This is a genomic window from Paraburkholderia sp., from assembly GCF_035948235.1.
In the GTDB taxonomy this organism is placed as follows: domain Bacteria; phylum Pseudomonadota; class Gammaproteobacteria; order Burkholderiales; family Burkholderiaceae; genus Paraburkholderia.
In genome coordinates this window covers 1-52,342 of record NZ_DASZJJ010000248.1, presented here as the reverse complement: position 1 = coordinate 52,342, position 52,342 = coordinate 1, and the positions used below count along the sequence as shown (strand labels likewise).

Annotated in this window: 44 protein-coding genes and 1 pseudogene; 22 read left to right on the top strand and 23 right to left on the bottom strand. The window is 64.8% G+C overall.

Annotated features, from left to right (window positions below; genetic code table 11):
- Positions 1-44 precede the first annotated feature (44 nt).
- Complete coding sequence (mgrA, locus tag VG320_RS21920) at positions 45-1,088, bottom strand: L-glyceraldehyde 3-phosphate reductase (RefSeq protein WP_327202162.1); 1,044 nt, start codon at positions 1,086-1,088, stop codon at positions 45-47.
- 251 nt (positions 1,089-1,339) lie between these two features.
- On the opposite strand from mgrA, the gene VG320_RS21915 reads away from it, so the two are divergent.
- Positions 1,340-1,546 (top strand): DUF3185 family protein, encoded by a 207-nt coding sequence (locus VG320_RS21915; protein WP_167063978.1) that lies wholly within the window; start codon positions 1,340-1,342, stop codon positions 1,544-1,546.
- A gap of 43 nt (positions 1,547-1,589) precedes the next feature.
- Here the strand turns inward: VG320_RS21915 and VG320_RS21910 are convergent, their stop codons facing one another.
- Entirely contained in the window at positions 1,590-2,354 is a 765-nt protein-coding gene (locus VG320_RS21910) for a phytanoyl-CoA dioxygenase family protein (RefSeq protein ID WP_327202161.1), read from the bottom strand.
- Between the two features lie 560 nt (positions 2,355-2,914).
- Between VG320_RS21910 and VG320_RS21905 the strand changes: the two genes are divergently transcribed.
- Positions 2,915-3,274, top strand: a complete 360-nt coding sequence (locus tag VG320_RS21905) for a hypothetical protein (protein ID WP_327202160.1) — start codon at positions 2,915-2,917, stop codon at positions 3,272-3,274.
- Between the two features lie 93 nt (positions 3,275-3,367).
- On the opposite strand, the gene metK is transcribed toward VG320_RS21905, so the two are convergent.
- Positions 3,368-4,555 carry a methionine adenosyltransferase gene (metK, locus tag VG320_RS21900; protein ID WP_327202159.1) on the bottom strand — a complete coding sequence of 396 codons (1,188 nt, stop codon included), beginning with the start codon at positions 4,553-4,555 and terminating at the stop codon, positions 3,368-3,370.
- Positions 4,556-4,833: 278 nt separating this feature from the next.
- Here metK and VG320_RS21895 point away from each other — a divergent pair, with 278 nt between their 5' ends.
- Positions 4,834-5,718 (top strand): lipid A biosynthesis lauroyl acyltransferase, encoded by an 885-nt coding sequence (locus tag VG320_RS21895; protein ID WP_327202158.1) that lies wholly within the window; start codon positions 4,834-4,836, stop codon positions 5,716-5,718.
- 257 nt (positions 5,719-5,975) lie between these two features.
- Here VG320_RS21895 and VG320_RS21890 read toward each other — a convergent pair whose 3' ends face one another.
- Positions 5,976-6,395 carry a DUF4279 domain-containing protein gene (locus VG320_RS21890; protein WP_327202157.1) on the bottom strand — a complete coding sequence of 140 codons (420 nt, stop codon included), beginning with the start codon at positions 6,393-6,395 and terminating at the stop codon, positions 5,976-5,978.
- Between the two features lie 12 nt (positions 6,396-6,407).
- Positions 6,408-7,436, bottom strand: a complete 1,029-nt coding sequence (locus VG320_RS21885) for a hypothetical protein (RefSeq protein WP_327202156.1) — start codon at positions 7,434-7,436, stop codon at positions 6,408-6,410.
- Between the two features lie 164 nt (positions 7,437-7,600).
- Between VG320_RS21885 and VG320_RS21880 the strand changes: the two genes are divergently transcribed.
- The gene (locus VG320_RS21880; protein ID WP_327202155.1) at positions 7,601-7,738 is read left to right on the top strand and encodes a hypothetical protein; all 138 of its coding nucleotides are present in this window, start codon (positions 7,601-7,603) and stop codon (positions 7,736-7,738) included.
- 285 nt (positions 7,739-8,023) lie between these two features.
- Here VG320_RS21880 and VG320_RS21875 read toward each other — a convergent pair whose 3' ends face one another.
- Genes VG320_RS21875 through VG320_RS21865 form a run of 3 tightly spaced genes read right to left on the bottom strand, consistent with a single transcriptional unit; the run spans position 8,024 to position 9,134 of the window.
- Entirely contained in the window at positions 8,024-8,263 is a 240-nt protein-coding gene (locus tag VG320_RS21875; protein WP_327202154.1) for a hypothetical protein, read from the bottom strand.
- Complete coding sequence (locus tag VG320_RS21870; RefSeq protein WP_327202153.1) at positions 8,260-8,631, bottom strand: hypothetical protein; 372 nt, start codon at positions 8,629-8,631, stop codon at positions 8,260-8,262. The genes VG320_RS21875 and VG320_RS21870 overlap by 4 nt, the downstream gene beginning before the upstream one ends.
- Positions 8,632-8,636: 5 nt before the next feature.
- A complete protein-coding gene (locus VG320_RS21865; protein ID WP_327202152.1) occupies positions 8,637-9,134 on the bottom strand; it encodes a hypothetical protein in 498 nt (165 codons plus the stop codon).
- A gap of 175 nt (positions 9,135-9,309) precedes the next feature.
- Here VG320_RS21865 and mnmH point away from each other — a divergent pair, with 175 nt between their 5' ends.
- Entirely contained in the window at positions 9,310-10,383 is a 1,074-nt protein-coding gene (gene mnmH / locus VG320_RS21860; protein WP_327202151.1) for a tRNA 2-selenouridine(34) synthase MnmH, read from the top strand.
- Positions 10,384-10,657: 274 nt separating this feature from the next.
- Here the strand turns inward: mnmH and VG320_RS21855 are convergent, their stop codons facing one another.
- Both VG320_RS21855 and VG320_RS21850 read right to left on the bottom strand, forming a co-directional pair.
- Entirely contained in the window at positions 10,658-10,963 is a 306-nt protein-coding gene (locus VG320_RS21855; protein WP_327202150.1) for a DUF4148 domain-containing protein, read from the bottom strand.
- A 212-nt stretch (positions 10,964-11,175) separates the two neighbouring features.
- Positions 11,176-12,261: a glycosyltransferase family 4 protein gene (locus tag VG320_RS21850; protein ID WP_327202149.1), complete on the bottom strand. Its 1,086-nt coding sequence runs from the start codon at positions 12,259-12,261 to the stop codon at positions 11,176-11,178.
- Positions 12,262-12,539: 278 nt separating this feature from the next.
- Here VG320_RS21850 and VG320_RS21845 point away from each other — a divergent pair, with 278 nt between their 5' ends.
- A complete protein-coding gene (locus VG320_RS21845) occupies positions 12,540-13,805 on the top strand; it encodes an O-antigen ligase family protein (RefSeq protein WP_327202148.1) in 1,266 nt (421 codons plus the stop codon).
- Positions 13,806-13,915: 110 nt separating this feature from the next.
- Here the strand turns inward: VG320_RS21845 and msbA are convergent, their stop codons facing one another.
- Complete coding sequence (msbA, locus tag VG320_RS21840) at positions 13,916-15,709, bottom strand: lipid A export permease/ATP-binding protein MsbA (RefSeq protein WP_327202147.1); 1,794 nt, start codon at positions 15,707-15,709, stop codon at positions 13,916-13,918.
- A 316-nt stretch (positions 15,710-16,025) separates the two neighbouring features.
- Between msbA and VG320_RS21835 the strand changes: the two genes are divergently transcribed.
- Entirely contained in the window at positions 16,026-16,850 is an 825-nt protein-coding gene (locus tag VG320_RS21835) for a glycosyltransferase family 2 protein (RefSeq protein ID WP_327202146.1), read from the top strand.
- A gap of 69 nt (positions 16,851-16,919) precedes the next feature.
- Here the strand turns inward: VG320_RS21835 and dnaE are convergent, their stop codons facing one another.
- Positions 16,920-20,495, bottom strand: coding sequence for a DNA polymerase III subunit alpha (gene dnaE, locus VG320_RS21830; protein WP_327202145.1), 3,576 nt, complete (start codon positions 20,493-20,495; stop codon positions 16,920-16,922).
- Positions 20,496-20,734: 239 nt separating this feature from the next.
- Here dnaE and VG320_RS21825 point away from each other — a divergent pair, with 239 nt between their 5' ends.
- Together VG320_RS21825 and gluQRS are read left to right on the top strand one after the other, a co-directional pair.
- Positions 20,735-21,625, top strand: coding sequence for a sulfurtransferase (locus VG320_RS21825; RefSeq protein ID WP_327202144.1), 891 nt, complete (start codon positions 20,735-20,737; stop codon positions 21,623-21,625).
- Between the two features lie 7 nt (positions 21,626-21,632).
- On the top strand, positions 21,633-22,553 hold the full coding sequence (gluQRS, locus tag VG320_RS21820) for a tRNA glutamyl-Q(34) synthetase GluQRS (RefSeq protein WP_327202166.1): 921 nt from the start codon (positions 21,633-21,635) through the stop codon (positions 22,551-22,553).
- Between the two features lie 94 nt (positions 22,554-22,647).
- On the opposite strand, the gene VG320_RS21815 is transcribed toward gluQRS, so the two are convergent.
- The 6 genes from VG320_RS21815 to purT all read right to left on the bottom strand — a co-directional run bounded on the left by VG320_RS21815 (position 22,648) and on the right by purT (position 30,166).
- Positions 22,648-24,180 carry a DEAD/DEAH box helicase gene (locus tag VG320_RS21815; protein ID WP_327202143.1) on the bottom strand — a complete coding sequence of 511 codons (1,533 nt, stop codon included), beginning with the start codon at positions 24,178-24,180 and terminating at the stop codon, positions 22,648-22,650.
- A 502-nt stretch (positions 24,181-24,682) separates the two neighbouring features.
- Positions 24,683-26,119: an aldehyde dehydrogenase family protein gene (locus tag VG320_RS21810; RefSeq protein ID WP_327202142.1), complete on the bottom strand. Its 1,437-nt coding sequence runs from the start codon at positions 26,117-26,119 to the stop codon at positions 24,683-24,685.
- A gap of 124 nt (positions 26,120-26,243) precedes the next feature.
- A complete protein-coding gene (locus VG320_RS21805; protein WP_327202141.1) occupies positions 26,244-27,890 on the bottom strand; it encodes an acetolactate synthase large subunit in 1,647 nt (548 codons plus the stop codon).
- 139 nt (positions 27,891-28,029) lie between these two features.
- Entirely contained in the window at positions 28,030-28,461 is a 432-nt protein-coding gene (locus VG320_RS21800) for an MliC family protein (protein WP_327202140.1), read from the bottom strand.
- A 74-nt stretch (positions 28,462-28,535) separates the two neighbouring features.
- Entirely contained in the window at positions 28,536-28,727 is a 192-nt protein-coding gene (locus tag VG320_RS21795) for a DUF6726 family protein (protein WP_327202139.1), read from the bottom strand.
- A 215-nt stretch (positions 28,728-28,942) separates the two neighbouring features.
- Positions 28,943-30,166 (bottom strand): formate-dependent phosphoribosylglycinamide formyltransferase, encoded by a 1,224-nt coding sequence (purT, locus tag VG320_RS21790; protein WP_327202138.1) that lies wholly within the window; start codon positions 30,164-30,166, stop codon positions 28,943-28,945.
- A gap of 268 nt (positions 30,167-30,434) precedes the next feature.
- On the opposite strand from purT, the gene VG320_RS21785 reads away from it, so the two are divergent.
- Together VG320_RS21785 and VG320_RS21780 are read left to right on the top strand one after the other, a co-directional pair.
- Positions 30,435-31,052, top strand: a complete 618-nt coding sequence (locus VG320_RS21785; protein WP_414696094.1) for an META domain-containing protein — start codon at positions 30,435-30,437, stop codon at positions 31,050-31,052.
- 241 nt (positions 31,053-31,293) lie between these two features.
- A complete protein-coding gene (locus VG320_RS21780) occupies positions 31,294-36,414 on the top strand; it encodes a DNA translocase FtsK (RefSeq protein ID WP_327202137.1) in 5,121 nt (1,706 codons plus the stop codon).
- 77 nt (positions 36,415-36,491) lie between these two features.
- On the opposite strand, the gene VG320_RS21775 is transcribed toward VG320_RS21780, so the two are convergent.
- Complete coding sequence (locus VG320_RS21775; protein ID WP_327202164.1) at positions 36,492-37,706, bottom strand: lactonase family protein; 1,215 nt, start codon at positions 37,704-37,706, stop codon at positions 36,492-36,494.
- Positions 37,707-37,941: 235 nt separating this feature from the next.
- On the opposite strand from VG320_RS21775, the gene VG320_RS21770 reads away from it, so the two are divergent.
- The 3 genes from VG320_RS21770 (at position 37,942) to VG320_RS21760 (ending at position 41,840) form a co-directional block, all read left to right on the top strand.
- Positions 37,942-38,091, top strand: a complete 150-nt coding sequence (locus VG320_RS21770) for a DUF3096 domain-containing protein (RefSeq protein ID WP_103701522.1) — start codon at positions 37,942-37,944, stop codon at positions 38,089-38,091.
- Between the two features lie 215 nt (positions 38,092-38,306).
- Positions 38,307-40,169, top strand: coding sequence for a glycoside hydrolase family 15 protein (locus tag VG320_RS21765; protein WP_327202163.1), 1,863 nt, complete (start codon positions 38,307-38,309; stop codon positions 40,167-40,169).
- A 390-nt stretch (positions 40,170-40,559) separates the two neighbouring features.
- On the top strand, positions 40,560-41,840 hold the full coding sequence (locus VG320_RS21760) for a polyhydroxyalkanoate depolymerase (protein ID WP_327202136.1): 1,281 nt from the start codon (positions 40,560-40,562) through the stop codon (positions 41,838-41,840).
- A gap of 122 nt (positions 41,841-41,962) precedes the next feature.
- Here the strand turns inward: VG320_RS21760 and VG320_RS21755 are convergent, their stop codons facing one another.
- Positions 41,963-42,595, bottom strand: a complete 633-nt coding sequence (locus VG320_RS21755; protein ID WP_327202135.1) for a TetR family transcriptional regulator — start codon at positions 42,593-42,595, stop codon at positions 41,963-41,965.
- Between the two features lie 476 nt (positions 42,596-43,071).
- Here VG320_RS21755 and rsxB point away from each other — a divergent pair, with 476 nt between their 5' ends.
- From rsxB to VG320_RS21740, 3 genes are all read left to right on the top strand, one after another.
- Positions 43,072-43,932, top strand: coding sequence for an electron transport complex subunit RsxB (gene rsxB / locus VG320_RS21750; RefSeq protein ID WP_327202134.1), 861 nt, complete (start codon positions 43,072-43,074; stop codon positions 43,930-43,932).
- A gap of 31 nt (positions 43,933-43,963) precedes the next feature.
- Entirely contained in the window at positions 43,964-44,608 is a 645-nt protein-coding gene (nth, locus tag VG320_RS21745; protein ID WP_327202133.1) for an endonuclease III, read from the top strand.
- A gap of 103 nt (positions 44,609-44,711) precedes the next feature.
- Positions 44,712-45,146 (top strand): DUF1841 family protein, encoded by a 435-nt coding sequence (locus VG320_RS21740; RefSeq protein WP_065063655.1) that lies wholly within the window; start codon positions 44,712-44,714, stop codon positions 45,144-45,146.
- A 116-nt stretch (positions 45,147-45,262) separates the two neighbouring features.
- Here the strand turns inward: VG320_RS21740 and VG320_RS21735 are convergent, their stop codons facing one another.
- Together VG320_RS21735 and VG320_RS21730 are read right to left on the bottom strand one after the other, a co-directional pair.
- The gene (locus tag VG320_RS21735) at positions 45,263-45,691 is read right to left on the bottom strand and encodes a cytochrome c (RefSeq protein ID WP_327202132.1); all 429 of its coding nucleotides are present in this window, start codon (positions 45,689-45,691) and stop codon (positions 45,263-45,265) included.
- 22 nt (positions 45,692-45,713) lie between these two features.
- Positions 45,714-46,079 carry a c-type cytochrome gene (locus VG320_RS21730; RefSeq protein WP_327202130.1) on the bottom strand — a complete coding sequence of 122 codons (366 nt, stop codon included), beginning with the start codon at positions 46,077-46,079 and terminating at the stop codon, positions 45,714-45,716.
- A gap of 439 nt (positions 46,080-46,518) precedes the next feature.
- Here VG320_RS21730 and VG320_RS21725 point away from each other — a divergent pair, with 439 nt between their 5' ends.
- From VG320_RS21725 to VG320_RS21705, 5 genes are all read left to right on the top strand, one after another.
- Entirely contained in the window at positions 46,519-47,370 is an 852-nt protein-coding gene (locus tag VG320_RS21725; protein WP_327202129.1) for a MoxR family ATPase, read from the top strand.
- A 39-nt stretch (positions 47,371-47,409) separates the two neighbouring features.
- Complete coding sequence (locus VG320_RS21720; protein WP_327202128.1) at positions 47,410-48,582, top strand: VWA domain-containing protein; 1,173 nt, start codon at positions 47,410-47,412, stop codon at positions 48,580-48,582.
- Between the two features lie 79 nt (positions 48,583-48,661).
- The gene (locus VG320_RS21715) at positions 48,662-49,879 is read left to right on the top strand and encodes a benzoate/H(+) symporter BenE family transporter (RefSeq protein WP_327202127.1); all 1,218 of its coding nucleotides are present in this window, start codon (positions 48,662-48,664) and stop codon (positions 49,877-49,879) included.
- A 288-nt stretch (positions 49,880-50,167) separates the two neighbouring features.
- Positions 50,168-51,127: a transaldolase gene (gene tal, locus VG320_RS21710; protein ID WP_327202126.1), complete on the top strand. Its 960-nt coding sequence runs from the start codon at positions 50,168-50,170 to the stop codon at positions 51,125-51,127.
- Between the two features lie 324 nt (positions 51,128-51,451).
- On the top strand, positions 51,452-51,883 hold the full coding sequence (locus VG320_RS21705; protein ID WP_327202125.1) for a VOC family protein: 432 nt from the start codon (positions 51,452-51,454) through the stop codon (positions 51,881-51,883).
- 18 nt (positions 51,884-51,901) lie between these two features.
- Here the strand turns inward: VG320_RS21705 and VG320_RS21700 are convergent.
- Positions 51,902-52,342, bottom strand: a pseudogene (locus tag VG320_RS21700) (FUSC family protein); the annotation flags it as partial.

Below are 52,342 nucleotides of genomic sequence, written 5' to 3'. Positions count from 1 at the left end.
CCTCGCACACGGCGAGGCGGTTTTCACTGGTAACACGCAGGGGATCAGATCGCCTGATCGGTCGACGGCTTTTCCCACAGATTGATGCCGCCTTCGGTCGCGAAGCGGTCGATCTCGGCGAGTTCTTCCGCCGAAAATTCGAGGTTCTTCAGCGCGCCGACGTTCTCGCGCACCTGCTCCGCGCGGCTCGCGCCGATCAGCGCCGAGGTCACGCGGCCGCCGCGCAGCGTCCACGCAATCGCCATCTGCGCGAGGCTCTGGCCGCGGCGCTGGGCGAGTTCGTTGAGCTTGCGCACGTGTTCGATGTTCTCCGCACTCAGGTGTTCGTTCTTGAGCGAACTGCCGCCCGGACGGTTCACACGCGCATCCTGCGGCACGCCGTTCAGATACTTGTTCGTCAGCAGACCTTGCGCGAGCGGCGTGAATGCAATACTGCCCGTGCCGATGTCTTCGAGCGTGTCGAGCAGCTCATGCTCGACCCAGCGGTTGAGCAGGTTGTACGACGGCTGATGGATCAGCAGCGGCACCTTGTATTCGGCCAGCAGCTTCGCCATCTCGCGCGTCTTCTGCGCCGAATACGACGAAATGCCCACGTACAGCGCCTTGCCCTGCTGCACGGCGGTGGCGAGCGCGCCCGCGGTTTCTTCCAGCGGCGTTTCGGCGTCGAAGCGGTGCGAGTAGAAGATATCGACGTAGTCGAGACCCATGCGCTGCAGGCTCTGGTCGAGGCTCGCCAGCACGTACTTGCGCGAGCCGCCGCCCTGGCCGTACGGGCCCGGCCACATGTCCCAGCCCGCCTTCGACGAGATCAGCAGTTCGTCGCGGTACGGACGGAAATCGTCCTTGAAAATGCGGCCGAAGTTGGTTTCGGCGCTGCCGTACGGCGGCCCGTAGTTGTTCGCGAGGTCGAAGTGCGTGATGCCGAGGTCGAAAGCCGTGCGCAGGATTTCGCGCTGCGTCGAAATCGGCGTGGTGTCGCCGAAGTTGTGCCACAGGCCGAGCGACAGCGCCGGCAGCTTGAGTCCCGACTTGCCGCAAAAGCGGTATTGCATTTCCGAATAGCGTTCAGCAGCTGCTTCGTAGGCCATCGTTTGAATCCTCGAACGGGAAACAGGTTTCAGAAAGTCCAGCGGCGGCGCGCGCATTCTGCGCATATCGCGCAAAAAACGCAGCAATAGCGCCATAAATCCGTCAAATTCCGCGATGTGGCGCGCCGCGCGGTTTGCCATGCTAGCCGATCCGCGCGTTCCGTGCAGATGCCCATCATGTGGGACGCGACAATGGACGCTGCCGCCGGGCTCGCCTACACTGCGGCGTCCGTCTTCTGCATGAGGTCTTTATGGTCAAAGCGCTTTCGTTCGCGCTGATTGCCTGCGGCGTCGCGCTGCTTTACTTTGGCGGTCAGTCGTTTCACTCGTTCTCGAACGACGTTTCGCGCATCGTCACCGGCGCGCCCACCGATCGCACGATGATCCTCATCGTGGCAGGCGCCGCCGCAACCGTGGCCGGACTCACCGGCCTGGTGGTATCGGGGCGCCGGCGCTAGGCCGACGCCTTTGGCAGCGCGGTTTCTCCGCGCAATCGACGCATCAGCCGAGTTTGACTTCCGGTATCGATGCCGAGCGCGTGCCCGGCAGCGGCACGTTGCTCGCGCCGTGGTAGGTGTAGACGAGCGAGAACTTCACGTCGTCGCTCTGGTTCTGCCCCGCCGAATGCAGCGTGTTGCAGTGGAAGAACACCACGTCGCCCTTTTGCAGCGTGGGCGACGTCGCGCGCTCGATCCATGCCTGGTTTTCGGGCACATCGGCGCGGAAGAATTTGGCCTGGTCGAAGCTGCCCGAGGTGAACGGCGCCGTGTGCGAACCGGGCACGAACCACAGGCCGCCGTTCTCGATGGTTTCCGGCCCGAGCGCGAGCCACACCGACACCAGATCGTCGCGCTCGAACGACCAGTAACGCACGTCGCGATGCCAGCCCGTGAGGCTGCCGTACGTGGGATGCTTGGTCATCATGCAGTTGTGGTGCACGCGAGAGAGCCTTGGCTCCTCGCCGAAATACAGCTCCATCCAGCCAGTGATCTCGGGCGAAGTCGCCCATTCGCGATACGACGGATGACGCGAATACGCATCCAGCAGACGCCGCACCGTATGGCCGCCGGGCGCGTCTTTCGAGTCGGGCGCGCCGGGATAGCGCAGATCGGCTTCGAATTCGAGCGGCGCCGCGGCCGCCTCCAACTGCGTCTGCGCGACGCGCTTGATCTCGTCGCACCGCTCGGGCGAGACGAGCCCCGGCACGACCACGAAACCGCGCTCGCGCAGCGCCTGCACCTGTTCCTTCTTTGACTGGACTGACATGGGACTTCCGTTATTCGAGGCCTGCGGGGCCGCGGTCATCCGGACCGCGGCAGCGGCGCCGCGCTCATATGCCGCTTTATGTCGCTGATATGTATTCGATGCGCGCCGTCCGCTCGATTGTAAGAGCGCGCGCACGCGGCTGGAAGCGGCTGGCGCGCGCATCGATGCTCACATCGACGCACGTCGATGAAGCAGACCCGCACCGGCGTGGCGACAAAGGGCGCGATCGTATGCATCAAGATGCATCAGGAAAGCTCGGGGCCGGGTATTAACCGACTTTCGGGCGTCATGATTCGCGTGTAGTCTGCCGGCATGCTGTTTTTTGACCCAGAACATCTATCGCGCGGACGGACTGCCCGCCAGGCCTTGCCCAGCAAGGCTTGCGCCCTCCGAGGTCCATCCCGGCGCGCCCTCCCAGCCTTGGCTTGCGCCATCCGGCCTGTCTTGCGCTTCTCCTCATTGTGTCCTCACTGAAAACAGGCACGCTTGCTGCTGGATTCGATGCGCCACGTCGCGAACCTCGCGTCGAGTATCGCGTCGAACCTGTTATCGCCCAAACCATGCATACCCCTTCCGACACCCGTCACATGACTCATGCTGCCCTGAAAGCCGCCCGCCCGGCCCGCCGCCATGTCGTGCGCGCCCTGCGCCACCATGCCGCGCGCACGCGTGCGCTGGCCCAACAGGTGCGCACTGCGCATCCGGTGGACAGCATGCGCTCGTGGTTCCACACGTTCTTCTCGGTGCTGCGACTGCGCGCGGGCTCGCGCCACTTCTCGCTGCGCACGCTGCTGTATCGCCCGAACGCGACGCTGCGCACGCTCGCCGCGCCCTCGACCGTCCATACGCCGCGCAACGCGCGCCGTCCGCGCCGCATCACCGCGAGCAGCGCCGGCTGGTTCGGCTTCGCGATGCAGTAAAGCGCCCCGGCCTCACGCCTGAAGAAACAAAAAACCCCGCCAGGACGTCTGTCTTGGCGGGGTTTTGTTTGCTTGCTTCGCTAAGCCTGACGCTTAAGCGAGCGCGCCAACCGGTTCCGTGCCAGCTGCTTCGGCCAGTACGAGCGCGCGGTCAGTGGCTTCCCACGAGAATTCCGGCTCTTCGCGACCGAAGTGGCCGTAAGCAGCGGTCTTTTCGTAGATCGGGCGCAGCAGATCGAGCATCTGGATGATGCCCTTCGGACGCAGATCGAAATGCTCGCGCACGAGCTTCGTGATGGTGGCGTCCGAGACCTTGCCCGTGCCGAACGTGTTGACCATCACCGAAGTCGGCTCGGCCACGCCGATGGCGTACGAAACCTGGATCAGGCAGCGCGACGCCAGACCGGCGGCGACGATGTTCTTCGCCACGTAACGGCCAGCGTAAGCCGCCGAACGGTCGACCTTCGACGGGTCCTTGCCCGAGAACGCACCGCCGCCGTGCGGGGCTGCGCCGCCGTACGTATCGACGATGATCTTGCGGCCCGTGAGACCGCAATCGCCCTGCGGGCCGCCGATCACGAAACGACCGGTCGGGTTGACAAGGAACTTGATGTCGCCCTTGATGAGGTCGGCCGGCAGCACCGGCTTGATGACTTCTTCGATGACGGCTTCGCGCAGCGTGCCCAGATCGATGTCCGGCGAATGCTGCGTGGACAGCACGACCGTGTCGATGGCGTGCGGCTTGCCGTCGACGTAACGCACGGTGACCTGCGACTTCGCGTCCGGACGCAGCCACGGCAGACGGCCGTCGCGGCGCAGGTTCGACTGGCGCTCGACCAGGCGGTGCGAAAGGTGGATCGGCAGCGGCATCAGTTCGGGCGTTTCGTCGCACGCATAGCCGAACATCAGACCCTGGTCGCCTGCACCTTGGTCGAGATTGTTGTCGTGCGCGCGGTCCACGCCCTGGGCGATGTCCGGCGACTGCTTGTCGTAAGCGACGAGCACCGCGCAGCCGCGGTAGTCGATGCCGTAGTCGGTGTTGTCGTAGCCGATGCGCTTGATCGTGTCGCGCGCGACCTGGATGTAGTCGACGTTGGCCGTGGTGGTGATTTCACCGGCGAGCACGACGAGACCCGTGTTGCACAGCGTTTCCGCTGCAACGCGCGAGTACTTGTCTTGCGTCAGGATGGCATCGAGAATCGCGTCCGAGATCTGATCCGCGACTTTGTCGGGATGGCCTTCGGAAACGGATTCAGAAGTGAAGAAATAGTCGTTTGCCACGTGTAAGGCTCCTTGTAGCTGGTGACGGTTGAATTTCACGTAGCCAGCTTCGGGAGCTTTGAAGCGGCGACGCTTTAGCGGATTACCTGGTCCAGTTAGTCACGACCGCACACTTAGCTCCGTGGCGCGATACATGGCGAACCGGCTTCGCCCCGCAAGTTGTCAGTTAACTCGGCGAAGACCTTATTATAGCGACTTCCCCAATTTGTCGCAGAGTCACACCGCGTGTTGTCAATCGTTTTCTCCACTGCTTTCCGGCACGTCACGGGAGTCGCCGCATGCTAGGCAAACTCGGCTCACGTTTCGCCATTGGTCTGCTGAAACTTTTTGCGATCCTACCCTATGGCTTCGTCGCTCGTCTGGGAGACGGGCTGGGGTGGCTGCTCTACCAGATTCCGAGCCGCCGCAAGCGCGTCGTCCACACCAACCTGCGCCTGTGCTTCCCCGAGTGGAGCGACGAGAGGCGCGAGGAAGTGGCGGGCCAGCACTTTCGCCAGGCGATCCGCAGCTACATGGAGCGCAGCGTGCAGTGGTTCGGCTCGGCGAAGAAACTCGAAAAACTCGTCCAGCTGGACAGCGAAATCGACCTTACCGACCCCAATCTGCCGCCCACGCTGTTCCTTGGTCTGCATTTCGTCGGTATCGAAGCCGGTTCGATGTTTCTTAACTACTCGCTGCGTCGCCCCTGCGGCTCGCTCTACCAGCCGTTTTCGAACCCCGAATTCGAGGCCGCCGCGAAAGCCGGCCGCAGCCGCTTCGGCGCCGAAATGGTGAGCCGCGCGGACAGCGCGCGTGCCGTGCTGCGCTGGCTGCGCGACAAGAAGCCGGTGATGCTCGGCGCGGATATGGACTACGGCATGCGCAATTCCACTTTCGTGCCGTTCTTCGGCGTGCCTGCGTGTACGCTGACCGCGGTCGGACGTCTGGCGAAGGTGGGTCATGCGCAGGTCGTTCCTTTCATCGGCGAGGTGCTGCCCAATTACAAGGGTTATCGGCTGAAAGTCTTCAAACCTTGGGAAAATTATCCGACCGGCGACGATGAGCAGGACGCGCGCCGTATGAACGAGTTTCTCGAGGAGCAGATTCCGCGCATTCCCGAGCAGTATTACTGGGTGCATAAGCGGTTCAAGACGCGGCCGCCGGGTGAGCCTGGGGTGTATTGAGTTTTGAGGTCTGCCGGATCAGTCGTAGAGAAGCCGCCTGCGGGCGGCTTTTTGCTGGGCGCGTGAAATCGGTGCACACAGGCGCCGCGCGCGGTGTCACCCGCGTCGCGACGTCCAGAGCCAGCGCGGCAATAACCCGGCGCAACCGGAATTTTGTCAGTCCACCACGCGCGCACGGCGAAGTTTTGGCAGCACGAACTGGGGGGCCGGAAAGACGGGCAACCCTCGCGAATCGGCTTTTCGTTTGGCGCACGGCTCTAGCGGTATTCGTCAATCTCAACCGTGCCACCCATCGCTTCCATCATGGCGCGGATATCGTCGGGCACGTCGGGCACGCGGTTCCCGCCTTCGTTGCTCCAGTAGCAGAAGAAGCGCATTCGAGCGCCAGTCCGTTCGATGAGTCCACGCAGATCCGAGCGGGGGAGCGCGAGGCGATCCGTGAGATAGTGAAGGTGCGGAGCCAGCTCGTCACTCTCCACGAATGCTTTACTGGAAATACTCCAGACTCCGATACGCCGCGTGCCAGCACTCATACGACCAGATGGTGTCACGAAGCGTTCGCCCTTTACACCAGCCGCATCCGGCGCGACGCCAAAGTAGCTGGTCCAGAATTCCGGGGACTCCACGTCCTGATAGATCGTGAAGGACGCATAGGCAAGTTGGTGTTTTAAGGTCATGTAGTGTCTCGCTCACGGCGCGTAGGTGTGAATGTTGTCCAACCATTCGCCATTGAAATAGACGTCGCCGCTATCGTGGAACGTTACGTTGTCATCGCCTCGAAGGCTGAATTCATCCTTGAGCGCGTGGATCATGCCGCCGAACGTGTCCATGTCATACCCGAGCATCTTGGCCGCATAGCGCTCGTTGATCGTAGACTTCGCCAGTTCTTCGACATCGCCATCCGGCATATCCGGCTGATAGTCGAACGGCTGCGCGTCGCCGAGCGGCGTTGAGGTGTCGTCCGCATCATCGCCGAGCGCTGTGTCGTCAGCTCCGCCAGCATCATCACCATCGTCCGAATCGTCGCCACCGCCGAGCACCGCCCCGGCCGCCGCCTCCACCTCGCCGAGCAAGTCGTCGCCGTTGCTCACCAGTGCGGCCGCTGCGCGCCTTGCAGCGTTCGCGGCCTGTATTGCGTCGATGCGCTCGACCATCGCGTTGTACTTTTCGATGTAGGCTGTCGCGCCGTCGGCATCGAGGCCCATCGATTCCATCACCGACTGGTGGAACGTCTTCGCGCGCGGCGTACTGGCTACCACTCCACCCCCGCCCCCGCTCCGATACGTTTCGCCCCACGTTTGCGGCGCGTAGCGTGCCGATACGCCAGCACTGCCGCGCCAGTCACGATCAATGGCGGGAACGATCAGGCCATCGCGTACCGCTTCGCGCAGAATGCGCGTTATGTCTTCGCCGTCTATCGGCGCGGGCCATCGCCCACGTACATGCTTGCCGATGAAGCCCGCGTAGGCGCTGAAATCGGCAGAGATACGCGATGCTTTGCGGCCGATGCTAACCCGGAATAACTGGTCGAAATCCCGCCTGTCCCGAGCCATCTGTTCTTCGCGCGCCTTGCGCGCTGTCTGGCGCTCCTCGTAAGAGAGCCGCCAGCCACGGTCTACGTCTTCGATATCACGAGCGGGCACTAGCGCGCACTGCCAACTGCCCTTGAGCGGCACGTAAAGCGCGTTATACGAATTGCCCCATTCGGGTAACGACATGTCACCTCCACCTGGTTGTGCCGCGTTTACTAGCACGTCACCAGGCGGCCGACCTTGCGCTATCTGGACTGGCGCATCAGTTGATGCCGGGTGCATCGGCCGATGGACTGTCACGCGCCAAGCAAACCCAGCATCACGAACCGGCCTGAAAGCCCCACCAGACGGTGATCTACGCAAACCATAAGATCATTCAGCAACATCCCGTCATCGACGATCTACTCGACTTCGCCGAGCAGATCGGCTTTCTTCTATCCCGCCGCGCGATCGACATCGACGCCGTCTATGAGTTTTTCGAAACGTAGGCTGTACCGTACAGCCAGGAGACCAACCTCTATCGGACGCGGGCTCGCGTGAGGGACAATGCGCCAGACATTTACGCGAAAGTCGACTGGGTTTTCGGGGCGCTTGAGGCGCGCGAGCGGCGTACAACAGGTGAATCGGTGCGCCGCACGCTCGAACATAGATCGAGCGGTTCCCTCACGGGCGAATCTGCGCTGGTGTCAAAGACTGGCCGGCCGCAATCTTGCGCTCCCAAAAAACGAGGGATTGCCCGCTTTACACGCCAAAGGTAGCTTTTTCGTCAGATGCTACCGATATTCGTCAATCTCGACCATGTCGCCCATCGCTTCCGACGGCGCTGCCTCGTCGCCATCGCCGGATAGTAGTTCCGACAGCTCGTCGGAACGCAGTCTCCGCATCGCCTTCTCGACTTTCCTGTCGTAACGCCGATCATTGGGATCGTGGCCGGCGTGCGACCTGCGCGCGTATTTCTGTACGAAGCAACCAAGCTCACCGGCAAGGCGGTCCCGTTTTCGATTCGTGCTCACGTAGAGCCGACCTCCCGCACCGCCAGGGAGTCGCACTCAATCGCAAGTTCAGCGCTGAGCGTTGAATAGACGAACACGAGCAGCGTCGCTCTTCTTTGCGTCAGCCGTTCGCCGCGCTCAAGCATGGCGCTGACACGTGCGTACTTCGTATCATCCGGCTGAACGATGTGAATACCGTACACGATGTTCAACAGCCCCAAGCGCTCAACGCAGACGCACGTAGCGCCTTCGAACGTCACCGACACGCGCCTGCCGCAAAGGTACAGGCCGAGTGTCAGCGTGCGGGGCTCTACGTTCGGCCCGGTCGCCACGCTGTCCAGAGACCAATCGTGGAAGTAATTCCACGATGCCAATAAGTTGTCCGTCATTCCATTCACCAAGGAAGCAAGGAAACCGGCGCGCCCTCGTCACGACTCGTTCCGTCCCAATTGTGAGCATGAGGGTTGGGATTGCCGTGATGGGCCTCGAAATCAATATCTGTCATTGGCGTGCCGCCAGAGCCGTACTGCCGCAACTGCGGCATCGTCCCCGGCATACTCGATGCCCACGTGCCCGGCGCTCCATTGAACGGCATACCCGCGATTTGCTCAGCGTCGCCATCCGGCATATCGAACTGATAGTCGAATGGCTGTGCGTCACCGAGCGGCGTCGAATCGCCGCCAGAATCAGCACTAAACAGGTCATCGTCGGAGGCGCCTCCGCCATCGCCATCGCCATCGCCATCGTCCGAATTGTCACCTCCGCCAAGCACCGTCACGGCTGCCGCCCCCACCGCACCGAGTAAATCGTCGCCATTGCTCGCAGCTGCTGCCGTTGCGCGCTTCGCAGCGTTCGCGACCTGTATCGCGTCGTTCGGGTAACGACATGTCACCTCCACCTCGTTGTGCCGTGTTTACTAGCACGTCACCAGGCGGCCGACCTTGCGCTATCTGGACTGGCTCGCAGTTGATGCGAAGTGCATCACCAACCGACCACTACCCTCTATCGCCGCGTATCATCCGCATTCAGGCCATCGCCACCCTCACCGCCCCACCGGAGCACCGCAGTTGAATCACCAGCGCGTCACCCTGTCCCAGCTCGGCGAATTCGACGAAGTCGTCGACGTGCGCACGCCGCTCGAATATGCCGAGGACCACGTCCCCGGCGCCATCAACGCCCCCGTCCTCAGCAACGAAGAGCGCGTGCTGGTTGGCACGCTCTACAAGGAATCGCCATTCGACGCGACGCGCGTGGGCGCGGCCCTCGCCGCGCGCAACATCGCGATGCATCTCGACACTACCTTCGCCGACCGCCCGCGCAACTGGCGTCCGCTCATCTACTGCTGGCGCGGCGGCAAGCGCTCGGGGTCGATGACGGCCATGTTCAACATGATCGGCTGGCGCGCGCGGCAGCTCGAAGGTGGCTATAAGGCGTACCGCCACAGCGTTCTCGAAGCGCTCGGCACGCTGCCCACCCAGTTCCGCTTCATTGTGCTCACCGGGCCCACGGGCAGCGGCAAGACGCGCCTGCTGCAGGCGCTCGGCCGCGCTGGCGCGCAGACGCTCGATCTGGAGGCGCTCGCCGCGCATCGCGGCTCGCTGCTTGGCGCGCTGCCTTCGCGCGCGCAGCCGCCGCAGAAAGCGTTCGACACGTCGCTCGTGCAGGCGCTGCGCGATTTCGATGCGACGCGCCCCGTATTCGTCGAGGCGGAAAGCCGCCGCATTGGTGCGATCACCTTGCCGATTGCGCTGGTCGAAGGGCTGCACGGCGCGCCCTGCGTGGTCGTCGATGTCGCGCGCGAGGAGCGCGTGGCGCTGTTGCTGGAAGAATATGGCCACCTGCTCGGCGAGCGCGATTACTTCCGCGAGCAGTTGCTCAAGCTCACGCCGCTGCACGGACGCGAACGCATCGCGTCGTGGTGCCAGTTGCTCGACGAGGACCGGCGCGCGGAGTTGTCGGAAGCGCTCGTCACGCAACACTACGATCCGGCCTATACGCGCAGCACGCGCAAGCATTTCGAGGCGCTCGCCCGCGCGCCACACTTCGCGTTCCATCCGATGTCGGTGGACCCGCTCGACGAAGCGCGCGCCCTGCTCGCGCAGCTTGAGCGTGCGCAGCCGCCCGGCGAATCTACTGCCTGATCTACTGCCTGATAGCGAAGCAACGAAGCAGAAATGCACAAAGGCCGCCAGCAAAACGCCAGGCGGCCTTCGGGGAAAAAACGCCCGGACACCCATTCCGTGCCCGGGCGAAACCATCGGAATGGCCGATGGTGGAGGTATCTTCGATGCCGATAGTGCGGATAGCGCGCTGAGCCAGTGTCTTCACACTGCGCTGCCACCCGGCCTGCTACCGCTCACTGCTCGCGCCGTCCCGCCCTCCAGCGGCGCGGCGCACTGTCATGTCTTGATGCGCTTAGCGCGTGTACATGGCGTTCCAGTCTTGCTGCGACACCGTAGCGCCGCGCACACCCGATTCCGACGCATTGGCCACGCCGCCGTAGGCGCTGTTGCCGTTACGCGCAGCAACCTTGGCTTCGGCTGCCTGGATCGCGTCCGGGTAATGTGCCTGGTCGCCATCGCCGACGTGGTAGCCGACTTGCTGGAGCTGGACCAGCTCAGCGCGCACCGAGGCGCGGGTAACGGGTGCCTGCTGGGCGAACGAAGCGACCGGAACGATCAGGGCAGCGGCGACGGCAACGGCTTGAATAAGGGACTTCATGGTAACGACCTCCAGTTTGGACTAGACGGTCGACGTGCGACGGTATGTGCATGCGACCGATGTACGCATCGTAGGCTTATCGACTCCTAGGGTTAACCCCTAAGCTCGAACAAGACTTTTCCATCTGGCGGAAGGATCGCGCAAAGCCCCGTGGGACGGGCGATTTCGTGGGGTCGGAAGAAGAGTGCGCCCGCAGGAAGTGGGCGCGACGGTCATTTTTGTGACGAGAGGATGTCGGACGCGAGGCCGAGCAGCGCGTCGACGTGGGCCGTCACGCTGGCGTCGTAACGGATGGCGGGATGCAGACCCGTATTTACACTGCCAGCGCTGCCGACGATGCGGCGGCCGCGCGCGGCAAGCACCGCCTCCAGCGTGCGGCGCAGATCGGCGGCGTCATCGGGGCGGAACACGTACTTGGCGTCATCGGCGATGGCGTCGCAGCAACCGATATTCGACGAGAAGATCACCGGCGTGCCGCACATCACCGATTCGATGCCGACCAGGCCAAACGGCTCGTACTTCGAAGCGAGGATCGTGTAATCCGCCGCGCGGTAGGCATTCTCCAGATCCTTCACGTAGCCGATATAGCGCACGCGCTGGCTTGCGCGCTCGGGCGGGCGCCCCGCCACCGCCACGACCACGGGCAGTTCCAGCGCTTCCACCACCGTCTGGATCAGCGGCAGGCCCTTGCGGTCATGGCTGCTCGATGGAAACAGCAGCACCGTCTCGTGCTCGCCGAAGCCGAATCGCTGGCGCAGCGCGGCGCGCGCGGCGTCGGCCACCGGCGAGAAACGCGCCCCATCCACCGGCGGGCACAGCACGCGGATCTTCGCGTCGTCCACGCCGTAAAGTTCGAGAAGTTCTTCGCGCATGAGCGCAGAATGCGCGACGATCACGCGCGATCGCGCATATTGCCGGCTTTCGAGTTCGATCTGACGTTGATCGGAGCCGCGCGTCGGTCGGCCCGTCGCGCGCAGAAAGCCGCGATGCGTGCCGCCGCAGATCGCGATTTCCGACGAGTCGACGCGGTTGCAGCCGATCAGCACGTCTACACCCAAGCGGCGGCGCAGCGCCGCCAGCCGCCAGGAAAACCAGCCATCGCGCAGCTTGCCGGGTAGCAGCGAAACGTTGATGCGATGCGGTTCGACCAACCTGTATTCGGCGAGCGACGGGTCGAATTTGCGCGCGAAGAACGCCGGACGCAGATTGCGTGCGGCAAGTCCCTGAACGAGGTCCATCGCATAACGTTCCAGCCCGCCGCTGTGCTTGAGCGCGTTTGCGGAAATACCAACCTTCATGACTCGTCCGACGTGTGAATTTTTGTGCAGAAAAAACGCGTGGGCCGATTATATAGCCCTACTTCCGCACGCTACCGTTGGAAAGCTGGGGTAATGCCCTAGCTGGTCGGCGCCCGGGCGAACCCGTTTGGGCCAAAGGCCCTCCGGTATAATCGACCGGCTTTGGGCATTAGAGCGTCCATCCCTGGCCGCACGGCGCCGTAGACATCGTTCGATGGGCGCCCGACGGCCATATCGACATAACAAATTGACTGCCCGTCCGATTTGCGCCGGCCGCCATGAATCACGAAACAACCACTTTCCCTCGCCGCCTGGCTCCAATCGTCTCCCTGCTGCTCGTGCTCGGCCCGGCTACCAATCTGGTCTGGCGCGGCGGCACGGGTTACTGCTTTTTCCTGCTGCTGGCGTTCGCGCTCTGGGGCCTGTACGCCGGTCGGCGCGAGCCGGGCTATTTCGCGCCGTGGCGCGATTACGGCTGGTACACGGCGGCCATGCTTGCGCCGCTCGTCGTCGTCATCGTGCAGCAGCCGCTGATGGGCTACTGGAAGCCACATCAGTTCGATGCGCTCTCGCGCTTCGCGCTCGCCCTGCCGGTCTTTCTGCTGCTCAGTCGCGTGCCCTCGCGCTATCTCACCGCCGTCGGCTGGGGCTGCGCGTTCGGCGCGCTCGCCGCCAGCGCCTGGGTGATCCTCGATCGCCCGGTAGGCGGCTGGAGCGACGCCGAGCGCCTGAACAACTACTACACCAACGCGATTCCGTTCGGCGATACGGCCCTGCTATTCGCCTTCCTCGCCGTCTTTACGTTCGGCTGGGACCGCAAGGCGCGCCCGCTCGCGCTGGTGGTAAAGCTGGCCGCGCTGCTGGTGGGCGGCTTCGTTTCCTATCTTTCGGGTACGCGCGGCGGCTGGATCGCGATCCCCGTGTTCATGTTCCTGCTGGGTGTGCAGTACGGCTGGTTCACGCACTGGAAGCGCGTGGTCGTGGCCGTGGTGCTGGTGGCCGTGGCGGCTGGCGCGCTGTTGTCGACGGAGCGCATCCGCCATCGCGTCGCGGATGTCGGCTCCGACGTCGCGCTGATGGAGCACGGCGACAAGGACACCTCGACGGGCCTGCGCCTGCAGCTCTGGAGCGCGTCGATCCGCATCTTCGAGCAGCATCCGGTCTACGGCGTCGGCAAGGGCCGCCTGGAAGCCGCGCTGGGCGATCTGGCGCACCGTGGCGAGGCCAGCCAGGCAATCGTCAACGAACGCGCGCATAGCGACTTTTTCTCCGCCATCGCCGAAATGGGCGCAATCGGCGCGCTGAGCCTGCTGACGATCTACTTCGGCACCTCGGTGTACTTCTGGCGCGCGCGCCGCGACGCCGACGCCGTGATCCGCACCGCCGCGTGCAGCGGCCTGGCGGTGTCGTTCAGCACCATCCTCTTTGGCCTGACGATCGACGTGCTGGTGCCGATCCAGGTGATGGTGCTGATCTCGCTGCTCACCGCGACCTTCCTCGCGACGATCGTGTCGCGCAGGCGCGAAATCGCCGTCGGCTTCTGAGCCCACGCCCTTTTTCAAGCCGATAAAAAACGGCCCATCGCGTCTGACGCGATGGGCCGTTTTTGCGAGTTTGTCATTGCGAAGCCGCTCGAAGGAGCGGCCAAGCCGTGTTAAGCCGCGCTCTGCTGGAACTGGATCTGATGCAGATGCGCGTAGAGCCCGCGCTGTTCGAGCAGTTGCTGGTGCGAACCGCGCTCGACGATGCGGCCGGCTTCCATCACGAGGATGCGGTCGGCGCGTTCGATGGTGGACAGGCGGTGAGCGATCACGAGCGTCGTGCGGCCCTTCATCAGCGTTTCCAGCGCCGACTGCACGTGGCGTTCCGACTCCGAGTCCAGCGCCGAAGTTGCTTCGTCGAGAATCAGGATCGGCGCGTCCTTGTAGATCGCGCGCGCGATCGCCAGACGCTGGCGCTGGCCGCCCGAGAGCTTCATGCCGTTATCGCCCACCAGCGTGTTGACGCCGTCGGGCAGCGCCGCGATGGTGTCCCACAGGTTAGCTGCGCGCAGCGCGCGTTCGACGCGCTCGACATCGGCCGTTTCGCCGTAAGCGACGTTGTTCGCCACCGTGTCGTTAAAGAGCGTCACGTCCTGGCTCACCATCGCGATCTGGCTGCGCAGCGCGTGGACGTCGTACTCCGGCACCGGCACGCCATCGACGAGAATCTGGCCGCCGCTCGGATCGAAAAAGCGCGGCAGCAGGTTCACGAGCGTGGTCTTGCCGCTGCCCGACGGGCCCGCCAGCGCGATCATCTCGCCAGGCGCCGCGGTGAAGTGCACGCTTTCGAGAATCGGTCGCCCTTCCGGCCCGTAGGCAAACGAAACATTGCGGAACTCGATTTCGCCGCGCGCGCGTTCGAGCGGCTTGCCGCCGCCTTCGGGCTCGGCGGGTTCGTCGATCAGGCCGAAAATCAGCTCGGCGGCCGTCATGCCGCGCTGCAGCGGCTGGTTCACGTCGATCAGGTGCTTCAGCGGCGAGATCACCAGCAGCATCGCCGTGACGAACGAGACAAAACCGCCCACCGTGGTCTGGTCGTGCGAAGCCTGCACCACCGCGATCGTCACGACAACCGCCAGCGCAATCGAGGCCAGGAACTGCGTGATCGGCTGGGCGAGACCGCCCGAGACCGTCATGCGCATCTGATAGCCGCGCAGCCGCTTGCTCAGTTCGCCGAAGCGGTCCATCTCGTACTTTTCGCCGTTATGCACCTTGACGACCTTGTAGCCGCCCACGGTCTCTTCGACGATGTACGAGAGATCATTGGTGAGCAGCTGGTAGTCGCGATTCAGGCGGCGCAGGCGGCGATTGATCTTGCTGACGAGCCAGCCGATAGCCGGCAGCAGCACGGCCACGATCAGCGTGAGGCGCCAGTTCAGAATGAACAGATAGCCGAGCAGGAACACCACGGTGAGCGAGTCGCGCACGGAGGTCACCAGCACGGACATCAGCACGTTCAGGATCTGGTTGACCTCGAACACGATGGCATTGATGACCGTACTCGCCGTCTCGCGCTGGAAGAAACCAACGCTCGCGTGAATCATGCGCTCGAACATCTTAAGGCGCAGTTCCAGCAGGATCTTGTTCGAGACGTACTGCAGCAGATAGCCGGAGGCGTACTGCGCGAGACCGCGCACCAGCGACAGGCCGATCACGGCGACCGGCACGATCCACGTGGCGCTCGGGCTGCCCTTGGTGCCAAAGCCGTGGTCGAGCAGCGGTTTGAGCAGCGCGGGAATGCCGGCCTCGGTCGCGGCAACGATGGCCAGCGTGGCAATAGCGGCGATCGACACCCAGATGAGCGGCTTGAGATACGGCCACAGCCGGCGGCCGACCGAGCCCGGATTGGAGGCCTGGCCTTCGCCGATCGGCTTGCTGAGGGTGGATTGTCGGGGCTTCTCGCTCAAGGAATCCTCTGGAACGCGTGTTCGGAAAACGGGCGCGGCAGCGTCGGGATGACACTGCGGCAGCGCGGTACGCATTGTATACGGTCGGCGCGGCGGGCCGTTCGATCCGTCAGACACCCTGCTTTGCGCCTGCTTCCCATCTGTTACCCGCCGGAGCCCACGCCAGCGACCCGGCGCGCATGGTCTAGAATACGCACCTCTGCCGCCTGGCCCCGCCTGGTTGAGCAATACACCGTCTATAAACGAAGAATCAGCGCGCAACCTCACAGGTTCGCCGCTGGCGTTTTCCATTCAGAATCAGAACAGGCGTCCACTCATGTCCGACGGACTTTCCCCGACCCGCTCAAGGCCGCAGGCCCAGGGCACGTCGCCCGCCACGCTTTCCGTGATCGTGGTGGCGATGAACGAGGCGCACGACATCGGCGAATGTCTCGAATCGGTGCGCGGACTCGCGATGGAAACCATCGTGTTCGATTCCGGCAGCACCGACGGCACGCCGGAACTGTGCCGCCAGCTCGGCGCGCGCGTGTTCGAGACCGACTGGCCCGGCGACGGGCCGCAAAAGAACCGCGCGCTCGTCGAGGCGCGCGGCGACTGGGTCATCTGCCTCGACGCCGACGAGCGTCTGAGCCCCGAACTGCGCACCGAAATCGCCACGCTGCTCGCCCAGGGCACGCCGCACAGCGCCTTCAGCACGCCGCGCCGCTCCAGCTTCTGCGGGCGCTTCATGAATCACTCGGGCTGGTGGCCCGATCGCATCGAGCGGCTGTTCCGGCGCGGCAGCGCGCGCTTCACGGACGTGCGCACCCACACGCATCTGGAAATAGAGGGCACGATCGGCCGTCTCGACGGCCCGATCATCCATATCTCGATGCCGGATCTGCACGAAGCGCTGGAAAAGACCAACGCCTATTCGAGCGCGGGCGCACTGACGATGGCGGAAGCCGGCAAGCGCTCGTCGCTCGCCAAGGCGCTCGGCAAGGGTTTCTGGGCGTTCTTCCGCACCTGGGTGATACGCGCGGGTTTCCTCGACGGCGCCGAAGGGCTGATGCTCGCGATCAATAACGCCGAAACGACGTACTACCGCTACGCCAAGCTCGCACTGCTCACGCGCGACGGCAAGGTGGCGAAAAAGCGCTAAACGGTGCTTCTGGAATGACAGACGGGCGGCCTGAGCCGCCCGTTTTGCGTTGCTACGCCAGGAAAACGATCAGTACACGATCTCGATCGAGCTGCCCGCGAACTCGCCACGCAGCGCCGCCAGCAGATCGTCGGTGGGCTTGACGCGCCAGGCATCGCCCAGACGCACTTCGCCTTGCGCGCGCTCGTTGCGATAGACGATCTGCACCGCGAGGCCGTTCGGAATCACGACCTGTTCGCGCTCGCGGCCACGGCCGCCGAAGCCACCGCCACCATCGCGACCGCCGCGCCCACGCGTCTCCACCACCGGCGCGGGCAGCGAATCATCGGGCTTCGCGCGATGCGCTTCGAGCACCGAGCGCAGCGACGCCGCATCGGCGTTACCGTTCACCTGCACCTTCACGGCCTGCGCGTAACGGCTGCGCGCGCGCTCCAGATCCATCACGGTATCGACGGTAAAGCGGATGCCGCCCGTGAAGGCGTCGTTGCGCGCGCCGCCCTGCACCACCAGCAGCTCGTCTTCCTTGAAGAGCGCCTTGTGCGCCTCGTACTGCTCGTTGAACACCGTCACTTCGCACTGGCCGGTGCCGTCGTCGAGCAGCGCGATCAGCATCTTGCCGCGCTGGGTCATCTGCGTGCGCAGCGAGGCGATCACGCCCGCCACCAGCTTGTCGCGGCCTTCCTTCAGCTCGCCGATCTTCTGGCGCACGAAGCGACGCACTTCGTCCTTGTAGGCATCGAACAGATGGCCCGACAGATAGAAGCCCAGCGCGCCCTTCTCTTCCTGCAGCTTGCGCTTCTCGTCCCACGCCGGTTCGTCAACGAGTTCGTGCGCCGCCAGCGGCGCGTCGCCCATGTCGAACAGACCCGCCTGCATGGCGTTGGCGCTGGCCTGCTCGGCGGCTTCCATTGCCATCGGCACCGAGGCGATCAACTGCGCGCGATTGGCGTGGATCGTGTCGAACGCGCCCGCGCGGATCATCGCTTCGATCGTGCGGCGATTCACCAGACGGCGGTCGATGCGCTCGCAGAAGTCGAACAGATCCTTGAACAGGCCGCCTTCTTCGCGTGCGCGCAGGATTTCTTCGATGGCGTTCTGGCCGCTGCCCTTGATCGCGCCCAGACCGTAACGGATCGTGCGCGAACGCTTGCCCTCGGCCACATGCGCATCCGCAACCGGCTCGAAGCGATACGCCGACGCATTGACGTCCGGCGGCAGCACCTTGAGGTTGTTGGTTGCGCAGTCTTCGAAAAGGATCTTGACCTTGTCGGTGTCGTCCATGGCGAGCGACATATTCGCCGCCATGAATTCCGCCGGATGGTGCGCCTTGAGCCACGCGGTGTGATAGGCGAGCAAGGCGTAAGCGGCCGCGTGCGACTTGTTGAAGCCGTAGCCCGCGAACTTTTCCATCAAGTCGAAGGTTTCGTCGGCTTTCTCGCGCGTGAGGCCGTTTTTCGCCGCGCCTTCCGCGAAAATCTCGCGGTGCTTGGCCATTTCCTCGGGCTTTTTCTTACCCATCGCGCGGCGCAGCAAGTCGGCGCCGCCCAGCGAGTAGCCGCCGATGATCTGCGCCATCTGCATCACCTGCTCCTGATAGACCATGATGCCGTAGGTCTCTTTCAGAACAGGTTCGACGCGCGGGTCCGGATACTCCACCACTTCGCGGCCATGCTTACGCGCGCAGAAGCTCGGGATCAGGTCCATCGGGCCCGGACGATACAGCGCCACGAGCGCGATGATGTCCTCGAAGCGGTCAGGCTGCGCGTCTTTCAGCATGCCCTGCATGCCGCGGCTTTCCAGCTGGAACACGGCGACCGTATTCGCTTTCTTGAGGATCTGGAACGACGGCGCGTCGTCGAGCGGCACTTCGGCCAGCGACCAGTCCTTCTTCGACGGATCGAGCCTGCGGATATAGCGCTCGGCCCAGTCGAGAATCGTCAGCGTGGTCAGACCCAGAAAGTCGAACTTCACGAGGCCGACGGCTTCCACGTCGTCCTTGTCGTACTGGCTCACGACGCCGCTTTCGTCGCCCTGGGTGTAGAGCGGGCAAAAATCCGTCAGCTTGCCCGGGGCGATCAGCACGCCGCCCGCGTGCATGCCGACGTTACGCGTGAGCCCTTCCACGAGCTGCGCGAGGTCGAGCAACTGGTGTACTTCGTCCTCGTTGTCGTAGCGCTCCTGCAAGAGCGGCTCTTCCTTCATCGCATCGGCGATGGTGACGTGCTTGCCCGGCTTGAACGGAATCAGCTTGGCGATGCCGTCCGTGAAGTTGTAGCCCAGATCGAGCACGCGGCCGATATCGCGCACCGCCGCCTTCGCGGCCATGGTGCCGAAGGTGGCGATCTGCGACACCGCATCAGCGCCGTACTTGTCCTTCACGTACTGAATGACGCGGTCGCGCCCGTGCTGGCAGAAGTCGATGTCGAAGTCGGGCATCGAGACGCGTTCCGGATTCAGGAAACGCTCGAACAGCAGGTTGTAGCGCAGCGGGTCCAGATCGGTAATGCCCAGCGCGTACGCGACCAGCGAGCCCGCGCCCGAACCCCGGCCCGGACCCACCGGCACGCCGTTGTTCTTCGCCCAGTTGATGAAGTCCGCAACGATCAGGAAGTAGCCCGGGAACCCCATCTTGATGATGGTCCCGCACTCGAAGTCCAGACGTTCGTTGTAGCGCGCGCGTTCGGCTTCGCGATCGGCTTCATTCGGATAAAGCTGCACGAGGCGCTTTTCCAGCCCTTCGCGCGACAGTTGCACGAGATAGTCGTCGAGCGACATGCCATCGGGCGTCGGGAATAGCGGCAGCTTGGGCTTGCCGAGTTCGAGCGTCAGATTGCAGCGTTTGGCGATCTCGATCGTGTTGGCGAGCGCCGAGGGAATGTCCGCGAACAGCGCGGCCATTTCGTCCTGGGTGCGAAAACGCTGATCGGTCGTGAAGCGTTTCTGGCGGCGCGGATTCGCGAGAATGTCGCCTTCCGAAATACACACGCGCGCTTCGTGCGCGGTGTATTCCTCGTGCGTCATGAACTGCATCGGGTGCGTGGCGACCACCGGCAGTTGCAATTCCGCCGCGAGCGCGACGGCCTGCTCGATGTATTGCTCGCCGCCGGCCTGGCCGCAGCGTTGCAGCTCGATGTAATAGCCGTTCGGGAACAGTTTGGCCCAGCGCTGCGCGTGGCGCTTCGCGCTTTCGACGTTGCCCGCCGCGAGTGCGAGACCCACGTCGCCCAGTTGCGCGCCCGAGATCGCCAGCAGCCCTTCGCCCAGACCCGCTTCGAGCCAGGCGACATCGACTTCCGCGCGGCCGCGATGCTGGTTCGTGAGCCACGCCTTCGACAGCAGCTCGCACAAATTCAGATAACCGACCTTGTCCTTCACGAGCAGCAGCAGGCGCGAAGGTTTGTCGCGGTCGTCCGGATTCATGATCCAGACGTCGCAGCCGGCAATGGGTTTGACCCCTTTGCCACGGGCTTCCGAATAAAAACGAACGAGGCCGAATGCGTTGCCGAGGTCGGTGAGCGCGAGCGCGCCCTGGCCGTCTTTGGCCGCCGCCTTGACGAGGTCGTCGAGACGCACGATGCCGTCGGCAATCGAGAATTCGGAGTGGACGCGGAGATGGACGAAGCGGGGATCTGACATGGGCGTCATTGTACCTCTACGGTCCGGCGTTTTTCGCCGCCGGCACCGCGTGCAAAGCAGTTTGAGCGTGTGCGAATACGTGTGAAGTGTCAGCGTGCGGACTTGCACTCCGTCAGCAACGCGCGACATTCCGGCAGCAGGGACAACGCGCTGCAGGTGCCTCGCCGCCCGGTTGAGGGATAATAGCGGATTGCGCCCGCCGCACCGCTCGCGGGCCCGTCCGATTCAGCTTTGAGTGTTTGTTGGCCATGCGTATCCTCAACCTTTCCTCCTACCAGTTCGCGACACTTGAGAAGACCGCCGAATGGCGTCCGCTCGTGCTCGCGCGCTGCAATGAACTCGATTTGCGGGGCACGATCCTGCTCGCGCCCGAAGGCATCAACCTGTTCGTCGCTGGCAGTGAGCCGAACGTGCGCGCCTTCATGGACTTCGTGCGTACCGACCCGCTTTTCGAAGGCAAATTCGCCACGCTGCAGTTCAAGGAAAGCTTTTCCGAGGATCGCCCCTTCAATCGCATGCTCGTGCGTTTGAAGCGCGAAATCATCACGATGAAAAAGCCCGCGATCCGCCCGGAAGAAGGCCGCGCGCCTTCGGTCGCGCCGGTCGTGTTGAAGGAATGGCTCGACCGCGGATTCGACGACGAAGGCCGTCCGGTCGTGATGCTCGATACGCGCAACGACTTCGAAATCGATCTGGGCACCTTCGATAAGGCGCTCGACTATCGCCTGACGAAATTCAGCGAATTCCCCGGCGTGATCGAGGCGAATCGCGCCGATCTGGAAGGCAAGACCGTGGTGTCGTTCTGCACAGGCGGCATCCGCTGCGAGAAAGCGGCGATCCACATGAAGGAAGTGGGGATCGAGCGCGTTTATCAGCTTGAAGGCGGCATCCTGAAGTACTTCGAGGAAGTCGGCGGCGCGCATTACAACGGCGACTGCTTCGTGTTCGACCAGCGCACCGCACTCAATCCGCAACTCGAACCGACCGGCACGGTTCAGTGCTTCGCGTGCCGCGCCGTCGTCACGCCTGCTGAACAAGCTTCGCCACTCTTCGAGGTGGGCAAGAGCTGCCCGGCGTGCCACCCGGCGCGTGAGCAAGGTGCTCAAGGCACGCAAGCAGCAGCGGCAAACGCCGCATAATCCGCGCGTGAGCGCACCTGCTTCCGGCTATCGCGGGCGCTTCGCGCCCTCGCCCACTGGTCCTTTGCATTTCGGCTCGCTGGTTTCGGCGCTGGCGAGCTGGCTCGATGCGCGCGCGCATGACGGCGCGTGGCTCGTGCGCATGGAAGATATCGACGGCCCACGCACCGTGCCCGGCGCCGCCGATGACATCCTCGCGACGCTCGAACGCTTCGGCTTTCACGCGGATGAGGCGCCCGTGTGGCAAAGCCAGCGCACCGGTCTATACCGTGAAGCGCTGGACACGCTGATCGCGACGAAACACGTCTATCCCTGCGGCTGCACTCGCAAGGAAATTGCCGACTCGCAATTGCACGCGCACCGGCGCAACACCACGCTGATCTACCCCGGCACCTGCCGCGACGGCCTGCACGGCAAGACCGCGCGCGCGTGGCGTCTGCGCGTGCCGGACGACGTGCCGCAATGCGCCGATAATCCCGCGCTGATCCGCTTCGACGATCGCTGGCAAGGCCCGCAGCAACAGGATCTGGCGAACGATGTGGGCGATTTCGTGCTGCTGCGCGCGGACGGTCAATGGGCGTATCAACTGGCCGTGGTCGTGGACGACGCCGCGCAAGGCATCACGCACGTCGTGCGCGGCGCGGACCTGCTCGACTCCACGGCGCGCCAGATCTGGCTGCAACGCTGTCTAGGCGTGCCGACGCCCACTTATCTGCACGTCCCCGTCGTCACCAACGCCGATGGCGAAAAGCTCTCGAAGCAGACCGGCGCGCAGGCGCTCGATGCGTCGCGCCCGCTCGAAGCGCTGCTCGCGGCGGCTCAACATTTGGGGCTAGATCTGCATCAGCCGACGCCCGCCTCGCTCGAAGCCTTTCAGGCCGACGCAATCGACGCCTGGAAACGGCGTCTCGTGCACTTGCCCGCGTAAGGACGCAAACGCAAAACGCAAACACAACGCAGGCGAAAAAAAACGGCGTGCCGGGTTTTCACCCGCACGCCGTTTCTACATCTGGAACGCTAGATCACGACGACGACGAAGGCGTCGGCTTGTTGCGCCACGACGAACCGAGCCCGCCCAGCAGCGCGGCCAGCGGCTGCTTCGACGACTTCTGCGACGTGCTAGCCGGTGCGGCCTTGCTGTCCTCGGCCTTGCTGCGCGCGGCGGCGGACGGCTCATACGGCTTCAGGAAGAAGTCGTCGATGGGTTGCGAGCGGTGGTGGTGCGGACGCTCGAAGCTGCCCGTGCGGCGGTGACCGCGCTCGCCGCGTGCCTCACGCGCCTCGCGGCCTTCACGACCCTCGCGCCCCTCGCGATCACCACGCGCCTCGCGGCCTTCGTGCGCATCGCGCTCGCGGCGACGGCTGCCGCCCTCGTGGTGCGCCACCGGCGTATCGACGACCAGATGCTCGACCGTCAGCGGACGCTTGATGAGCTTTTCGATATCGGCCAGTTGCTTCTTCTCGTTCGGGCTGCACAGCGACAGCGCGTCGCCGGTCGCGCCCGCGCGGCCGGTACGGCCGATACGGTGGACGTAGTCTTCGGCGTTGAACGGCAGGTCGAAGTTGATGACGGCGGGCAGTTCGGCGATGTCGAGACCGCGCGCGGCCACGTCGGTGGCCACCAGCGCTTCGATCTCGCCGCGCTTGAAGGCGTCGAGCGCCTGCATGCGCTCGTTCTGCGAGCGGTCGCCGTGAATCGCGGCGGCGACGATGCCGGCCTTCTCGATCTGGCGCGCAAGACGGCTCGCGCCGATCTTGCTGTTACAGAACACGATCACCTGCTTCAGACCACGCGAGCGGATCAGTTGCACCACCGCGCCGGTCTTGTCGCCTTCGGCGACTTCATAAACGATCTGCGTAACGTTCGCATTCGTCGAGTTGCTGCGCGCGACTTCGATGGTCTGCGGCGTGCGCAGATACGTGGCGGCGAGCTTCTTGATTTCCGGCGAGAACGTAGCCGAGAACAGCAGCGTCTGGCGCTCCTTCGGCAGCAGGTTCAGGATGCGCTGCAGATCCGGCAGGAAGCCCATGTCCAGCATGCGGTCGGCTTCGTCGAGCACGAGCATCTGCACCTGGCCCAGATTCGTGGTCTTCTGCTGAACGTGATCGAGCAGTCGGCCCGGCGTCGCGATCAGGATTTCCACGCCGCGGCGCAGTTCTTCCGACTGCGGGTTCATGTCGACGCCGCCGAACACCACGGCGCTGCGCAGCGCCGTGTGCTGCGCGTAGGTGCGCACGTTGTTGGCGACCTGGTCGGCCAGTTCGCGCGTAGGCGTGAGGATCAGCGCGCGCACCGGATGGCGTGCGGGCGATGCGCTCGTGCTGGCCATCGGCAGCAGGCGTTGCAGGATCGGCAGCGAGAAGCTGGCGGTCTTGCCGGTGCCGGTCTGGGCGGCGCCCATCACGTCACGGCCCGTGAGGACCACGGGAATCGCCTGCGCCTGGATCGGCGTGGGCGTCGTGTAGCCCTGCTCCTGGATCGCCTTGAGGATGTCGGGCGCGAGGCCGAACTGATCGAAGGTCGCAGTGCTGGGCTTGACGTCGGTGTCGGACATGGTGGGTTTCGCTATAAAGGCGCTAGGCGCACGAGGCGCCATGCGCCTCAAATAATCACTGCGGGACTGCGGTAGTGCTGGCAGACGCTGCGTGGGCGCAGCCTGGCTCTGCCGGGATTGCCCGGGGCGACCGGCATGGCCGGTCGTGGCGGACAGCTTGCGGAACGGGCCGTTTGGGCTCTTTGTGCTCACGGGAGCCGTCTGGGCGAGGTGCGCCGGCTTGATGCCGCGCTCGACCCGCCTGGGCTCACTGCGCTTGCCCGGTGAGGATCACCGTGGCTCGTTCCCTTATTTACGCGCCGATTTTGCGCAATGTTTGCGTTCGGCCGCTTCGATCGATACCGGCGTTGCGCGGGCGCAATCCGGCGAAAGGCCGGTATTGTAGCACCTCGGCATAAATCCCTATGGCCCCATGGACGGGCTTCTGCAAAGACGCAGCGCTTCTGTTCGGGCCCTTTCACCCTTCACAACAGAAGCGCCGTACTCGCGTATCTTCAGGCGTTCACCACGTCTGACGCATCACCATCAGCCGCAGCTCGGTCATATCCTCGATGGCGTAGCGCACGCCTTCGCGCCCCAGGCCCGAATCCTTCACGCCGCCATACGGCATGTTATCGACGCGAAATGACGGAATATCGTTGATGACCACGCCGCCCACGTCGAGCCCATCCCACGCGCGATGCGCGTTGGCGAGCGAATCGGTGAACACACCCGCCTGCAAGCCGAAGTCGCTGTCGTTGACCGTCTCCAGCGCCGCGCCGAAATCCGTGAAGCGCTCGAGGATCGCCACCGGCCCAAAGGCCTCGCGCCGGTAAAGATCGGTGTCGCGGCCTACGTCCTCCAGCAGCGTCGCCTCGAACATCGCGCCGTCCACCTGGCCGCCCGCGATGATCTTCGCGCCCGCCAGCACCGCACTCTCCATCCAGCCCGCCAGGCGCTTCGACTCCGACTCCGAGATCATCGGCCCGACAAAGGTCTTTTCGTCCTTCGGATCGCCCATTTTCAGCGTCTTGACCTTGGCGATCAGCTTGTCGCGCAGCGCGTCGTAGAGCGACGCGTGCACCAGAATGCGCTGCACGCCGATACAGCTCTGCCCCGACTGGTAATACGCGCCGAACGCGAGTCGATCCACCACATAGTCGAGCTTCGCGCCCTGATCGGCATCGACGATGGCCGCCGCATTGCCGCCCAGTTCCAGCACCACCTTCTTCTTGCCGGCCTTCTTCTTGAGATCCCAGCCGACCGCGGGCGAACCGGTAAATGACAGCAGCTTGAAGCGTTCGTCGGTGGTAAAGAGATCGGCGCCGTCGCGATGCGCGGGCAGGATCGAGAACGCGCCCTTGGGCAGATCCGTTTCCGCCAGAATCTCGCCGATGATGAGCGCGCCCACCGGCGTGCGGCTCGCGGGCTTGAGCACGAAGGGCACACCCGCCGCCAGCGCGGGCGCGACCTTGTGGGCGGCCAGATTGAGCGGAAAATTGAACGGCGAAATAAACGAGCACGGCCCGATCGGCACGCGCTTGACGTAGCCGTGATAGCCCTTGGCGCGCGGCGAGATCTCCAGGTTCACGATCTCGCCGTCGATGCGCACGCTTTCCTCGGCGGCCACGCGAAAGGTGTCGATCAGGCGCGTGACTTCGCCGCGCGAATCGTTGATCGGCTTGCCGGCCTCGATGCATAGCGCCATCGCCAGTTCGTCGAAGCGCTCGCGAAAGCGCGCCACGCAATGGTCGATCACGGCCTGGCGCTTGAACGGGGCGAACGCGCGCAGCGCGGGCATCGCCGCTTGCGCGGCGGCGATGGCCTGGTCGATCGCCTTGGCGTCGGCGAGCGCAACGCGCGTGGCGACTTCGCCGCTGTATTTGTCGGTGACTTCGAGATCGGTATTGGCGGCGACGGCCTCGTTGGCCAGGTAGTACGGGTAAGTCGGTTTGAGCATGACGCGTTCTCCGCAAAAGACGCGGCGCGCCACGTCGGGGTCGATCATGCCGCGCCAGAGGGTGTGCGATGTGCGCGGGACGCGCAAGGCGCGCGACCGTGCGCAGGAGCCGTCGCTTACCGCTTCACAGCTGCGCGCTCAGGCGCTTGATCTCGCGGTTGAGCACACGCTCGTTGTCCGAGTAATCGATGGGCACGTCGATCACATGCACGCCCGGCTCGGCGAAACACTGCGTAATCAGCGGTCCGAGTTCGCCCGCGGCGCCCACGCGATGCCCGTGCGCGCCGTAACTGCGCGCGTAATCGACGAAATCGGGGTTTTGCAGCGTCATGCCGTAATCGGGGAAATTCATGTTTTCCTGCTTCCAGCGGATCATGCCGAAAGCGTCGTCGCGCAACAGCAGCACGACGATGTCGAGCTTCAGCCGCACCGCCGTCTCCAGCTCCTGGGAATTCATCATGAAGCCGCCGTCGCCGCACACGGCCACCACCTTGCGCTCCGGATGCACGATTTTGGTCGCGATCGCCGAGGGCAGACCCGCGCCCATCGACGCCAGCGCGTTGTCGAGCAGCACGGAATTCGGCTCGCGCGCCCGGTAATAGCGCGCGAACCAGATCTTGTACATGCCATTGTCTAGACACAGGATGCCGTCCTCGGGCATCGCCTGATAGACGTCGTGCACGAGCCGCACCGGATAAACCGGAAAGCGCTCGTCGTGCTGGCCTTTGGCCAGATGCGCGTCGAAGTGGCGCTTGATCTCCTCGAAGCGCGCGAAATCCCATTCGTGCGTGCGCGGTTTGAGCGCTTCCTTCAGTTGCCAGACGGCGTTGGCGATATCGCCCACCACCTCGATCTGCGGGAAATAAACCGGATCAACCTCCGCGCCCAGGAAGTTGACGTGGATCACCGTGCGGCCTTCCGCGCTGCGCATGAAGAACGGCGGCTTTTCGATCACATCGTGACCGACGTTGATGATGCAGTCGGCGTGTTCGATGGCGCGGTGGACGAAGTCGCCGTCCGAGAGCGTGGCATTGCCCAGCCACAGCGGATGCGACTCGTCGATCACGCCCTTGCCCATCTGCGTGGTGAAAAACGGGATGCCGGTCTGATCGACGAATTCGCGCAACACGTTGCGCGTGGTCTTGCGATTTCCCCCCGCGCCGATCATCAACAGCGGATGGCGCGCCGAACAGATCGCCGCGACCGCGTGCGCGACCGCTTTTTCCTCGGCGACCGGGCGGCGGCTGAAGCTCTTGGGGATGGGTTTGCCGTCGCCCTCTTCATCGGCGACGTCTTCGGGCAGTTCCAGATGCACGGCGCCCGGGCGCTCCTGCTCGGCCTGGCGGAAGGCCTCGCGCACGAGCGCAGGAATATTGCCGATCGACACGATCTGGCGCGCGTACTTGGTGAGCGGCTCCATCATGCGCACCACATCGACGATCTGGAAATGGCCCTGCTTGCTGGATTTGATGGGCTTTTGCCCCGTGACCATCAGCATCGGCATGCCGCCGAGTTGCGCGTAGGCGGCGGCGGTCACGAAATTGGTCGCGCCGGGGCCGAGCGTGGCCAGACACACGCCGGTGCGGCCCGTCAGCCGTCCGTAAGTGGCGGCCATGAAACCTGCGGCCTGTTCGTGGCGCGTAACGATCAGACGGATCTTCGAGCGCCGCAGCGATTCCAGCAGATCGAGGTTTTCCTCGCCGGGAATGCCGAAGATATATTCCACGCCCTCGGCTTCGAGCGCCCTCACGAACAGATCCGATGCCTTCATCGACCACCTCGCTCAAAAGGTGCGAAAGGACGACAAGCGGAGCGAAAATCGCCCGCCCTTCGCATGGCCGACAGATTACTCCGGCACGACGGATCGCGTCGTGAAGCGCGCAGTGCGCGCAAAGCGCGGCTTTAAGGCATCAGCGCATGATCGTCGCGCAGCCCGCGACGATGGGTTTCGAGTTGGGGTCGGCCATGGTGTCGTAGAGATCGGCGCCGGGGCCTTTGGTCCACCAGGCGTAGCGGTCGCCGACATACTTGACGCCCGACGCAGCGACCACGCCCACCAGCAGGATCTTGCGGCCATCGACGGGCACGAGCGCGAAGCTCTGGCCGTTGGACGCGTTCAGATAGCTGACCTTGAAGGTTTTGCCGCTGGCGCAGGTGTAGCTGAAAGTGTGGCGCGACTGCACATGGATGTCGCGGATATCGAGCCCGTTGCCCGATGCTGCGTGCGCCACCGGTGCGGCGAATGCCGCAAGCGCACTGAAAACACTGACAAGCGCGAGCGCCAGGCGCGGGCGCGAGCAGAAAAGACGGAAAGCGGCGACCCGGGCGCGGGCGTCGATCATGGCGTTCTCCTGGCGTGGCATGCCGGTTGGTAGTGACAGCAGCATTGACAGCAGGATGCGCAGGCGTGCGCCGATCACGGATCGATCACATCGGCACAGGCATCGGTGGGAGCAGCCGCCAGATGACCGACGAGCGGCACGATCTTCAGGCCGGCCGACGCCACGCGGCACGGCGCCGCCGCCACCCCGCAGCCCGACAGTGCACACGCGCACGACAAGGCGCCAATCCAGAGCACCACACTCAACGCACGCAACTTATGCAACATACGCGATCCACCCATACCCGCCTCCCTGCCTCTGCCGACACAATAACCCGCGATACACCGGCCGCGCGTTGCAGATGCGCACCGGACGAGCGCGCGATTATCGGCGGCCCGTCACACGCACAGCTTAAGCAAGATCAAGCTGCGCGCGTGTTTGGAGACTTCGACGATGCGTTAGTTCGAACGCCGTTGGGCCGCCGTTCGAACGCCGTCGGACCTCAGTTGGTCGCGTCACCCGGCACCGGGCGCACCGCCGCGGCTGCGGCCCGTGCGCGCGCACGGGCCTCTTCGAGATCCGCGCCTGTTGCCAGCGCCACGCCCATGCGGCGCTTCACGAAGCTTTCCGGCTTGCCGAACAGGCGCAGGTCCGCGCCCGGCACGGCCAGCGCATCGGCGACGCCTTCGAAGGCGATGCCGCGCGCGTCCATGCCGCCGTAGATCACCGCCGACGCACCCGGACCGCGCGCCGTCGTATCGACGGGCAGGCCAAGAATCGCGCGCGCATGCAGTTCGAACTCGGAAAAACGCTGCGAGGCGAGCGTCACCAGACCCGTGTCATGCGGACGCGGACTGACTTCCGAGAACCACACTTCGTCGCCGCGCACGAACAGTTCGACGCCAAAGAGACCGCGCCCGCCGAGTGCTTCCGTGACCTTGTGCGCGATCTCGCGCGAGCGTTCGAGCGCCTTCGCGCTCATCGGCTGCGGCTGCCACGACTCCACGTAATCGCCATCCACCTGCTTGTGGCCGATCGGGTCGCAGTAATAGGTTTCGACCTGGCCGCTGCCTGGGTCGGTCGCGCGCACGGTCAGTTGCGTGATTTCGTATTCAAAGTCGATGAACCCTTCGACGATCACGCGGCCATGATTGACGCGGCCGCCCGCGAGTGCGTATTGCCAGGCGTGCTCGACGTCGGCGTCGCTGCGCAACACCGACTGTCCCTTGCCCGACGACGACATCACCGGCTTCACCACGCACGGATAGCCCACCTTCGCGATGCCGGCCTTCAGCTCTTCGAGCGAATCGGCGAATGCGTAAGGGGACGTGGGCAGCCCCAGCTCCTCGGCGGCGAGGCGGCGGATGCCTTCGCGGTTCATCGTGAGCTGGGCGGCGCGCGCGGTGGGAATGACTTCGGCGACGCCTTCCGATTCGACCGCCGCAAGCGCGTCGGTGGCGATGGCCTCGATTTCCGGCACGACGAGGTGCGGACGCTCGGCGTCGATCAGGGCGCGCAGCGCCTTCGGATCGGCCATGTCGATGACGTGCGCGCGATGCGCGACCTGATGGCCGGGCGCGTTCTCGTAACGGTCGACGGCGATCACCTCGACGCCGAGGCGCTGCAACGCGATGATCACTTCCTTGCCGAGCTCGCCAGCGCCGAGCAGCATGACACGGGTGGCGGAAGCGGAAAGCGGTGTGCCGATGCGGGGGCCGGTCTGCATGATGTCTCCAGAAATCACGATGAAAAATGACGATGAAGCGCACGCGCTCCATGGGTGACGCACGAATGCGAAGAAGCGTCGATGTTAACACGCGCACCCATGCGTTTTGCCTGGCCGGATGGCCAATGCGCGGTCGACGCCGGGCCAACGCGGGCCCGCTGCGCCGGTCGCGATCGCGTGAAGAAGTCACGCTTTGGCGAACGTTTGCGCTCGCACGGCGTCTCATGGTGCGTTACCCTTACGCCTTCGCCAGTTACGAGGAAATGCGATGTCCCACCGCTTGAGCACACGCCCCGCCGGGCGCACGATGGCGCGCCTGCTCGCGTCGCGCGCGGCGCCGCTCGCGGCCGCCATCGGCGCAGCACTGATGCTTGCCGCGTGCAAGCTGCCGGTTCACCAGGACGCGTCCGCACCGGCGCCCGATCCGTTCAACCCCGCCGCCACGCAATTGCTCGACAACTCGCAATGGCAGCTCGTCGAATGGAAGCGCGCCGACGGCACGCTGCGCGCCATCCCCGGGGCGAACGCCGGTGCGAATACGGCAGCCACGCCAGCCGCACGCCCGATCACACTTGACCTGTCCACGGCGAACGGCCAGCGCCGCGCCAGCGGCTTCTCGGGCTGCAATCGCTACATGGGCCGCTATTCGCTCAAGAGCGGCCTGCTGTCGTTCGATCAGCTCGCGGGCACGCGCATGGCCTGCATCGGCGCGGGCGGTGAAATCGAAGGACCGTATCTGGACGCCCTTGCGCATATCACCCGCACCGGCGTGCAGATGCGCGCGCCGCAGGCGCTGCTGCTGATCCTCGAGAACGGCGATCACCTGACCTTCGCGCAGGCGGGCGCCAGCGTTCCGGCCGCGGCATCCGCGACGCAGGGCCAGTGACGCGTCGTACCGACACGTAGCCGCGCGCTCACCCCGCGCGGCTGTTTTTTTGCTGCTGCGTTTTTGTGCCCGTTAGTACTAGTTTGTCGGCGCTCAATCGCCGATGTTTTTTTGTCGATTTTCCGCGGCATTCCTGAGCGCGCCCCGCCACTGCGGCGCCGCGACAACGCGCATGACGGCGCACCAGGGTCGAGCGGTTACACTCGACGTCTTGCCCAAACTTTCATCGTAGATCTCTGGCATGCACACGGTAGTTCCTGGCTGGTTCGGCTTATCGGCCGTCTGGTTCATCCCTCTGATCTGGCGTCTCGTGAAGTCGGTGTTGCCCGGCGGCGCGGGCCTGCGCGGCCCCGGCACGATCCGGCTGTGGCTCGGCTTTTTCTGCGTGCTGCTGTCGAGTTGCGCGCTCGAGGCCTCCCTGCTCCACATCGAGGGCTTCGATGCGCTCGGCCACGCGATTGCTGACGGCCTCGGCAAGCTGATCGGGCACGTCGCCGCACCGCTTGCGATCACGGCGCTGTTCTTCGTGAGCCTGCCCTGGCTGATCGACTTCCGCTGGCGCGACTTTTTCGTCTGGGCCGACGTGTCGCTCGGCCTGGGCCTGAACATCCGCCCGTCCCGCGACGACGACGACGACGGCGAGCGCGTCTCGCGCCGCAGCCGCCGCGCGGCGCAGGATGGCGCGAAGCCTTCGGGCGCCTCGTCCGGATTCAGCGCGGGTCTTGCCGGACTTGGCAGCCTGGGCAGCGCGCTGGGATTGGGGGGCGGACTCGCTGCAGGCGACGGGCCGAACATCGGCTCGGGCGCGGGCACTCCTGTGCCGCACGACGACACGCGCCGCAAGCGTCCGACCGTCTGGCGTCCGCAGATGCCGGGCAAGCGCGCGGCTGCAGGTGCAGCCACGGCTGCGGGTGCGGCAACCGGTGCCGCCGCCAATGCAGCGCCAGGCCCGGGTGTCACACCGATGGACAATTCGCCCTGGCGCACCGAGCCGGATTTCGCCTCGCCGCCGCCGAGCCCCGCCGCTGCATGGGCGCGCAGCGAACCCACCGCACCGATGGGCTGGCTGCGCGAAGGTCAACCCGGCGCACGCGCGCCGATGGCGTCCGCGTCGCAGACTGGCGTGATGCCTGGAGAGATTCGCCGCAACGCGCCCGCATCGGCGGCTACGTTGAACGGTGCGATGCCGGGCGAGGCGCGGCGCGCGAGCGTCGGCGGTGCGAACGGCATGCCGGTGTCGCCGTCCGTAGCGCCCTTCGCTGCCGAGGCGCAGCGCCAGGCCATGACGGGTCTGGGCGGCGTCGCGGTTGCGGCTGCGGGTGCGGGCATACAGAACGCCGCGCTTGCGGGTGCGGCAGTCGGTAGTGCGGTCGCTGCAGGTGGTCCGCCGCCCTGGCGCGTTGCGCCGGCGCGGCCCGCGTCCACTGGCTCGACGCCGCTCTCGACGTCACACCCTACGCCGCTCAACGCGCCGGGCAGCACGCCAATCCGTCCGCCCTCCATGCGGCCGCCCGCGCCGGTCGCGGCACAAGCCGCGCCGTTCGCCTCGACGGCATCCGTGCCCGTCATGCCGCGCAACGCCGCGCCGAATGCCGCCGTGATGCCGAACGCGGTCGATCCGATCGTCTCGCCTTACGCCAGCCCGGCGCCCGTGCGCCGCAGCGCGCCGCCGCCGGTGGCGGGCAGCACGGCCGCGCGCGCAGCGGCCGCCGCAGCGCCGCAGCCGCGCCATCAGGCAAAGCCCGCGCGTCCGTTCGTGTGGCCAACCCGGACAACGCCGAGCACCGCAGTGCGCACGCCGTCCTCCGTCAGCCCGCCGATGGGCGCGCCCGTCACGGCATCGATCGCTGAAGTCAGTCCGGCCGCAGCCGTGACGCCCGCAGCACTCGCTACGCCCGCCTACTCGCGCCCGACGACGCCCGTACCCGTGGCACCGCAGGCGCCGCTGTCCTCCAGCGTGCTCGAAACGCTGCGCTCGATCGAAGAGAACGCCGCACGCTGGACGTCGCTGGCCGGGGCGAGCCTCGCGCGCCGCAATAGCGTCGAAGAGACTGCCGCGCAAGCTGACGCTCCGGCGCAAGCCGTTGACCTCGCGGCAACTTCCACGCAGCCGGTTTTGCCTGAAACGCCTGCAGCACCCGAAACACCCGAAGCGGCTGCCGATACATCGACGCATCCGGAACACGCCCAATTCCCGCTGGCCGCGCCGCAGATCGCGTTGCCGGTTGAAGCCGTTGCGGCCGAAGCCACCGCAGCGCCTGTGCAGGCACTCCCGGAAACGCCAGACGCCGCAGCGCATCAGCCCGAGCCGCCAGTGCAGGAAGCCCCGGTGTCGTTGCCCGAAACGATTCCCGCCGAACCCGTCGAGCCAGTTGCCGTTGCCCCGACGGCAACAGAAGAACCGTCCGCCGAATCGACGCAAGGCGTGGACCACTCGCTGCCCGACTTCCTTATCGGCGCAGAGGAAAACGCTCCGACGCCAGCGCAGGCAACTGAGCCGACGAAACCCGCCGAAAGCGCGGATGCGCCGATCAACTGGCCGAGCTTCGACAAGGGCATGCCGTGGGTTCTGCTCGATGACGAGCCGGACGAGCCCAACGAGCCCGTGGCTGACGAAGCCGAAACCGCCGCATCCGCGCCGGTCGAGACAACAAACGCGGTAGAGCCGGCAGAGGACATCGAGCACACCAGCAACATCGTGCGCTTCCCGCGCCTCGCGTCAGTCTCCGCGCATGTCGCACAGCCCGAGGAAGACGTTGAGCAAGCGGTAGTTGCACCGGAGATCGAGCCGGAAATCGAAGCGCAACGTGCGCCGGAACCGGTCGCGAGCTTCGTAACGCCACAGCCCGAAGTCGCCGAGCCGCTGATCCCTGCCGTCGATGAATTCACCGCCGCGTTCAGCGCTGCGCTGCCGACGTTCATCGCCAAAGCCGCCGCCGAAGAAGAAGCGAAGGCCGCTGAGGAAGCGCCCGCCGAAACCCCGGTCGCCGTCGAAGCAATCCACGACGAAACCCCGCTGCAAAGCGTTGTCGCGGCGGTGGAGCCAACGGAGCACGAGGAAGCGCCGGTAATCGCAGCCGCGCCGGTCGAGGCTGACACCGCCCCGCTCGAAGCCGATTCCTTCGAAGCACCGCTCGAACCCGCGCCTGAGCATCCGCCGGTCGTCGAGACGGCACATGCACTATCGGCTCCGATCGAGAGCGAACCCGTTGTCGCGCCGGTCGAGCCGCAGCAGCCCACTGCAGTGCCAGTCGCCATCGCCGCACCGCTCGCCGCTGCTACGAGCGCCGTGATGGCTGCGCCGACAGTTGCCAGCGCGGCCCTTGGCGCTGCGCAGACCGTTGCAGCCGCAACGGGCGCGCTGACGTCCGCGCCGGTGATGCCAGCGGCATCCATCGACGCCACGCCTGCTGCGGCGACCACGAGCCCGGCAGTCGAAGTCGAAGAACCAGCGATGCCTGCGTGGCACATGCCGGTCGCGCCCGCTACACCCGTTGCGCCCGTCGCGCCGTGGGAACACGCACTCACCCCGGCGCCGGCGCCCTTCGTGCCCGCAGCGCCGATCGAAGCGGCACCGCTCGCACCCATTCCGGCAGCGCCCGCATGGCCGCTTCCGGCTGAGCCCATCCCGGCGGCCAGCTTCGCGCCGATTGCGCCGATTTCACCGCCCGCGCCGCTCACGCCGCCTTGGGAACAAACGCAAGCTCCGGCACCAGCGCTTGCTCCAGCGCTTGCACCCGCGGCCTTCGCGCCTGCGGCTCCGATCGAGGCCGCTGCGACGCCAGCACCAACGCCAACCCCAACGCCAGCACCAGAACCCGCACGCCAGCCCGTGCGCGGTCACGCGCCGACGTCGTTCGAATTCCAGCCGCTCAGCGCGTCTGCGGTCGAACTCCCTGGCTTCGAGCTGCTCGAGCGCTCCGAGACCGAAATCGAATACGTCTCCGAAGAAAAGCTCGCCGAAACCAGCCAGTTGATCGAGCAGCGCCTGCAGGAATTCAAGGTGCCGGTCACGGTGGTCGGCGCCTCGGCGGGTCCGGTCATCACGCGCTTCGAAGTCGAGCCTGCGCTCGGCGTGCGCGGCAGCCAGATCGTCGGGCTGATGAAGGATCTGTCGCGCGGCCTCGGCCTCACGTCGATCCGCGTGGTGGAAACGATCCCCGGCAAGACCTGCATGGGTCTGGAATTGCCGAACGCGAAACGCCAGATGATCCGCCTTTCCGAGATCCTCGAATCGACGCCGTATCAGCGCTCGCCCTCGAAGCTCACGATCGCGCTGGGCAAGGACATCGTCGGGCATCCGATCGTCACGGATCTGGCCAAGGCGCCGCACATGCTGGTGGCCGGCACGACCGGTTCGGGCAAATCGGTGGCGATCAACGCAATGATCGTGTCGTTGCTGTACAAGGCGACGCCCGAAGAAGTGCGACTGATCATGATCGACCCGAAGATGCTGGAGCTGTCCGTCTACGAAGGCATTCCGCATCTGCTCGCGCCCGTGGTCACCGACATGAAGCTCGCGGCCAACGCGCTCAACTGGTGCGTGGGCGAAATGGAGAAGCGTTACCGGCTGATGTCGGCCGTGGGCGTGCGCAATCTCGCGGGCTTCAACCAGAAGATCCGCGACGCCGAAGCCAACGAGCGCAAGATCGGCAACCCGTTCTCGCTCACGCCCGAAGCGCCCGAACCGCTCTCGGCGTTGCCGATGATCGTGGTGGTGATCGACGAGCTGGCCGACCTGATGATGGTCGCGGGCAAGAAGATCGAAGAGCTGATCGCGCGGCTCGCGCAGAAGGCGCGCGCGGCAGGCATCCACCTGATTCTCGCGACGCAGCGGCCTTCGGTAGACGTCATCACCGGCCTCATCAAGGCGAACATCCCCACACGCGTGGCGTTCCAGGTGTCGTCGAAGATCGACTCGCGCACGATTCTCGACCAGATGGGCGCGGAATCGCTGCTCGGCCAGGGCGATATGCTGTTCCTGCCGCCGGGCACGGGCTATCCGCAGCGCGTGCACGGCGCGTTCGTGGCCGACGAGGAAGTGCACGCGGTGGTCGAGTATCTGAAGCAGTTCGGCGAGCCGGAATACGTCGAGGGCATTCTCGACGGTCCGGCCAGCGAAGGCGCGCCGCAGGACCTGTTCGGCGAGTCGCCCGAAGCGGAAGCCGATCCGCTGTACGACGAGGCGGTGGCCTTCGTGGTGCGCACGCGGCGCGCGTCGATCTCGTCGGTGCAGCGTCAGTTGCGCATCGGCTATAACCGCGCCGCGCGTCTGGTCGAGCAGATGGAAGCGGCGGGCCTCGTCTCGCCGATGGGCATCAACGGCAGCCGCGAAGTGCTGGTGCCGGGGCAGCCCGAATAAGCGTCACGCCGACGCAAAGAAAAACGCCGCGCGGATCAGCTCCGCGCGGCGTTTTTTTATGCCACCAACTTTAAGGCTTAAGGCGTCACGAACTTGAAATCGACCGGCGAGCCGATCTCGATCTTCTTCGGATTCGCTTCGAGCAGACCCGTTTGCTGATCGCGACGGAACACATACACCGTGTCGCTGTTCTGGTTGCCGACGATCAGCCATTGGCCGCTCGGGTCGATCGCGAACTCGCGCGGCGACTTGCCAAGGCTCGCCTGACGGCCCACGCGCTTGAGCTTGCCGCTCGTCTGATCGACCGCGAAGATCGAAATGTCGTTGGCGTCGCCGCGATTCGACACGTAGAGGAACTTGCCGTCCGGCGAGAGGTGCAGCGCCGCTGCCCCCACCGCCCCCTTGAAGTCCGGCTCGGCGAGTTTTTCGACCTGCTCAAGCTTCAGGTGGCCATCGTCGTAGTTGAACACGCTGACCGTGCCCGCCAGTTCGCTCGTCAGATACGCGTGGCGGCCGTCGTTGCCGAACACCAGGTGACGCGGGCCGGTCCCGGCCTTCACGTCGGTGTAGCGCCATTCGGCCGGGCTCACCAGACCGCGCGTGCCGTCCGGCGTGTAGCGGTAGGTCCAGAGCTTGTCGGTGCCCAGATCCTGCGTGAAGAGATAGCGGCCATCGGGCGAGAACACCGTCGAGTGAACGTGCGCGTTATCCTGGCGTCCCTTGACCGGGCCGCCGCCTTCGTGATGCACGGTCAGCACCGACTGGCCAAGCTTGCCGTCGGCTTCGATGGGCAGCACCGCGAAGCTGCCGCCCGGATCGGCTGCGACCGAGTAGTTGGCGACCAGCAGGTACTTGCCGTCCGGCGACAGGCTCAGATAGCACGGATCGTTGCCCTGGGCCGACACTTTGTCCAGGAAGGTGAGCTGGCCGCTCGCGGCGTCGAAGCCGAAGGCGCTCACGTCGCCGCGCACGCTGGCCGGGCCGTTGTCGCCGGGCAGCTCGTTGACCGCGTAGACGAAGCGCTTGTCGCGGCTCACCACCAGATACGACGGGTTCACCGTCTTCGCAACGCTCACCTGTTGCGCATCGCCCGTCTTCGAGTCGAAGCGGTAGACGTAGAGGCCTTCGCTCTTGCCGCCCGTGTAGGTGCCGACGATCAGGTCATAGACGCCGTTGCCGGCCACATCGGCCGAGGCGCCGCTTTGCGCGAACGCCTGCGGAGCGGCCACGGCCGCGGCGACTGAGGCCATGATGGCAATCCCCTTGATGATCTGATGAATGATGCCGCGCATCGGGGTGCGCGGCGCACGCGTGGTGTGCATGGGCACGGCGATTGCGGATGCATGGCCTTGAAACATGTCGACCTCCTTTCTTCTTGTCGAGCCTGGAGCTGATCGGCAGCGCGCAGATTGCGCAAACACCAATCTTATGAGGGTTGGAAGGCAAGTATACGAGAGGTTGCGCGCCATCGCGCTGCCAACGCGCAGCGAGCCAATGGCAAATGACCTCGTCCAACAAGGAGTGAAGATGAATATCCATGTCGCCATCGGCCCGCTCGTCGCGCTCATCGCCGGCATTCTGATTCTCGTCGTGCCGCGCCTGCTCAACTACATCGTTGCGCTCTATCTCATCATCATCGGGATCATCGGTTTGTTCGGCACGGGTGGGCATTTTTGAGCGCGTCTCTCGCGTCTTTCCCCGCTGACATTCGCCCTGCGCGCGCGTTGAACCGCGCGTCGCGAAAGTTCCCGCAGCAATCTTTTGCGTGCGATGTCGAGCCGTGCGCCGCAAAACGCGTTGCGCAGTGAGCCCCACAGCCACTACTCTTGTCCGTGCATGCGCTGCCGCATTACCTGAACAACCGCACCACGCAAGCTGTCAATTCGCTTACCATGCCCGCACTCATCGAAGACTATGCATTGATCGGCGACGGCCACACGGCCGCGCTCGTGTCCCGCGAAGGTTCCATCGACTGGCTCTGCTGGCCGCGTTTCGACTCCGGCGCCTGCTTCGCGGCGCTGCTCGGCACTGAAAAGAACGGCCGCTGGCAGATCGCGCCCGCACCCGCCGCCGACGGCACACCCGCCAAAGTCACCGCCACGCGCCGTTATCGCGGCGAAACGCTAATTCTGGAAACCGATTTCGAAACGCCCGACGGCGCCGTCACGCTGATCGACTTCATGCCGCCCGGCAACGGCTGGACCGAACTGGTGCGCATCGTGGTGGGTCGTCGTGGCACGGTACGCATGCAATGCGACTTCGTGCTGCGCTTCGACTATGGATTTTCCGTGCCGTGGGTCAGTCGTCTGACCTATGAAAGCGGCATCAAGGCGACGGTCGGCCCGGACACCATCGTGTTGCGCACCCCCGTCGATCTCGAAGGCGAGAACATGCGCACGGTCGCCGATTTCGACGTCAAGGAAGGCGAGCGCGTGCCGTTTTCGATGGCCTATGCGCCTTCGCATCTGCGTCTGCCGCCGCCGCGCGATCCGTTCACCGCACTCGCGCGCACCGAAAACTTCTGGGAAGAATGGGCCGCGCGCGGCACCGTCGAAGGCCGCTGGGCCGCTCCGATCCGCCGCTCGCTCATCACCCTCAAGGCGCTCGCCTACGAGCCCACCGGCGGCATCGTGGCCGCGCCCACCACTTCGCTGCCCGAGCAACTGGGCGGCACGCGCAACTGGGATTACCGCTACTGCTGGCTGCGCGACGCCACCATCACCCTGCTGGCCATGATGCGCGGCGGCTACTACGACGAAGCGCGCGCGTGGCGCGCATGGCTCGGTCGAGTGATGGCCGGCTCGCCCTCGCAATTGCAGATCATGTATGGCATCGCCGGCGAGCGCCGTCTGCCCGAAATCGAACTCGACTGGCTGCCCGGCTACGAAAATTCGAAGCCCGTGCGCGTGGGCAATAACGCAGTCGGGCAATTGCAGCTCGACGTCTACGGCGAAGTCATGAACGCGCTGCACCTCGCGCGCGTGGGCGGCCTGCAGGCCGACGACACGGCATGGTCGATCCAGTGCGCGATGCTCGAACATCTCGAAACGATCTGGACAGAGCCGGACGAAGGCATCTGGGAAACGCGCGGCGGGCGCCAGCATTTCACGTTCTCGAAGGTGATGGCGTGGGTCGCGTTCGATCGCTGCGTGCGCTCGGCCGAAAAATTCGATCTGCCCGGCCCGCTCGATCACTGGCGCGAGATGCGCGACACCATCCACGCACAGATCTGCGAGCGCAGCTTCAACAAGGAACTGAATTCCTTCACGCAGATCTACGGCGGCACCGATCTCGACGCGAGTCTGCTGCTCATGCCGCTGGTAGGCTTCCTGCCCGCCGACGACCCGCGCATCGCCGGCACCGTCGCGGCCATCGAGCGCGATCTGATGTGTGAAGGTTTTGTGATGCGCTACCGCACCACCGAATTCAACGACGGCTTGCCGCCGGGCGAAGGCACGTTCCTCGCCTGCAGCTTCTGGATGGTCGATAACCTCGCGCTCCAGGGCCGCATGGACGATGCGCGCAAGATGTACGAACGGCTGCTCGGGCTCGCCAACGACGTCGGTCTGCTGGCCGAGGAATACGACCCGATCGAAGGCCGTCTTGTGGGAAATTTCCCACAGGCCTTCTCGCATGTCGCGCTCGTTCATACAGGTTTGAATCTGATGCGCCACGAACAGGAAATGGCCAGCGAGACCGGCCATCCTGAGGGGGTACCGCCGATGGAGGCCGATATCGCGGCCGCGGCGTCATAGCCAGGCAGGGCGTGAAGTCAGGATCGCGAAGGAGTCAACGCAAGAATACGCCGACGCGTTTGTAGGAGGTGCGATAAACTTGACATGTTGCGTTGCACAACGTTCTGGGGTCCGTTAGGATGGTCCGCAGGTCGTGCAGCTTGTCATGTGGCTTTGTCGCTTTTTTGTCACTGTCGGGAGCAGGCACGACCGCGGCGCGCCGCTGATTTTTGCTCTAGCTTTTGCTCAAGCGGCGCTATGCGCAGCCGATATATAGCCTGTCTGACAGTAGACCGAAGCAGTAGACCAAAGCCTGATTCAAGGCCTGACCGATCAACATGCGGGCCGGTTCCTCGCCGCGTCTTTCCGGCGCGACCTGGATTCGATCCGGCCCCTGATGCTGGAGCATCCATGCTCTACCAAATCCGCGAATACCAGCGCGCATTGCTTAGCCCACTGACTGCGTGGGCCCAGGCTGCTTCCAAGTCGTTCACCAATCCGTCGAGCCCGTTTTCGCTCGTGCCGGGCGCCTCGCGTCTGGCCGCCGGCTACGAACTGCTCTACCGGCTCGGCAAGGACTACGAAAAGCCCGAGTTCAACATCAAGCAGATCGAAAAGGATGGCCACCACATCCCGATCGTCGAACAGACGATCGTCGAAAAGCCGTTCTGCCGTCTGCTGCGCTTCAAGCGCTATGCGGATGATCCCGCCGCTGTGACCGCGCTCAAGGACGAGCCTTCCGTGCTGGTGTGCGCGCCGCTGTCCGGCCACCATTCCACGCTGCTGCGCGACACCGTGCGCACGCTGCTGCAGGACCACAAGGTCTACATCACCGACTGGATCGACGCACGCATGGTGCCGCTCGACCAGGGCGCGTTCCACCTGGACGACTACGTCGCGTACATTCAGGAATTCATCCGCCATATCGGCGCGAAGAATCTGCATGTGCTGTCGGTGTGTCAGCCGACGGTGCCTGTGCTCGCGGCCATTTCGCTGATGGCGAGCCGCGGCGAAGCCACGCCGCTCACCATGACGATGATGGGCGGCCCGATCGACGCACGCCGCAGCCCCACGGCCGTCAATTCGCTGGCGACCGAGCATTCGCTCGAATGGTTTGCGAACAACGTGATCCATCCGGTACCGGCCAACTATCCGGGCGAAGGGCGCGAGGTCTATCCGGGCTTCCTGCAGCACGCGGGCTTTGTGGCGATGAACCCGGGCCGTCACACCACGGCGCACTGGGACTTCTACAAGAGCCTGCTGCGCGGCGACGAAGAGGATGCCGAAGCGCATCGTCAGTTCTACGACGAATACAACGCGGTGCTCGACATGGCCGCCGAGTATTACCTCGAAACGATCCGCACGGTGTTCCAGGACTTCAGCCTCGCCGAAGGCACCTGGGACGTCGCGGGCGAGCGTGTGCGTCCGCAGGACATCCGCGACACCGCGCTCTTCACGATCGAAGGCGAACTCGACGATATTTCGGGCTCCGGACAGACGCGCGCCGCGCACGACCTGTGCACGAGCATTCCGGAACAGGACAAGCACCACCTGACCGCGGAAAAGTGCGGCCACTACGGTATTTTCTCGGGCCGCCGCTGGCGCACCATCATCTATCCGCAACTGCGCGACTTCATCCGCCAGCATCAGCCGCACGCAAAACAGCCGGCGAAGGAAAGCGCTGTAGTCTGAGCCACCCTCGCCGCACGCGCGCACGAAAACGCACAAACGCCGCGCCTCATGAAAATGAGGCGCGGCGTTTTTTCTTCGATCGTCGCAAAAGCCGCTTCGTGCGCGGCTTCTTCGTGCGCGGTTTATTTGCGCATCAGGAACGCGAGCAGCATATCGGTGTTGAGCTGGATGATTTCAGCGCGCTCGGCAGGCGTGCTGAAGTCGCGGCCCAGGGTGGCGTTGAGCGTGTAGCGGTTCGACACGATGTAATAGCCCATGCCCGACAATGTCACATACAGGCGCAGCGGGTCGATGTTCGAGCGGAACAGCCCCGCCGCTTCGCCGCGCGACAGGATGCTGCCGAGCGTGGCGACGATGGGCGACACCATCTCGTGAATGCGCGTGGACTTGAGCATGTAGCGCGCTTCGTGGAGGTTCTCGTTATTCACGAGCCGCAACAGTTCGGGATGGTCGCGGTAGTAGTCCCACACAAAGTGCGCGAGCCGCGTGATGGCCTCGACGGGCGCGAGACCCGCGAGATCGAGCGCGCGCTCGGCCTCGTTCAGCGCGCCGAAGGCGTGCTCAAGCACCGCGGTGAACAATTGCTCCTTGCTGCCGAAGTAGTAATAGAGCATGCGCTCGTTGGTTTCGGCGCGTCGCGCGATCTGGTCGACGCGTGCGCCGAACAGGCCACCGCTCGCGAACTCTTCGGCCGCTGCGAGCAGGATACGGCGGCGTGTGCCTTCAGGATCTCTTTTGATTTTCGGCTGATTCATGGTGGCAGGATCGCTCGATAGGCGCGCGGGTTCCCGCTGGACACTGCCGGGTCTCTCCAAAGAACCCATGTAGCGGCAGCGTTTCGCGGGGCGCGCCAGGTTAATGGACTGACACCCTTCGCTTTTCGATCTTCGCTTGTTCTAGTTCGTTTTCGTTAGTTTTCTTTATGCGCGCGCCGCCCGGAGCCCTCGTGCGGCGCTGCGTCGTTGACGCCATCAGCAATGCCCGATCCGCCTGCCCTGCGCGCGAAGCCACGCCCGTGGGCCGGACCTTCGACGAGCTAAACATTCGAATTAAGCACTTTGATTATGGCACATGCCCGTGCGATGGCAATCCGGGAAATCGGCGATAATGCGGGCTTTGGCGCCGCATGCGCACAGCGCCTGCCTGAAGGCTCCCCGCTTGCCTGCCCGTACCAGTTTGTCCCCGCTGCAGCCCGCCTGAACCCCACCGGGCCAGCGTAGAAATTGCGACCGTGAACGATTCCAAGACACTCGCAGATCGCATCGAAGATCTGCTGCCCCAGACCCAATGCACCAAGTGCGGCTACGACGGCTGCCGGCCCTACGCCGAAGCCGTCGCCGCCGGCACCGCCAGCTACAACCAGTGCCCGCCGGGCGGCGCCGAAGGCGTCGCGCGTCTCGCGCAGCTGCTCGGCAAGCCCATCATTCCGATCAATCCCGACAACGGCGTCGAGCGGCCCCGCCCCGTCGCTTTTATCGACGAGCAGGTGTGCATCGGCTGCACGCTGTGCATGCAGGCTTGCCCGGTCGATGCGATCGTCGGCGCGCCCAAGCAGATGCACACCATCGTCGCGGATCTGTGCACCGGCTGCGACCTGTGCGTGGCGCCCTGCCCGGTGGACTGCATCGCGATGATTCCGGTGACCGGCGCGGCTACCGGCTGGGACGCCTGGACCCAGCAGCAAGCCGATGAAGCGCGGCTGCGCCACGACCGTCACCAGGCGCGCCTGGCCGCCGAGCGCGACGCTGCCGAAGCCCGTGCGGCCGCCCGCCGCGCCGCCGCCGCGGCTCCCGCGGCAACGTCGGCCGCAGCCGCTGCGCCGGATGCAAGCCCCCCTGCGGCAGCCCTGACCGACGACGCCGAAGCGAAGAAGAAAGCCATCATCCAGGCCGCGCTGGAGCGCGCGCGCCAGAAGAAGGCGGAGCTGGCCGCGCGCGGCGAAGGCCCGCGCAACACCGACCAAGTCAGCGCCGACGTGCAGGCGCAGATCGACGCCGCCGAAGCGCGCCGCAAGCGTCTGGGCATGTCGGACAAGGCCCAGCACGACGATACCGCGCCCGACGCCCCGAAAAACGACGATAAGCCCGCATAAGAACCCACGGCCCCCGGTCCCCACAAGAGCCATGAACGCCACCAAGCGCCGCGCCATCTACGAAACGCTGCAAAGCCTCAATCCGCATCCCACGACCGAGCTGGAGTTTTCGACGCCGTTCGAACTCCTGATCGCCGTGCTGCTGTCCGCGCAGGCCACCGACGTCTCGGTGAACAAGGCCATGCGCAAGATGTTTCCGGTCGCCAATACGCCCGCAGCCGTGCTCGCGCTGGGCGAGGAAGGCGTGGCCGATTACATCAAGACGATCGGCCTGTACCGCACCAAGGCGAAGAACGTGATCGCCACCTGCAGGATCCTCGTCGAGCAGTACGGCGGCGAAGTCCCGCAGACGCGCGAGGCGCTCGAAGGCCTGCCGGGCGTGGGCCGCAAGACAGCGAACGTGGTGCTCAACACCGCTTTCGGTCATCCGACCATCGCGGTGGACACGCATATTTTCCGCGTCGCCAACCGCACGGGACTCGCGCCTGGCAAGGATGTGAAGGCCGTGGAAGCCGCACTGGAAAAGTTCACGCCGAAGGAGTTCCTGCAGGACGCGCACCACTGGCTGATCCTGCACGGGCGCTACGTCTGCAAAGCGCGCCGCCCCGAATGCTGGCATTGCGTGATCGAGCCGCTGTGCGAATTCAAGCCGAAAACGCCGCCGCCCGAACTCTGACAGCGCGCTTGCGCCCGGCGACGTAGAATGGGCTTCCCGGAACGCCAGCGCCTCTTTCGATCGGCTTCTGGCCCCGTACCAGATAACTACCCCACGATTCACGATGTTCAATCCCAGTCGCGACGAAGTCCGCCGCTTTTTCACCGAGACCTGGCGCAAGCAGCGCGCAGGCGAAATCCTGACGCCCCTGGAAGCGATTGCCGCCGACTGGATCGTCGAGCATCCCGAATACCACGCGGAACTCGCCGACGCCGATCAGGCCGCTGCGCAGGACTACTCGCCCGAGCGCGGCCAGAGCAACCCCTTCCTGCACCTGTCGATGCATCTGGCGATCAGCGAGCAGTTGTCGATCGACCAGCCGCCGGGCATCCGCGCGGCGCATGACCGGCTCGCGGCACGCATGGGTTCCACGCACGACGCGCAGCACGCGATCATGGAATGCCTGGGCGAAACGATCTGGGAAGCGCAGCGCACCAACACGCCGCCCGACACCGACGCCTATCTCCAGCGTATCGAGCGCCGCGCCACGCGCGACTGAGCGTTGCCGGGCGCCGCGCGAACGCGCAGCGCCATAAAAAACACCCCGCGTGAGGCCAGAATCAGCGCCTCACGCGGGGTGTTTTCGCATGTGCGCCTCATGCGGCGCGCATCACATCACTTCTTGTCGATCAGATCGCCCTTGAGCGATTCGATATAGGCGGCCAGATCCTTCATGTCGCTCTGCGACAGGCTCTGCACCTGCGCCTGCATGATCGGATTGCTGCGGCCCAGATGCGGGTTGCCGTTGCCCATCTGGTACTGGCGCAGCGCCCAGTAGATGTAGTCGGAATGCTGGCCGGCGAGCTTCGGGTACTCGGGGCTGACCGGCTTGTTCAGGTTCACGCCGTGGCAGGCCGCGCAGTTGTGGCTGTCGGCGAGCACCTTGCCGTTGGCCGCATCGGCAGCATGCGCTGGCTGCAGCGCCAGCGTCGCGGCTAGCGCGGCGGCCGCGGAAACCAGCACGGCAGCCTTGAAAAGCGAATCGCGGGCAGTGGAGCGCGCACCGGCACGCACGGCCGCAGCCGTATAGGGGGGCTTGTTCATGGATTCTCGTCTCCCGTGCCGGTTACTTCTCGGGGTTGTTTTTGGACGTAGCCGTCTGCGCCGCGTAATAAGCCGCGATATCGGCGATATCCTGGTCGGTCAGCGTGGTCGCGATGGCGTGCATGGTTTCGAAGTGGCGGTCGCCCTTCTTGTAGCCGTGCAGCGCGTTCTGGATGTACTGCGCGTTCTGGCCGCCCAGGATGGGCACGTGGTAGACCTCGGGATAGGCGGTGCGGTAGTCGGGAATACCATGACAGCCGATACACATCGCAACCTTGCTTTGACCTGCTTTCGCGTCGCCCACGACATCCGCGTGTGCCGTGGCCGCGAAGCCCGCCAGCACGGTTACAGCGCCGAGCATGACGTGCCTGCCGACAATTTTTTTCATAGCATCCAACCTGGCTTGAGGGGATTCGAACGCCCGAACCGCAGGCCACGGCCTGCGCCGCATTACTGCTGTTTTACTTTTGGGTCGCCGTGCAGGCCGAAAAAAATCGGTCTGAGTATACCGCGACGCCGCGCAGCCCGTCCACGAGGCTGCCGTCCTCTGCGCGCCCGCTCAAGCCCGCCAGACGGGGCTCGGGCGTTGTGCGAGCGGCCTTTGCGGCGAGTCGTGCGGGTCATCCCTGATGCGCTGCACGCGACACGCATGCGGCACGCGACGTTTGATGAAACCACGGCGGTTCGGTCCGAAAAACACGGGTGACGCGGTGCTCACGGGGTGTTCAATGAGTACCGCATCGGGCGGACCCAACGATACGCGAGGCCCCTCTGAAGCAACACCCCATCTGACTTATACTGGGATTTTTTTCAGCGAGCGGTTCATCATGCGCGCCACGCGTTTCGAAGGCTCTTCGCAGTACGTCGCCACCGACGATCTCAAGCTCGCGGTCAACGCCGCGATCACCCTCAAGCGTCCGCTGCTTATCAAGGGCGAACCCGGCACCGGCAAGACCATGCTGGCCGAGGAAGTAGCCGCCGCGCTGGACATGCCGCTGATGCAATGGCACATCAAGTCCACCACCAAGGCGCAGCAGGGTCTCTACGAATACGACGCGGTCTCGCGCCTGCGCGATTCGCAGCTCGGCGACGAACGCGTGAAGGACATCCGCAACTACATCGTCAAGGGCGTGCTGTGGCAAGCGTTCGAGTCGGAGCAGCAAAGCGTGCTCTTGATCGACGAGATCGACAAGGCCGACATCGAATTCCCCAACGACCTGCTGCGCGAACTCGACCGCATGGAGTTCTACGTCTACGAGACGCGCGAACTCATCAAGGCGAAGCAGCGCCCGCTCGTCATCATCACGTCGAACAACGAGAAGGAACTGCCCGACGCCTTCCTGCGCCGCTGTTTCTTCCACTACATCAGCTTTCCCGATCCGGCCACGATGCAGCGCATCGTCGAAGTGCACTATCCGGGCATCCGCAAAGAATTGCTCAACGCGGCGATGGAAAGCTTCTTCGAACTGCGTAACGTCGCGGGCCTGAAGAAAAAACCTTCGACGTCCGAACTGCTCGACTGGCTCAAGCTGCTGCTTGCCGAAGATATCCCGCCCGAGGCGCTGCGCGCCGTGGACGGTTCGAAGTCGATGCCGCCGCTCGCGGGCGCCCTGCTCAAGAACGAGCAGGACATGACGCTGTTCGAGCGGCTCATCTACATGAACCGCCATAACCGCTAAGCCGCGCGCCGGCACACAAGGCACGCACGGAGAACCCGCATGCTGATCGACTTCTTCTACACGCTGCGCGACGCGAAGCTGCCGGTCTCCGTGAAGGAGTACCTCACGCTCGTGGAAGCGCTCAAGGAGCGCGTCATCGCGCCGTCGCTGGACGACTTCTACTACCTCGCGCGCATGACGCTCGTGAAGGACGAGCAGTATTTCGACCGTTTCGATCAGGCGTTCGGCGCATATTTTCGCGGCATCGAGGCGAAGTCCGCACAGGCCTTCGAAATTCCGGAAGACTGGCTCAAGAAAAAACTCGAACGCGATTTCACGCCCGAGCAGCGCGCGCAGATCGAAGCGATGGGCGGCCTGGACAAGCTCATGGAGCGGCTGAAGGAACTGTTCGAGGAGCAGAAGGAGCGCCACGAGGGTGGCAGCAAGTGGATCGGCACGGGCGGCACGTCGCCTTTCGGCAACGGCGGCTATAACCCGGAAGGCATCCGCATCGGCGGCGAAGGCGGCCAGCGCAGCGCCGTGAAGGTGTGGGACGCGCGCGCCTATCGCGACTACGACGATCAACTGGAAATCGGCACGCGCAACATCAAGGTGGCCTTGCGCCGCCTGCGCCGCTTCGCGCGCGAAGGCGCGGCCGAAGAGCTTGATCTGAACGACACGATCCGCAGCACCGCCGCCAACGCGGGCTGGCTCGATCTCAAGATGGTGCCGGAGCGCCACAACAACGTGAAAGTGCTGATGCTGCTCGACGTGGGTGGCTCGATGGACGATCACATCCGGCGCACCGAAGAACTGTTTTCGGCGGCCAAGGCGGAGTTCAAGCATCTGGAGTTCTACTACTTCCACAACTGCGTCTACGACTACCTGTGGAAGAACAACCGCCGCCGCCACGCAGAGCGCACGCCCACGTGGGATCTGCTGCACAAGTTCACGCCCGACTACAAGCTCATCTTTGTCGGCGACGCGACCATGAGTCCCTATGAAGTGCTGCAGCCCGGTGGCTCGGTCGAATACAACAACCCCGAAGCGGGCGCCGTCTGGCTGCGGCGTCTGGCCGATCAGTTCCCGCATTTCGCGTGGCTCAATCCCGAGCCTGAGCGGCTCTGGGAATATCGCCAGTCGGTGTCGGTGATTCGCGAGATTCTCGGGCACCGCATGTATCCGCTGACCGTCGCCGGGCTGGAAACGGCCATGCGCGTGCTGAGCAACTAAGCCCCTCTTCACGTCACATCACGCAATAAGGCCGTTCGACCAGACGGTTGCGCACACAACAACAATCAGGAGTTTCTGCATGACCGCGCCTTCATCCCCCGACCTGCCGGCGAACTTCCGGCCGGGACCGCTGCGGCCATTTGCCGATACGTCCGTCGCCACGATCGTGGCCGGTTTCGTCGCGATGATGACGGGCTACACCAGTTCGCTGGTGCTGATGTTCCAGGCCGGCCAGGCCGCGCATCTCACCGACGCGCAGATTTCCTCGTGGATCTGGGCGCTCTCGATTGGCATGGCGGTGACCACCATCGGCCTGTCGCTGTGGTTCCGCGCGCCCACCGTAGTGGCGTGGTCCACGCCGGGCGCGGCGCTGCTCATCAGCTCGCTGCCGCATGTGCCGTATGCCGAGGCCATCGGCGCTTACATCGTCTGCGCCCTGCTGCTCACCGCCGTGGGTCTGACGGGCTGGTTCGACACGCTCATGAAGCGCATTCCCGCCGGCATCGCGGCGGCGCTGCTCGCGGGCATCCTGTTCGAAATCGGCATCGAGATCTTTCACGCCGCCCAGGTGCAGACGCCGCTCGTGCTCACCATGTTCTTCGCGTATCTGCTGATGAAGCGCTTCGTGCCGCGTTATGCGATTGTCGGCACGCTGATCGTGGGCATCGCGGCGGCGGCGGCGCTGGGCCTGCTCGACTTCAGCCATTTCCGCGTGGCGGTGGCAAAACCCGTGTTCACGATGCCGGCGTTCTCGGTGCAGGCGATCGTCAGCATCGGCATTCCGCTCTTTGTGGTGGCGATGGCCTCGCAGAACGTGCCCGGCATCGCCGTGATTCGCGCCGACGGCTATAACACGCCCTCCTCGCCGCTGATCGCCACCACGGGGCTTGCCTCGCTCGTGCTGGCGCCGTTCGGCTCGCACGGCGTCAACCTCGCTGCCATCACGGCGGCCATCTGCACCGGTCCGCACGCGCACGAGGACCGCAACAAGCGCTATATGGCGGCGGTCTGGTGCGGCATTTTCTATCTGATCGCGGGCATCTTCGGCGCGACCATCGCCGCGCTGTTCGCGGCGTTCCCGCAGGCGCTGGTGGTGTCGATCGCGGCGCTGGCGCTGTTCGGCTCGATCATGAGCGGCCTGACCAACGCGATGCAGAACCCGAAAGAGCGCGAGGCGGCGCTCGTGACCTTCATGGTGACGGCCTCGGGTCTCACGCTGCTGTCCATCGGCGCGGCGTTCTGGGGGCTGGTGGCGGGCGTGCTCACGCAGTTCGTGCTCAACGCGCGGCGCGCCTGACGATCCCATCGACGACGAATAGAAAGCCACGGCACCGAATTTGCGCCGATTTTTGTTCGGGACGCCCGCGTCATCGCACCGCCTCCCGATCCGCCATAAAATGATGGAGTGAGCCGCGCCGATACGCTGAACCAGCCGTGTTGGCGCGGCACGCCCTTTCGCGTACAGGCGCACATCCCAGCGTAAAGCGTTTTGTGTTCCGCCCTGCGCCGCCCGGGCCAGCCGCCCGGGCACGCAGGCCGTTCAACTTTCCCAGACGCCGGCGCGCATGCGCCCACAAGGCCAGACATGACTACCGCACTCGATCAGCTCAAGCAGTACACCACCGTCGTCGCCGATACGGGCGACTTCCAGCAATTCGTCCAGTACAAGCCGCAGGACGCGACCACCAATCCGTCGCTGATCCTCAAGGCCGTGCAGAAGGCGGAATACCGTCCGCTGCTCGAAAAAACCGTGCGCGATCACGCGAGCGAATCGGTCGAAGCGATCATCGACCATCTGCTGATCGCCTTCGGCACCGAAATCCTCAAGATCATCCCGGGCCGCGTCTCGACCGAAGTCGACGCACGTCTGTCCTTCGACACGAAGAAGTCGATCGACAAGGCCCATCACATCATCGATCTGTACAAGCAGGCCGGCATTGGCAAGGAGCGCGTGCTCATCAAGCTCGCCTCGACGTGGGAAGGCATCCGCGCCGCTGAAGTGCTGCAGAAGGAAGGCATCCACTGCAACATGACGCTGCTGTTCTCGCTCGCACAGGCCGCGGCGTGCGCCGAAGCGGGCGCGCAGCTGATCTCGCCGTTCGTCGGCCGCATCTACGACTGGTACAAGAAGGCCAAGGGCGCGGACTGGGACGACGCGAAGGACGGCGGCGCCAACGATCCGGGCGTGCAGTCGGTGCGCAAGATCTACGCGTACTACAAGAAGTTCGGCTACAAGACCGAGGTGATGGGCGCGAGCTTCCGCAACACCAGCCAGATCGTCGAACTCGCGGGCTGCGACCTGCTCACGATCAGCCCGGATCTGCTGCAAAAGCTGCATGACAGCAGCGAAAAGATCGACCGCAAGCTCTCGCCCGAAGCGTTCAAGGACGCGCAGATCGAGCGCGTGGGCGTGGACGAGGCCTCGTTCCGCTTCCAGCTGAACGAAGACGCGATGGCGACCGAAAAGCTCGCCGAAGGCATCCGCGCCTTCGCCGCCGACGCCGTCAAGCTCGACAAGATGGTCGAGGAACTGCGCGCGAAGTAAGCGCTCAGTTAAGTCTGCGTTAAGTCGCGTTAAGTCCTGATCCATCGGGCTGACGCAAGCGAAGGGCCGCTCCATCTAGCATGGGCGGCCCTTTTTGCATCGTTTTTCATGTCGCGAGAGGCGGCAATCTCCGTTCCAGTCTGCGCTCTCGCAAACCCTGGCGACATGTGCCCCCGATGCGTGCACGCGCGCGCCTAGAATCAGGGCAGCGGCCCAAACGAGCCGCGCGAATCCGGTCGCGGATGCTCGGGCGTCCCCCACAGACGCGCACACGCATGCGGCTCACGCGACCGGCCTACCCTGCAGTCGGCAAGGAAGATGACGATGCAAATCCAGCCCTATCTGTTTTACAACGGCACCTGCGAAGAAGCGATCGCGTTCTATCGCGAAGCGCTCGGCGCCACGGAGCTGTTCAAGATGCGCTTCAAGGAAGGTCCGCCCGATCCCCAGCGCCCGATGCCGCCCGAACTGGCCGACAAGATCATGCACGCGACGATCCAGGTCGGCGACGCGCAACTGATGATGTCCGACGGCGGGTGCATGACGCATCACGACAAGTTCACCGGCTTCAGCGTCTCGCTCACGGCTCCCGACGCCGCCACGGCGCAGCGCTATTTCGACGCGCTCTCCAAGGGCGCGGAAATCGGCATGCCGTTCCAGAAGACCTTCTGGTCGCCAGGCTTCGGCATGCTGACCGACAAGTTCGGCGTGCCGTGGATGGTCACCGCGCCGCCGCTCGAAAGTCCCACGCCTTAAGGCCAGGCTTCGCGCGCGTCACACCATGCGGTGCAGATGCGCGCGCTCGATGTTCCATCGCGGTTCGGTTTCGAGGAGCAAGGCACGCAGTTGCCCCACCTGCTCCTCGAAACGCTGCTCGAGCCAGTAAGGCCCCTGCAATTCCGGTGCGAGCGGCGCGGCTGACGCTGGCGTCTCCTCATCGCTTTCCAGAGCGCGCTGGTCGAGCGGGCTCGAACGCAAGGCCCGCGCGGCGGCTTCCGGATGACGTCCGCCGCCAAAACGCAGCGCGCGCGCCGTCGTCAGCAGCGCCTCGCGCACGCAGGCGCTGCGCTGCGCGAACGCCACGCGCACGAGTTGCTGCTCGTAGTGCCCGAGTCCCGTCGCCATCATCTCCAGCGAACTGAGCAGCGAGCGATGCAGCCGCTGCACCTGTTCGAGCCGCGCCACCGGAACGTCGATTTCCTTCGCCACCGACGG

Coding starts and splice junctions, on each gene's coding strand:
- VG320_RS21775 (WP_327202164.1), bottom strand. CDS start 37,706: ATGCGCGGCATCATTCATCAGATCATCAAGGGGATTGCCATCATGGCC.
- dnaE (WP_327202145.1), bottom strand. CDS start 20,495: ATGACGCCCATGTCAGATCCCCGCTTCGTCCATCTCCGCGTCCACTCC.
- VG320_RS21915 (WP_167063978.1), top strand. CDS start 1,340: ATGGTCAAAGCGCTTTCGTTCGCGCTGATTGCCTGCGGCGTCGCGCTG.
- VG320_RS21800 (WP_327202140.1), bottom strand. CDS start 28,461: ATGATCGACGCCCGCGCCCGGGTCGCCGCTTTCCGTCTTTTCTGCTCG.
- VG320_RS21755 (WP_327202135.1), bottom strand. CDS start 42,595: ATGAATCAGCCGAAAATCAAAAGAGATCCTGAAGGCACACGCCGCCGT.
- VG320_RS21890 (WP_327202157.1), bottom strand. CDS start 6,395: ATGACCTTAAAACACCAACTTGCCTATGCGTCCTTCACGATCTATCAG.
- VG320_RS21855 (WP_327202150.1), bottom strand. CDS start 10,963: ATGAAGTCCCTTATTCAAGCCGTTGCCGTCGCCGCTGCCCTGATCGTT.
- VG320_RS21760 (WP_327202136.1), top strand. CDS start 40,560: ATGCTCTACCAAATCCGCGAATACCAGCGCGCATTGCTTAGCCCACTG.
- tal (WP_327202126.1), top strand. CDS start 50,168: ATGACTACCGCACTCGATCAGCTCAAGCAGTACACCACCGTCGTCGCC.
- VG320_RS21885 (WP_327202156.1), bottom strand. CDS start 7,436: ATGTCGTTACCCGAATGGGGCAATTCGTATAACGCGCTTTACGTGCCG.
- VG320_RS21805 (WP_327202141.1), bottom strand. CDS start 27,890: ATGAAGGCATCGGATCTGTTCGTGAGGGCGCTCGAAGCCGAGGGCGTG.
- VG320_RS21910 (WP_327202161.1), bottom strand. CDS start 2,354: ATGTCAGTCCAGTCAAAGAAGGAACAGGTGCAGGCGCTGCGCGAGCGC.
- VG320_RS21835 (WP_327202146.1), top strand. CDS start 16,026: ATGTCCGACGGACTTTCCCCGACCCGCTCAAGGCCGCAGGCCCAGGGC.
- VG320_RS21730 (WP_327202130.1), bottom strand. CDS start 46,079: ATGAAAAAAATTGTCGGCAGGCACGTCATGCTCGGCGCTGTAACCGTG.
- VG320_RS21905 (WP_327202160.1), top strand. CDS start 2,915: ATGCATACCCCTTCCGACACCCGTCACATGACTCATGCTGCCCTGAAA.
- VG320_RS21725 (WP_327202129.1), top strand. CDS start 46,519: ATGCGCGCCACGCGTTTCGAAGGCTCTTCGCAGTACGTCGCCACCGAC.
- VG320_RS21815 (WP_327202143.1), bottom strand. CDS start 24,180: ATGTCCGACACCGACGTCAAGCCCAGCACTGCGACCTTCGATCAGTTC.
- nth (WP_327202133.1), top strand. CDS start 43,964: ATGAACGCCACCAAGCGCCGCGCCATCTACGAAACGCTGCAAAGCCTC.
- VG320_RS21705 (WP_327202125.1), top strand. CDS start 51,452: ATGCAAATCCAGCCCTATCTGTTTTACAACGGCACCTGCGAAGAAGCG.
- VG320_RS21765 (WP_327202163.1), top strand. CDS start 38,307: ATGCCCGCACTCATCGAAGACTATGCATTGATCGGCGACGGCCACACG.
- VG320_RS21770 (WP_103701522.1), top strand. CDS start 37,942: ATGAATATCCATGTCGCCATCGGCCCGCTCGTCGCGCTCATCGCCGGC.
- VG320_RS21795 (WP_327202139.1), bottom strand. CDS start 28,727: ATGTTGCATAAGTTGCGTGCGTTGAGTGTGGTGCTCTGGATTGGCGCC.
- VG320_RS21810 (WP_327202142.1), bottom strand. CDS start 26,119: ATGCTCAAACCGACTTACCCGTACTACCTGGCCAACGAGGCCGTCGCC.
- VG320_RS21895 (WP_327202158.1), top strand. CDS start 4,834: ATGCTAGGCAAACTCGGCTCACGTTTCGCCATTGGTCTGCTGAAACTT.
- VG320_RS21715 (WP_327202127.1), top strand. CDS start 48,662: ATGACCGCGCCTTCATCCCCCGACCTGCCGGCGAACTTCCGGCCGGGA.
- VG320_RS21870 (WP_327202153.1), bottom strand. CDS start 8,631: ATGACGGACAACTTATTGGCATCGTGGAATTACTTCCACGATTGGTCT.
- VG320_RS21780 (WP_327202137.1), top strand. CDS start 31,294: ATGCACACGGTAGTTCCTGGCTGGTTCGGCTTATCGGCCGTCTGGTTC.
- VG320_RS21720 (WP_327202128.1), top strand. CDS start 47,410: ATGCTGATCGACTTCTTCTACACGCTGCGCGACGCGAAGCTGCCGGTC.
- mgrA (WP_327202162.1), bottom strand. CDS start 1,088: ATGGCCTACGAAGCAGCTGCTGAACGCTATTCGGAAATGCAATACCGC.
- VG320_RS21785 (WP_414696094.1), top strand. CDS start 30,435: ATGTCCCACCGCTTGAGCACACGCCCCGCCGGGCGCACGATGGCGCGC.
- purT (WP_327202138.1), bottom strand. CDS start 30,166: ATGCAGACCGGCCCCCGCATCGGCACACCGCTTTCCGCTTCCGCCACC.
- VG320_RS21845 (WP_327202148.1), top strand. CDS start 12,540: ATGAATCACGAAACAACCACTTTCCCTCGCCGCCTGGCTCCAATCGTC.
- VG320_RS21740 (WP_065063655.1), top strand. CDS start 44,712: ATGTTCAATCCCAGTCGCGACGAAGTCCGCCGCTTTTTCACCGAGACC.
- VG320_RS21825 (WP_327202144.1), top strand. CDS start 20,735: ATGCGTATCCTCAACCTTTCCTCCTACCAGTTCGCGACACTTGAGAAG.
- VG320_RS21850 (WP_327202149.1), bottom strand. CDS start 12,261: ATGAAGGTTGGTATTTCCGCAAACGCGCTCAAGCACAGCGGCGGGCTG.
- VG320_RS21735 (WP_327202132.1), bottom strand. CDS start 45,691: ATGAACAAGCCCCCCTATACGGCTGCGGCCGTGCGTGCCGGTGCGCGC.